This is a genomic window from Segatella maculosa OT 289, from assembly GCF_000243015.1.
Lineage (GTDB): Bacteria > Bacteroidota > Bacteroidia > Bacteroidales > Bacteroidaceae > Prevotella > Prevotella maculosa.
The window spans coordinates 346029-403699 of record NZ_JH594501.1; the positions used below are offsets into that span (position 1 = coordinate 346029).

Annotated in this window: 35 protein-coding genes (1 of these 35 only partly in view); 22 read left to right on the forward strand and 13 right to left on the reverse strand. The window is 49.5% G+C overall.

The window, feature by feature from the left end; all coding sequences use genetic code 11:
* The first annotated feature begins 25 nt into the window (after positions 1-25).
* From HMPREF9944_RS03555 to HMPREF9944_RS03580, 6 genes are all read left to right on the forward strand, one after another.
* Entirely contained in the window at positions 26-3286 is a 3261-nt protein-coding gene (locus HMPREF9944_RS03555; protein ID WP_244861105.1) for a SusC/RagA family TonB-linked outer membrane protein, read from the forward strand.
* A 23-nt stretch (positions 3287-3309) separates the two neighbouring features.
* A complete protein-coding gene (locus HMPREF9944_RS03560) occupies positions 3310-4926 on the forward strand; it encodes a RagB/SusD family nutrient uptake outer membrane protein (RefSeq protein WP_008564495.1) in 1617 nt (538 codons plus the stop codon).
* Positions 4927-4952: 26 nt separating this feature from the next.
* Entirely contained in the window at positions 4953-5744 is a 792-nt protein-coding gene (locus tag HMPREF9944_RS03565; protein WP_044113305.1) for a hypothetical protein, read from the forward strand.
* 109 nt (positions 5745-5853) lie between these two features.
* On the forward strand, positions 5854-7536 hold the full coding sequence (locus HMPREF9944_RS03570) for a C10 family peptidase (RefSeq protein WP_008564499.1): 1683 nt from the start codon (positions 5854-5856) through the stop codon (positions 7534-7536).
* Positions 7537-8182: 646 nt separating this feature from the next.
* The gene (locus HMPREF9944_RS03575; protein WP_008564500.1) at positions 8183-11344 is read left to right on the forward strand and encodes a SusC/RagA family TonB-linked outer membrane protein; all 3162 of its coding nucleotides are present in this window, start codon (positions 8183-8185) and stop codon (positions 11342-11344) included.
* A 37-nt stretch (positions 11345-11381) separates the two neighbouring features.
* Positions 11382-12869: a SusD/RagB family nutrient-binding outer membrane lipoprotein gene (locus HMPREF9944_RS03580; RefSeq protein ID WP_008564501.1), complete on the forward strand. Its 1488-nt coding sequence runs from the start codon at positions 11382-11384 to the stop codon at positions 12867-12869.
* Positions 12870-13572: 703 nt separating this feature from the next.
* On the opposite strand, the gene HMPREF9944_RS03585 is transcribed toward HMPREF9944_RS03580, so the two are convergent.
* On the reverse strand, positions 13573-15651 hold the full coding sequence (locus HMPREF9944_RS03585; RefSeq protein WP_008564502.1) for a TonB-dependent receptor plug domain-containing protein: 2079 nt from the start codon (positions 15649-15651) through the stop codon (positions 13573-13575).
* A 475-nt stretch (positions 15652-16126) separates the two neighbouring features.
* Here HMPREF9944_RS03585 and HMPREF9944_RS03590 point away from each other — a divergent pair, with 475 nt between their 5' ends.
* A complete protein-coding gene (locus HMPREF9944_RS03590) occupies positions 16127-18115 on the forward strand; it encodes a glycoside hydrolase family 97 protein (RefSeq protein ID WP_008564503.1) in 1989 nt (662 codons plus the stop codon).
* Positions 18116-18231: 116 nt separating this feature from the next.
* Here the strand turns inward: HMPREF9944_RS03590 and HMPREF9944_RS03595 are convergent, their stop codons facing one another.
* Positions 18232-18882 (reverse strand): HAD family hydrolase, encoded by a 651-nt coding sequence (locus tag HMPREF9944_RS03595; RefSeq protein WP_008564504.1) that lies wholly within the window; start codon positions 18880-18882, stop codon positions 18232-18234.
* 118 nt (positions 18883-19000) lie between these two features.
* Positions 19001-20230, reverse strand: a complete 1230-nt coding sequence (locus HMPREF9944_RS03600) for a M16 family metallopeptidase (protein WP_008564505.1) — start codon at positions 20228-20230, stop codon at positions 19001-19003.
* An 81-nt stretch (positions 20231-20311) separates the two neighbouring features.
* Here HMPREF9944_RS03600 and HMPREF9944_RS03605 point away from each other — a divergent pair, with 81 nt between their 5' ends.
* From HMPREF9944_RS03605 to HMPREF9944_RS03640, 8 genes are all read left to right on the forward strand, one after another.
* Positions 20312-21241, forward strand: coding sequence for a carbohydrate kinase family protein (locus tag HMPREF9944_RS03605; RefSeq protein WP_008564506.1), 930 nt, complete (start codon positions 20312-20314; stop codon positions 21239-21241).
* Positions 21242-22151: 910 nt separating this feature from the next.
* On the forward strand, positions 22152-22646 hold the full coding sequence (locus HMPREF9944_RS03610; RefSeq protein ID WP_008564509.1) for an MgtC/SapB family protein: 495 nt from the start codon (positions 22152-22154) through the stop codon (positions 22644-22646).
* A 66-nt stretch (positions 22647-22712) separates the two neighbouring features.
* The gene (locus HMPREF9944_RS03615) at positions 22713-23402 is read left to right on the forward strand and encodes a M15 family metallopeptidase (protein ID WP_406674619.1); all 690 of its coding nucleotides are present in this window, start codon (positions 22713-22715) and stop codon (positions 23400-23402) included.
* 7 nt (positions 23403-23409) lie between these two features.
* Entirely contained in the window at positions 23410-24630 is a 1221-nt protein-coding gene (locus tag HMPREF9944_RS03620; RefSeq protein WP_008564513.1) for a THUMP-like domain-containing protein, read from the forward strand.
* Positions 24631-24690: 60 nt separating this feature from the next.
* Complete coding sequence (locus tag HMPREF9944_RS03625) at positions 24691-25839, forward strand: hypothetical protein (RefSeq protein ID WP_008564514.1); 1149 nt, start codon at positions 24691-24693, stop codon at positions 25837-25839.
* A gap of 41 nt (positions 25840-25880) precedes the next feature.
* Positions 25881-27866: a DNA topoisomerase IV subunit B gene (locus HMPREF9944_RS03630; protein ID WP_008564515.1), complete on the forward strand. Its 1986-nt coding sequence runs from the start codon at positions 25881-25883 to the stop codon at positions 27864-27866.
* 49 nt (positions 27867-27915) lie between these two features.
* Entirely contained in the window at positions 27916-29547 is a 1632-nt protein-coding gene (locus HMPREF9944_RS03635; protein ID WP_008564516.1) for a S41 family peptidase, read from the forward strand.
* A 25-nt stretch (positions 29548-29572) separates the two neighbouring features.
* Positions 29573-30844, forward strand: a complete 1272-nt coding sequence (locus tag HMPREF9944_RS03640) for a helix-turn-helix transcriptional regulator (protein ID WP_008564517.1) — start codon at positions 29573-29575, stop codon at positions 30842-30844.
* A gap of 996 nt (positions 30845-31840) precedes the next feature.
* Here the strand turns inward: HMPREF9944_RS03640 and HMPREF9944_RS03645 are convergent.
* The 3 genes from HMPREF9944_RS03645 to HMPREF9944_RS03655 all read right to left on the reverse strand — a co-directional run bounded on the left by HMPREF9944_RS03645 (position 31841) and on the right by HMPREF9944_RS03655 (position 36843).
* Positions 31841-33946 carry a S46 family peptidase gene (locus tag HMPREF9944_RS03645; protein ID WP_044113334.1) on the reverse strand — a complete coding sequence of 702 codons (2106 nt, stop codon included), beginning with the start codon at positions 33944-33946 and terminating at the stop codon, positions 31841-31843.
* A 107-nt stretch (positions 33947-34053) separates the two neighbouring features.
* Positions 34054-35547 carry an oligosaccharide flippase family protein gene (locus HMPREF9944_RS03650; RefSeq protein ID WP_044113307.1) on the reverse strand — a complete coding sequence of 498 codons (1494 nt, stop codon included), beginning with the start codon at positions 35545-35547 and terminating at the stop codon, positions 34054-34056.
* A 66-nt stretch (positions 35548-35613) separates the two neighbouring features.
* Positions 35614-36843 (reverse strand): nucleoside recognition domain-containing protein, encoded by a 1230-nt coding sequence (locus tag HMPREF9944_RS03655; RefSeq protein WP_008564520.1) that lies wholly within the window; start codon positions 36841-36843, stop codon positions 35614-35616.
* Positions 36844-37059: 216 nt separating this feature from the next.
* On the opposite strand from HMPREF9944_RS03655, the gene HMPREF9944_RS13285 reads away from it, so the two are divergent.
* Genes HMPREF9944_RS13285 through HMPREF9944_RS13295 form a run of 3 tightly spaced genes read left to right on the forward strand, consistent with a single transcriptional unit; the run spans position 37060 to position 38897 of the window.
* Entirely contained in the window at positions 37060-37701 is a 642-nt protein-coding gene (locus HMPREF9944_RS13285; RefSeq protein WP_008564521.1) for a DUF3413 domain-containing protein, read from the forward strand.
* A 23-nt stretch (positions 37702-37724) separates the two neighbouring features.
* The gene (locus HMPREF9944_RS13290; RefSeq protein ID WP_244861106.1) at positions 37725-37901 is read left to right on the forward strand and encodes a hypothetical protein; all 177 of its coding nucleotides are present in this window, start codon (positions 37725-37727) and stop codon (positions 37899-37901) included.
* A gap of 45 nt (positions 37902-37946) precedes the next feature.
* Complete coding sequence (locus HMPREF9944_RS13295) at positions 37947-38897, forward strand: sulfatase-like hydrolase/transferase (RefSeq protein ID WP_406674621.1); 951 nt, start codon at positions 37947-37949, stop codon at positions 38895-38897.
* Between the two features lie 1904 nt (positions 38898-40801).
* Here HMPREF9944_RS13295 and HMPREF9944_RS03665 read toward each other — a convergent pair.
* Positions 40802-43252 carry a glycoside hydrolase family 2 TIM barrel-domain containing protein gene (locus HMPREF9944_RS03665; RefSeq protein WP_008564524.1) on the reverse strand — a complete coding sequence of 817 codons (2451 nt, stop codon included), beginning with the start codon at positions 43250-43252 and terminating at the stop codon, positions 40802-40804.
* 380 nt (positions 43253-43632) lie between these two features.
* On the opposite strand from HMPREF9944_RS03665, the gene HMPREF9944_RS03670 reads away from it, so the two are divergent.
* The 4 genes from HMPREF9944_RS03670 (at position 43633) to aspA (ending at position 48826) form a co-directional block, all read left to right on the forward strand.
* Entirely contained in the window at positions 43633-44979 is a 1347-nt protein-coding gene (locus HMPREF9944_RS03670) for an anaerobic C4-dicarboxylate transporter family protein (RefSeq protein WP_008564527.1), read from the forward strand.
* 30 nt (positions 44980-45009) lie between these two features.
* Positions 45010-46056 carry a type II asparaginase gene (locus tag HMPREF9944_RS03675; RefSeq protein ID WP_026356260.1) on the forward strand — a complete coding sequence of 349 codons (1047 nt, stop codon included), beginning with the start codon at positions 45010-45012 and terminating at the stop codon, positions 46054-46056.
* A gap of 2 nt (positions 46057-46058) precedes the next feature.
* Positions 46059-47252, forward strand: a complete 1194-nt coding sequence (locus HMPREF9944_RS03680) for a porin (RefSeq protein WP_044113308.1) — start codon at positions 46059-46061, stop codon at positions 47250-47252.
* A 161-nt stretch (positions 47253-47413) separates the two neighbouring features.
* On the forward strand, positions 47414-48826 hold the full coding sequence (gene aspA / locus HMPREF9944_RS03685; protein WP_044113336.1) for an aspartate ammonia-lyase: 1413 nt from the start codon (positions 47414-47416) through the stop codon (positions 48824-48826).
* A gap of 681 nt (positions 48827-49507) precedes the next feature.
* Here aspA and HMPREF9944_RS03690 read toward each other — a convergent pair.
* The 6 genes from HMPREF9944_RS03690 to HMPREF9944_RS03715 all read right to left on the reverse strand — a co-directional run.
* A complete protein-coding gene (locus HMPREF9944_RS03690; protein WP_008564531.1) occupies positions 49508-50536 on the reverse strand; it encodes a DUF4434 domain-containing protein in 1029 nt (342 codons plus the stop codon).
* A 50-nt stretch (positions 50537-50586) separates the two neighbouring features.
* Positions 50587-53376 carry a glycoside hydrolase family 2 protein gene (locus HMPREF9944_RS03695; protein ID WP_008564532.1) on the reverse strand — a complete coding sequence of 930 codons (2790 nt, stop codon included), beginning with the start codon at positions 53374-53376 and terminating at the stop codon, positions 50587-50589.
* A gap of 405 nt (positions 53377-53781) precedes the next feature.
* Positions 53782-54669, reverse strand: a complete 888-nt coding sequence (locus HMPREF9944_RS03700; RefSeq protein ID WP_008564533.1) for an ROK family protein — start codon at positions 54667-54669, stop codon at positions 53782-53784.
* Positions 54670-54680: 11 nt separating this feature from the next.
* Positions 54681-55916, reverse strand: a complete 1236-nt coding sequence (locus HMPREF9944_RS03705; protein ID WP_008564534.1) for an MFS transporter — start codon at positions 55914-55916, stop codon at positions 54681-54683.
* A complete protein-coding gene (locus HMPREF9944_RS03710) occupies positions 55913-56983 on the reverse strand; it encodes an SIS domain-containing protein (RefSeq protein ID WP_044113310.1) in 1071 nt (356 codons plus the stop codon). The genes HMPREF9944_RS03705 and HMPREF9944_RS03710 overlap by 4 nt, the downstream gene beginning before the upstream one ends.
* A gap of 79 nt (positions 56984-57062) precedes the next feature.
* Positions 57063-57671 carry the 3' portion of a glycoside hydrolase family protein gene (locus tag HMPREF9944_RS03715; RefSeq protein WP_008564537.1) on the reverse strand. It continues 318 nt past the right edge of the window, so 609 of the gene's 927 nt are visible here — the last part of the coding sequence; its start codon lies off the right edge, out of view; its stop codon occupies positions 57063-57065.

The following is a 57671-nucleotide window of genomic DNA, read 5'->3' on the forward strand; positions in this document are numbered from 1 at the left end:
TAAATTAAACAAAGAGAGAGATTTTATGGAAAAAAGACTAATGCTGTTTTTGGCCGGCCTATTCCTAAGTTTTGGAATAGCTTTGGCTCAAACACAAATTTCCGGAACCGTTGTCTCAAGTGAAGATGGTGAGCCCGTTATTGGGGCTTCTATCCGGGTCGTAGGTACCAATACGGGTACGATGACCGATGCAAATGGACGGTTTACACTGTCTGCACCGGCCGGCTCGCGCTTGGAGATTTCTTATATCGGTATGCAAAATAAGACGGTCAAGGCAGCTTCGAAGATGAACATCACCTTGGATTCGAATGACAAGACCTTGGACGAAGTGATGGTTGTTGCCTATGGAACGGCCAAGAAATCGTCGTTTACGGGTTCTGCTGCAGTCGTAAAGGCCGAAGATATCGCAAAGGTGCAGACCACGAACGCCGTAGAAGCCTTGCGTGGCAAGGTCTCGGGTGTGCAGATTACACAGGCTTCGGGTCAGCCGGGCACGGCTCCGACGGTTCGTATCCGTGGTATCGGTTCGATTAATGCGGCCCGTTCTCCGCTTTATGTTGTTGACGGAATGCCTTATGATGGTGATATCAACATTATTGCTCCTACGGATATTGAGAGTATGACTGTATTGAAAGAGGCCGCCGCCGCCGCTCTTTATGGTGCACGTGGTGCCAATGGCGTGGTCATCATTACAACGAAAAACGGTCGTTCTGGCAATGCAACCGTCACAGTTGATGCAAAATGGGGTGTGAACTCACGTCAGGTGCCCGACTATAATTATATAAACGACCCTGCAGGTTACTATGAAACATGGTACAAAGGTCTTTATAATTATGCCCGTGATACCTATGGTTACAGTGCAGTACAGGCCAATGCGTTTGCCAATCAGCACTTGACAGCGAGCGACAGTTACGGTCTTAACTACAATGTCTACACCGTTCCGACGGGTCAGAACATGATTGGTATGAATGGAAAGCTCAATCCTAATGCCACTTTAGGCCGCGTCATGACGGGCACGGATGGTGGAAAATACCTCTTGACTCCAGACAATTGGCTCGACAATATCTATCGTCATGCGCTGCGTCAGGAGTACACCGTGACGGGTGCGGGCAGCACCCAGCGGTCTTCTTTCTATGCTTCGGCCAACTATCTGAACATGAAAGGTATCTCCATTGGCTCTGATTATGCGCGTTTCACATCGCGTTTGAAAGCCGACTATCAGTTCAAACCATGGCTGAAGTTTGGTGTCAACATGAACTATGCACACTACAATGCGAATCAATTAGGTTCTGATGGTGAGGCTAATGCCTCCGGTAATGTCTTTGCTGCATCAAGAATATCTCCTATCTATCCGCTGTTCATTCGTGATGCCCAAGGCAACAAAATCCGCCATGAGGCTTCGGGTGGCTGGACCTATGACTATGGCGAAAAGAAGAGCCTCCTTGGTTTGGAACGTCCTTATATGGGAGGTAGTAATGCGCTTTCCGATGCATTGGTGAACAAGAACTATAACGAAGGTAACACGTTCAGTGCAACCGGTACGGTGGAAATTAATCTCCCCTTTGACTTCAAGTTCACTTCTACCAACAGCGTCTATGATGATGAATACCGTGCGCAATCAAGCAGGAATCCTTGGTTCGGCCAATATTCTTCTTCAAATGGTATGGCCGATGTAAGCCATGGACGTACTTGGACCTACAACTATCAGCAGTTGCTCAACTGGCATCGTCAGTTTGGCAAGCATGATGTTGAAGCAATGCTCGGCCATGAATACTACCATCGCCGCATAACGACGCTGGCCGGCCACAACAATAACATGTTCCTCAACAGTATTGTCGAGTTGAGTGCTGCCGTAACGACCAGTGCCATTGCTACTTCGTCCACGTCTGAATACAACACGGAAGGTTTCTTCGGCCGTGCACAATATAGCTATGACAACAAATATTTCTCTTCACTGTCATATCGCCGTGATGCTTCGTCTTACTTCGATCCCGACCATCGCTGGGGTAACTTCTGGTCTTTGGGTGGTGCATGGCTCATCTCAAAGGAAAAGTTCTTCCATGTAGGCTGGGTAGACGAACTGAAGCTGAAAGCTTCTTACGGCGAACAGGGAAATGACGACATTGGTTATTACAATTATGTTACTACTTACAGAATTCAGAACTCTAACGGAAAGCTTGCGCTTGCACCGCTTCAGTTGGGTAATGCGAAGATCTCTTGGGAGAAGAACGGCGAGTTCAATGTCGGTGTCGAGTTCTCTTTGCTGAAGAGCCGCCTGACAGGTTCTATCGAGTATTATAACCGCAAGACAACCGATATGCTTTCTTGGTACACCTTGCCGGCATCATTTGGTTTCACGGGTTACTATGACAATATCGGAGACATGCGCAATACGGGTGTCGAATTCGAATTGCAGGGCGACATCATCCGAACCAAGGACCTTACATGGTCGGCCCACCTGAATATGACCGCCAATAAGAACCGTATCATCAGATTGGCTGATGAAAAGAAAAACGCGGTAGTGGACGGAAAGCAAGGTTACCAGAGTGGCAATTACTTCTATGGTGAGAAGCTACCGATGTACACTTGGTATATATACAAGTATGCCGGCGTAGACCAAACTACTGGTGAGGCCCTCTATTATAAAAATGTATATGAGAAAGATGGGAATGGAAAGACCATTTACTACGACGCAAACGGCAATAAGGTCGATCAGTCTACCCATGGTGCACGCCCAAAGGTTGTCGGTCAGGAAACTGTCAAGACAACAGGTGAAGCAGACCTGTATCTTTGTGGCGACCCCAACCCCGATGCATTCGGCGGTTTCGGCACGAACCTTAGCTGGAAAGGCTTTGATTTTGCCGTAGACTTCACTTATCAATTAGGTGGAAAGGCTTACGATAATGGTTATGCAAGTGGAATGAACCTGGACAGAGGCCGTGCGATCCATGCCGATATCCTTGATGCTTGGTCGCCGACCAACAGGAATTCAAGTATTCCCCGTTTGAACTTCAACGATAAATACATGGCTGCACAGAGCGACCGCTTCCTGACTTCGGCTTCTTATCTCAATTTGCAGAACATCACTTTGGGCTATACGTTGCCGAAACCTGTTGTCCGCAACCTCGGCTTGACCAATATCCGTGTCTATGTTACGGGTGATAATGTGTGGTTATTCTCCAAGCGTAAGGGCTTCGACCCACGGCAGAGCGAGAGTGGTTCCATCACGAATGCCTACTATTCGCCAATCCGTTCCATTTCAGGTGGCTTGACAGTAACATTCTAATCATAATAGAAAAGGAAAAGAATATGAAAAAAATCAATCAATATATCTTGGGCTTGGGGCTGCTTGTTTTGTCTCTTTCTGCTTTCACCTCGTGTGAAGAAGAGACGGAGCCGGCTACTTCCTACGCGACGACCAATCAGATGCAACGTTCCTCTGCAGCGACGGAAGCCCTATTGAGTGCTATCCCGTCATCATTGAATACGGTTTGGGATCGTGGTTACCATTATAGCTGGGGCTATGGCTCTATCATGAAAATCAGAGACGTAATGACGGCCGACGAGGCGCTGTCGGAACGTGCTTATAACCAATATGCGCAGTGGATAGAATGCTCTGGTATCGGAAGAGACTATGCCGTGACACAGTTTATTTGGAACTATTTCTACAAGATGGTGCTGACAACCAACAACCTTATCCTCGCCGTAGACCCGGGAACGGCAACCACTCAACAGTTAGGTTATCTTGGGGCAGCCTATGCTTTCCGTGCGATGTTCTATCTGGATATGGCTCGTATGTATGAGTTTTTGCCGAACGAAAAGTTTCCTGACGGCAAGAATAGCGATGGTAACGTGGTCACAAACCTGACTTGTCCTATCGTAAAAGCCGGTATGAGCAAGGAAGATGCTCGCAAGAATCCTCGTGCTACACGTGAAGATATGAAGAAATTCATTGAAGGAGACTTGAATAATGCTGAGCAAAACATTGACAAGCTGACCGACACACGCGATAATACCCTGCCCGACAAGGCCTGTGTCTATGGTTTGAAGGCCCGGCTCTATATGTGGGTCGAGGACTATGCCAAGGCTGAGGAGTATGCAAAGAAGGCCATTGCTGCTGCAAAGGTGACTCCTGTGACTAAAGCTGTTGCCTTGAACCCGACAACAGGTTTCAATACGACCGCTCCTTGGATGTGGGGTTCTAACCAGACTGCAGACGCTATAACGGTGAAGACAGGTATTCTTAACTGGACCTCATGGATGTCAAACGAGACGACGTTCGGTTATAACGGTGCAGGCGCTGTGCATTGTATGATAGGAAAGGAACTCTATGACCGCATCAGTGATACTGACTGGCGTAAACTTTATTGGAAAGCCCCGGCTTCCAGCCCTTTGGCCGGCCAAGTTCCCTACTTAAAGGCTTCTTACAAGACAGCACTATCGACCTATGCTTCCATTAAGTTCCGTCCGGGTCAAGGTAACGACGGCGAGTCTTCCGTTGCTGCGGCCTGTGCCTATCCTTTGATGCGCGTCGAAGAGATGTATTTCATCGAAGCCGAGGCTGCGGCCCAGCAGAATAAGCTTGCCGATGCAAAGACGGTTTTGAATAATATCATGCAGACACGTGATGCAAACTACAATTGCCTACTCACGGACAAAGATGCTATTATTGAAGAGATCGTCTTCCAGAAGCGCGTAGAACTTTGGGGTGAAGGACAGAGTTTCTTCGATATCAAACGTCTGAACTACTCTGTCAAACGTGGTTACGCAGGCACAAACTTCTATGAACTCGGCCGTTACAACACCAACGGGCGGCCGGCTTGGATGAATCTCTGTATTGTTATAACCGAGGAAAACAACAACAGTGCGGTCAAAGGCTATAACAATCCTGACCCCTCGAGTCGTTATACTCCTGTAGTACATTAAATAAGTATTTCATAAAGGAAAAGGAAATGAAAAAGATGCTGAAATATTCATTCGCAGTATTGCTCGGCTTGTGTATTGCAAGCTTAAGCGCCTGCTCAGACGATTATAAGTATGAACCGGCACCATCTGATACAGGTGGCAACGCATACTTGGTTGCACCAAAGTCTGATACCGTTAAGTTTACTGAAGATCAGGCTCAAAAGCTCATTGTGCGCGTGGCTCGTGCCAACTCAGCCGGGGCGCAGACGGTTGCCTTGTCAAGTGATAATAAACTCTTCAAAGCACCGACTGATGTGAAGTTTGCTGCCGGAGAAAAGGCCAAGAACGTTGAGGTAACTTTCAATATGCCCGCAGGAAAATCAGAAAAGGTAAATATTGCCGTGGCTTCAAAAGACGCCTTTATCTACGGTCTGCCGGAGATAACCTATAATATTATCCGCTACAAGACCCATAATGTAACGGTTGCTTTGGGTATGTTTGGTAAACAGCCAAAACTGATTGTGCGCTCATACAGTACCAACTATGTGCTGTTGGCTGACGCGGAAAACGGTTACGACTACGACATCAAGTTTACGATTGATGAGAAAGGCGTGGTGACTGTTCCGGCCCAACCCGCTTGGAAGCATTCAAAATATGGAAAGGTTTGGGTGTGTGGCAATGAAAAAGACGATGTGAAGGTCACTGCAGATGGTGTCAATGGCTCCGGTATTGCTGGAACCTACGATGAGAGCACAAAGATGGCCACGCTGAAGTTGATACATGCCGTTCCCAATGTGGGAGCGTTCGGCACCAAGACCGACTATATCTTATTCCCGTAGACGCAAAATCCTCTGATATAACGAAAGACCGGACAGGCTTGTCTTGTCCGGTTCTTTTTTATATGTAAAAAGTTTTATTTCGTTTCTATCAAACAACACACCAATTCTAATGAGAAAGTTTTTACTCTTATCTTCTCTTTTCTTGCTGTCGGTGGGGATTCAGGCTGCCGACCGCAGTTTGTTGCAGAAGCGTCAGGCCGCATTGCAGGCACTGCGTGGCCTTGAAGCCTCGGCGCAGACACGTACAACCAGTCCGACTGCCGACCTGAAAGTCCTATCCGAGAACAAGGTGCTAACTGTCATGGGCTCGGAAGCAGGCTTTGCCATCATTGCCAACGACGACATTTTCCCTGCAGTTATCGGTTATTCCAAGGACTCCTACAATGCGGAGATCAATACATCTTTGCGTTGGTTCGTCAATGCGGCGACCGCTTCGATGAGCAATTACCTTGCAGAAGGGAAGAAATATGCCCCCGTCATTCCTACCGGAACATTCAAAACGGCGGTGAGCCCGATTGTGAAGACCGTGTGGAGCCAGTCGAAGCCCTATAACAACGACTGCCCACATTTGTCGGGAACGACACCTTACCCAACGGGCTGCGTGGCAACGGCATTGTCACAGATTATGAAGCACTACAATTATCCGGCCAAAGGTATCGGTAAAGGCACGTTGAGCGTCGTGGTCAATGGAAGTAGTACGATCATCTCGGCCGACTTTGGCAACACCACCTACGATTGGAAGAACATGCTCAATGACTATGACGCGGTAACTTATAATTCCGTGCAGGCCAAAGCGGTCTCAACGCTGATGGTGCAATGTGGCATTGCTGTCAGCATGGAATATACGCCGAGCGGATCGGGAGCCTATTCCAACGAGGCCCGCCATGGTCTGATCAAGAACTTCGGCTATAATGCCGGTATCAACCTGCTTTATCGCAATTATTATTCCACATTGCAGTGGATGACCATCATCTATAAGGAACTGAATGCCGGTCGACCGTTGTATTATACGGGTTCGGACAAGACCGAAGGTGGGCATGCTTTTGTGATTGACGGTTATAACGAACAGGGCTTCGTCCATGTGAACTGGGGTTGGGGCGCCAAAGGAGGCAACGGCTATTACGACATTGCGTTGTTGAACCCGCAGGGTTATTCCTTCAAAGAGGGGCAGGACATGCTCGTTGGCGTCTCTCCAGAAAAGGTAATGGACTATCATTCACATATTATTAGCGATGAGAGATTCTCTGCGATGAAGTTCGGACCGATGTTGAACGTCAATGCCGGAACCATGTACAACCTGACCGGCGAGAGCTTCACGGGCGAGGTTGCCATCGTGCTTCAGAACAACACGACGACAAAGGTGTTGAAGAAAAACTTTGTCGCAAGAGTTGCCAATCTCCACTCCGTAGGCGAGCTCAGTGATATGATTACGTTGCCGACGGGACTTGCTGACGGAACCTACCGACTGTTTGTCGGTACGAAGTCCGCCGAGTATCATGAGACGGAATGGCAACTCGTGCGCCGGGCGAAAGGAGCTGCCAATAGCTACAAGGTTGTCATTGCAGGCGGTGCTCTCCAAAGTATCGATGGCGGTACAGGCGACGATGGTTGGACGACGACAGGCATTAATGCGGTCAAGGTAGCCGATGCTTCTGCGCCCGTCACCGTCTACGACCTGCAAGGGCACCGGCTACTCAGCGTTCCCGCAGCTCAATTCAACGCGGACGCACTCCCGGTGCATGGCGTGTTCATCGTTAAGCAAGGTGACAAAAGTCATAAGATTGTGAGATAAGCACCTGAAAGAAGCATTTTCAAACACAAGCCCTCGTTACACTGCAACGGGGGTTTTTCATTTCTGTGGCTACCAATAGATGTGCTTTTCAACAAGAATAAAGATTTTTTATAATCGTGAATTTCCAACGAATTTGCAGGAAATTGGAATTTTTTCCTTTGTAATTCGTTGATAATTACGTATGTAAGCGTTTCAATATCGCTTATATCATAATTTTATTTCATTGCTATTTCTCTGCCGTTCCGGTTAATGGAACTCCCTGGAACCTCGCCTTGGAATCATAAACTTGCCACTTTTGCATCGCAAACTCGTGGTTTACGACCGGTTAACTTATGATTTTCCGATTGCAGTGCCACAGTTTTGTCTCCAAAAGATAAAAAGAGAGCGTTAGGAATGGAAGCAAGAAAGTTAGTTGAAGGCGCCTTTTCTTGCATTATTGTTGTATAAATCCGCAATTTTCGTGTTATTTGAAACAAATATCACCATATTTGAATTAAAATGAAAGTTTTTTACCCGAAAAAGCTTGCATATCAATTATACATTTCTTAACTTTGCATTCGATATTTTCAATCATAAGCAAGTCGTATCGGTGCTTGGTGGCAGTCGGACGGCTGATGTAATTTACAAATTTTAAAGAGAGAGATTTATGGAGAAGAGACTTTTGATGTTTCTTGCCGGTCTGTTCCTAAGCGTCGGAGCGGCCGTTGCACAGATGCAAGTGACGGGAACCGTGGTTTCGAGCGAAGACGGCGAGCCCATTGTCGGTGCTTCGGTCATGGTGGCTGGAACAAAGACGGGCACGTCGACCGACGTCGATGGTAAGTTCGGCTTAAGTGTACAAGCAGGCAGCAAGCTCGTGGTGACTTATTTGGGCATGCGACCGAAGACGGTCACGGCATCGGGTAACATGAAAATCAAATTAGACCCCGATAACCGTGTGCTCGACGAGGTAGTCGTTACGGCCATGGGCATCACACGCGAGAAGAAGGCCCTCGGTTATGCCTCGCAAGTGCTCGATGCCAAGGACTTGAACACATCAGGAACATCGTCGTTGGCCAGTGCCATGCAGGGAAAGCTGACGGGTGTTGACATTCGTACCTCTTCAGGAGCACCGGGTGCGTCGGCCCAAATCGTCATTCGCGGGGCGCGTTCCTTCGATGGTAACAACACACCGCTCTACGTTGTTGACGGCATGCCGATTTCTTCTACGCCCGATTTTGATACGGAAGACTCTGTCAAGGGGGCCGACAACGCCAGCCGAACGATTGACTTGAACCCCGATGACATTGCAAGTATCAACGTGTTAAAGGGACAGGCGGCATCAGCTCTCTATGGTATTCGTGCTTCGAACGGCGTAATTTTGATTACTACGAAGCGGGGTAGCAAGGCATCGGCCAAGCCCATCATCACCTTTTCGACCGATTTGAGCGCGCAAACTGTCAGCCGCAAGTTCGAACGGCAGACAGTTTACGCACAAGGTGCAGACGGAACGAACTACAATCCGAATAACTCCATGTCGTGGGGTCCGAAGATTGCCGACCTACCCAACGACCCTAAATACGGTGGAAACGTCAATAACACATACACCAACGGCGATCTCACGTCACATGCCGGCATGTATTACAACCCGAAGTATGCAGCGGCCGGTCTGAGTGGCTGGGCCAAGCCCGAGACCCATGATAACGTGGGCGACTTCTTCAGGACAGGTTTCACCCAAAACTCCACTTTCAACATCTCGCAACGCAAGAACGATGTGAGCTATTCGTTCAGCATCAGCGATACATATCAGAACGGTATCATCCCTTCGACGGGCATGACGCGGACCGGTGCACGCGGTGCTGTGGATTGGAAAGTGGACGATAGGTGGAAGGCAGGCTTCTCTGCCAACTATAGCTCCGTGAAAGTGAAGGCTGCACCGGGTGCCAATAGCGGCATCATCAACGTGGTTTATTCCGCTCCGGCCGAATATGACCTCAAAGGAACGCCCTATCACGCGCTGGGAAAGCCCACTTCGCAAATCCTCTTCCGCAACACGAGCTTCAATAATCCCTATTGGTGGGCGGCCAACGACGAATTCTCGCAGCACACGAACCGCGTCTTTGGCAATGCCTATGCGGAATTTACCCCGAAACTGAACTGGGGCGACCGCTACCACCTTGTTTTTCGCGAACAAGCCGGGCTCGACACGTACACCAGTAACAATGCCACTGTTGCCGAACTTGGCTCTGCTTACAACACAAAAGGCGAGGTGGAGAACTACGGAAAACAGAACAACATCTTCAATAACCTGCTCACTGCCAACTTCACGGCTAAGTGGGGAGCCAACAGGGAGTGGGATTTTGGGTTGGTACTTGGCAACGAGTTCAATCACGAATACCGTCGCATCTGGGACTACGACGGCTCCGGTCTGGCCTTTTATGGGCAACCCACCATTGCCAACACGGCCTCGGTAGACGCTCATGAGGAGTATCATGAGCAGGAACGCACTGTGGGTTTCTTCGGTCAGGCATCGCTCTCGTGGCAAGATATGCTCTATCTGACCGTCACGGGCCGCAACGACATGATTTCATCCATGCCGCGTGGCAACCGTTCGTTCTTCTATCCGTCGGTCTCTTTGGGCTGGATATTCACCGAACTTCCACCGCTGAAAGAGCATCCGCTGCTTTCTTATGGTAAACTCCGCTTGTCTTATGCACAAGTGGGCCAGGCCGGTCGGTTCTATAACAACTATATGTATGTCCCGACCTACGGTAGTGGCATGTATATCTACACGCCGATAAGCTATCCTCTTGGTGGTGCAAGGGGCTATGCGCCCTATTACGTGAAGTTCGATGAGAACCTCAAGCCACAGAACACGTCGAACTGGGAGACAGGTATCGACCTCGCACTCTTCAAAAGCCGTGTGAAACTGGAATATACGCTGAGCTATCAAGACGTGAAGGACCAGATCTTCGACGTCCCGACCGCAGGCTCAAGCGGCTATCAGGCTCTCCGTACCAATGCTGGCCGCATGACGACGTGGTCACATGAGTTTGCTTTGAACGCAACACTCCTCGACCATGCCGACTACAGCCTTGACTTCGGCCTCAATTTCACGAAGGTGACCAACAAAGTGAAGGAACTTGCCCACGGTGTTGAGAGCATCATGCTCGGTGGTTTCGTTGAACCGCAGATTCGTGCACAGGCAGGTTACACCTATCCCAACATTTATGGCAAGGCTTTCAAGCGTACGAAAGACGGCAGTCTGCTGCTCCGTAATGGCCTTCCGCAGGCCACTTCCGCCAGTGTCAACCTTGGTGAGTGTGCACCCGACTTCAATATGGGCTTCAATCTCCATGCCCGCTACAAGCGATTGTCGCTCGCTGCCACGCTTGATTGGCAGAAAGGCGGTTGCATGTACAATGGAACACTGCTCACGATGAACTTCTTCGGCGTGACGAAAGCATCGCTCAACTATCACGAAGGTACGATGGTTGCCGAGGGAATCGATGAAGCTACGGGAAAGAAGAACACCGTTAAGGTGAGCAAACAGGATTATTATCAGGCCTATAATGACGTGACTGAGGCCGGAATCTACGACACCAGCTATCTCAAGTTGCGCGATGTCACCTTGACATATCAGCTGCCTAAGTTCGCAGGTATCGACCTTTCGGTCTACGGTTTCGCCCGCAATGTGCTCGTATGGGCCAAGATGCCCGACCTCGACCCCGAGAGTTCACAAGGCAACGGCAACATGAGCGGCTACTTTGAACGCTACTCTGTGCCCAGCACTTCAAGCTTCGGCGGTGGCTTTAAGCTCACTTTCTAAACGTATATCAACAGTTATCAACGCAAAGCGTACAATTATGAAAACAAAATATCTATTCGGTGCCATCGCATTCTCATTGGCTTTCGCCTCTTGTTCAGAGGATATGATGGACCGTATCAACAGGGATGAGGCCCACCCCGGCATCAATCTTAACGCCCGACTCCAGCTGACCGAGACCGAAGTCTCAACGGTCTACTCCACGCTCTGTGGCAATTATGCGTGGTATGTGTCCTCTTTTACCGAGCAACTCTTTGGCACCGGAAACAACCAACTGCGCCAAGTTGAGGCCCGGAACACCTCAGAAGTGGCCGGAAGTCCGGTCTTTGAGAACGACTGGAACAGCACTTATCTCAACCTTCATAACCTCTCTCTGCTTCGAAACAAGTGTCAGGAAGGCGGTGTCAACGCAGGGGAATACGCCCTTTTAGGCATGGCTCAGACGCTTGAAGCCTTGAACTGGGCCACGCTGACCGACCTCCATGGCGACATTCCCTATAAGGAATGCTTCGTAAAGTCGGCTCCGAAGATCGACAAGCAAAAGGAAGTCTATGCGCGTGTGTTTGAACTTTTGGACAGTGCTCAAATCAATCTGGCCCGCGGGACCGATGATGTCAGCGACAATGATATTCTTTATAAGGGTAAAACCGACCAATGGTTGGCCTTCGTCCACGCCCTGAAAGCCCGCTATTTGCTGCGCACCTACGGCACGAACAAGACCAATGCGCAACTCCAGAAAGTCATCACTGAGGCACAGGCTGCCCTCGATGGCGGCTTCACGGGCTGCGAACTGGCTGTGTTCAACGGTCAAACGGCCGACAATTCTTGGTATGCCTACGCGCAAAGCCGTGAGTACACGGGTTGCTCTTCGACCGTAGAGAAGCTGCTAAGCGACCGCAACGACCCGCGCGAACCCATCTATAACTACAACAAATGGGGCAACAACGTTGTGGCAAATCCCGGAGATGACGCGATGGCTTCCGAAACGGAGTACGTCAATTGGCCTGCCTATTTGGAAAATGGTGCTGCACCTTTGCATGTGCTCAGCCTTTCCGAGCTCCACTTTGTCCTTGCCGAAGCCAAGGCACGCTTGGGACTTGACGCCACGACAAACTTCGAATCAGGGGTCAAAGCGTCTGTCAAAGACTTCTATCAGACAGGCGGAAGCGTCATCGACAAGACAATATCCGACAGCGAAATCGCTGCCTATCTCGCGGCAATCGGCCCACGTTACACCGCAAACCCACTGAAAGAAATCCTCATTCAGAAGTATATTGCGCAGTCACGTGACGAACAATTGGAGACCTATAACGATATTCGTCGCTGCCGTTTCATCGATGGTAGCTATCCCGTAAGCCTGACTAACCCCAACAATACTGCTGGAAGTGCCAACCGTTGGCCGCTTTGTTTGCCCTATGGTAACAGCGATGTGGTTTCCAATCCCAATGTCGCCAAAGCGTTCGGTTCGGGCAATGACGCCGGAATGTACGTCTATACGCAACCCGTTTGGTGGGCCGGTGGCAACTAACAGGCTGCCAATGCAGTATAAGTATGGTACCCCTTTTTCATGTTTCAGTTGACAGTTGACGAGTAAACGGGTGAATAAGTTGATTGTTGCGTGGCATGTAGGGACGCACGGCTCGTGCGTCCGCTTAAATGGGCTTGTTTATAGTCCGATTACTCCCCACTTGTCAACTTGTTTACTTGTCCACTTATCCACTTACTCTGCTTGAGCGGACGCACGAACCGTGCGTCCCTACATTCCCATCGTAACCATATCACATTTTAAAATGGGCCATTTCACCGTGCAACATCAGCCATTTTACACGATGAAATGGCCCATTTTGCACGCTAAAATGGCTGATATTGAAACGCAAGTCATAAGCTGTTGATTATCAATATCGCCGACACTCCGAACCGCTCGAATGCATGTAGGGACGCATGGTCCGTGCGTCCGCCCCGATAGTCTTGCCTATTCGCTTTTAATCAGCTTGAGTGGACGCACGAGCCGTACGTCCCGGCATGCCCATTTCGGCAATATTATGCTACAAAATGGGCCATTTCATCGTATAATTGGGGTGATGTCTGGTTGCAAAATGGGCCGGAACAAATTGTGAAAGCAAAAGGTCAGGCGAGGCTTCTCCTCTACCTGACCTGCCGATAACTTGTTGCCAAGGCACAAGTAATCATAAAGTTCAATGTTCAATCTTCAAACTTCAAAGGCCCAAACTTCAAAGTTCAACGTCGAACCTTGCCCCTGCTACGATCCAAACGCCGGGTTGTTTCACGTTGCCCACGTCCACATAATCGCGGTCGAGCAGGTTGTTTCCGGCAAGATAAACGTTCCATTTCGGCGCATTCCACGATAGTTTGGCGTCCAATATGCCGTAGGAGCCGTAGCGATGCAGCTTGCCCGCGGGGTCTTTGTAGCTGCCCATGCGATGCTGAAAACGGTAGTCCACGCCCAAATCAAGCCGCTTCCAAAGGTTCAATTGCAGGCTTCCAACGACCTTATTCTTGAGATATTCCAGTGCATAAAGGCTATGAATGCCGGCAAATTCCTTGTGATGTTGCTGAATGAAACAATAGCTGATGCCCAATGTTTTCAACAGTTTTTGCGTGGGAAGAAGCTGCCGAAAGTCAGCATTCAAGGCCATTTCCGTGCCCCAAGCATCAATTGTTCCGAAGTTAACCGACTTCCACACCACGGCTCCTCCAGCGTCTTTCTCGCCGTCGTCAATCCAATCTATCAGGTTGGTGTAGTGATTATAAAAGCCACTAAGGCTGCCCGAAAGTCCATGTTTAGCATATTTCACGCCCAATTCCACGGCAGAAAGCTCTTCTGGTTTCAGGTTTGGGTCGGCCTTATGCCCCCCAACAGAGTAGAAAAGTTCGGTGATTGACGGCATACGCAACGACGTATTGTAACTTGCATAGAGCTTCCATGCGTCGCCAAAGCGGTAACTTGCGTTCACACTCGGATAGACTTTCATGTGCATTTCGGCCCAACTGTTTTTCACAGCCACCAAACCTGCCGACATTGTAAGGCCACCAATGAGCAGGTTATGCTCTAAGATGAACTGCAAGTTCGTGCGGTTTACTCCCACTTTATACATGACATTATCGGTGCCGCTCACGTGTTTCGGGTGCGAAAGCGGGGTGCCGAGGTTCGTACTTACAAGGTCTTCGTTGCGCAATTCGGCCCCGAATGCGGTGCGACCTAAGCTCCAATCGAAGTACGAATTGAGGTTTATTCCATAGCAATCTGTGCGATGATAGTTGAAAGGATAGCTGCCCGGGCGACCCCTAAACAGCTCAAAACGGTCGTAATTATGGTTCCAATAAACGGCCGGTTTCCACTTAATTACGCCGCGTTTTGTCTCACCTTGCACGGCCGTATAGGTCTTAAAGGTATGTTCAAACTGGTCATCATACTTGGCACTATAGTTGGTACTCGACCCGAAATCCTTGTTACTTAGCCCCGCATGCCAGCTGACAAGCACGTCGTCATCAGTGTAATTGCCTTGATAAAAAGCCTTTTCAGCACGGAAATCTGTGTTCAGTCCGCCCGCTTTATTGCGGTTATAGCCGTCGCTTCTAGTGAAAGAAGCCGACAATTGATTGTTCCATTTGCCACTAACGGCATTGATTCTGCCCCCCGAACGCACATAACCAAAGCTTCCTGTTTCAGCGTAAACGGAGAGGCTCGGCAGCCGTTTCGGTCGCGTAACGATGTTGATTGCGCCCAGCATCGAGGCTGTTCCATAGACCGATCCGGCTGGTCCTTCGAGCACTTCTATGCGTTCTATCTCGCTGATGTCAACAGGGAAGTCGGCCACGTTGTGTGCCGTTTGCGGGTCACCGATGTTGATTCCGTTCAGCAAAAAGGTGATTTGCTCATGGTTTCCGCCCCGGATTGTCACGTCGGTCTGCGCACCTATCGGGCCACGTTGGCGCACATCGACTCCTACAATCCGCTTCAGCAGGTCGTTAACACTTTGTACCGGCGTCGCTTGAATGTCCTCACGGCTCAGTACAGTAACCATTCTCGCTTGCTGACGTTGCGTCAGCGGCGCCCTCGACCCGGTGACATTGACCTCGTCGAGCACATACTCTTTCTCGTTAAAGTGTGCAGAGTCGAGCTTAGTAACATCGGTACTGATGCCTTCGGCCTTTGCATAAGTGAGCGAAGCCACGCTCAATGTACCGACAATCACTTCCTTTCCCAAGCACGAAAAGAGTGCGTAGCCCTTGTTTACGAACTGCGTAAACCGGATACTACGGCGCTTGTTGAAAATTGTTTTGTACATAAATAATTATAATTTCAGCGTTTGCAAAAGTGCAAAACGATTGCAAAGATAGGGAAAAAATGGGAAATGAGAAATGAGAAGTGTGGAATTTAGGGAATGAAAAAAGAGAAATGAGGAGGGAAACCCATGTGGAATGAAGTGCGGGAACCGGAGATTTGTCAAAGCTTATAAGTAATATTACAAATCAATTAATAAAAGAAATGTTTTGTGTTAATATGTTAAAGTTCTTGTGTTTCAGGTGTTTTTTTCGTTGCATGTTGCCGAAATTAAGTAATATTGCACGAATATGAAAAAACAACCGATAGCATGAAGGTTAACCAACTTCATTGAAAAACATACAGGGACACGGATTTTCGTTCGCGAACAGCGCCATCAACTGATGGACAGTGGGCCGAATAGGAAGTCAGGAAAAGCCGACGGGCAACCCGAAATACACGATCATACATCATATAAACCATAAACAAAACTCAAAACCATGAACAAGAAATTGATTTTGCTGGCCCTTTTGGCAGTTTGTTCGATTGGAAGTGCCGTGGGAAAATCCTACAAATTGAACTCTCCGGACAAGAACATTACCGTCGAGGTTGACGTCGATGGGAAAATACATTACGCTGTAAGCTATAAGAACCAGCCGTTGATCAACAGCTCTCAGATAGCCATGACGAACCGAAAGGCCAAGGACTTTGGCAATGGAGAGCGCATCAAGAACGTTAAAAAGGCGTTTCACGATGGCACTGTCAATGCGGTATTTTACAAAAAGGCCACCATCGAAGACAAGTATTGGGAGCTTACTCTCGGATTCGATAACTATAACCTTGTTTTCAGGGCTTATAACCAAGGCGTTGCCTATCGTTTCGAGGCCAAATGCAAGAATACTTTCCAAGTAGTCAATGAGATTGCGACCTTTAATTTTGCAAAAGACCTGCCATCTTACGTTCCTTATGTCCGTGAAAAGGGAACCTTTGCCGAGCAATTCGCCAATTCGTTCGAGAATACCTATACGCATGGACCGCTTTCCGGCCTGAATAAGGACCGACTTATCTTTCTTCCAATTCTGGTAGAGGCCGAAAACGGGGTCAAAGTGGCCATCACAGAATCCGACCTGAACGATTATCCGGGCATGTATCTCAATCCCGAAGCCCCCAAGTCAACGACATTGAAAGGCATTTTTGCCCCTTATCCCAAGGAAATCGTGCAAGGCGGCACCTTCAACTTAGAGATGTTGGTGCGCTCTACCGAGGACTATATCGCCCAATCTGCCAAAGATGCCACGTTTCCATGGCGGATTATCTCTATCGCAGAGAACGAGAATGAGTTACTGAATGACGATTTGGTCTATCTGTTGGCTGCGCCTTCGCGCATCAAAGACACTGCTTGGATCAAGCCAGGAAAGGTAGCTTGGGACTGGTGGAACGATTGGGGACTTTACAATGTGGGCTTCAAAGCGGGCATAAACACCCAAACTTACAAGGCATATATTGATTTTGCGAGCAAGTATGGCCTGGAGTATGTCATCATGGACGCTGGTTGGGCCGTGAAGAATAAGGCAGATTTGTTCCAGATAGTGCCTGAAATCGATTTAAAAGAGATTGTGAACTACGCCGAACAAAAGCATGTCGGCATCATCTTATGGGCCGGTTACTATGCCTTCGAGCGGGATATGGAGAAGGCATGTCGGTATTTCTCGGAGCTTGGTGTGAAAGGATTCAAGATTGATTACCTGAACCGTGACGACCAACAGATGGTGAATTTCGCATATAGGGCAGCGGAAATGACGGCCAAGTATCATTTATTAGTAGACTTCCATGGCATTTATAAGCCCACCGGATTGAACAGAACGTTCCCTAATGTGGTTAATTTCGAGGGCGTGGCCGGGCAGGAACAGACCAAATGGTCGCCCATTTCGAAATACGATCAAGTGAACTATGACGTCACGGTGCCCTATATCAGAATGCTGGCAGGCCAAATGGACTACACGCAAGGAGCCATGTTGAACGGAACAAAGAAGACCTATTATCCCTCAAACAGCAATCCGATGAGCCAAGGTACGCGTGCTCATCAGCTGGGCATGTATGTTGTCTTCTTCTCACCATTGAACATGCTCTGCGATAGCCCTACCCATTATGAGCAAGAAGCTGAATGTACTCGCTTTATTTCGAGCATTCCGACAGTTTGGGACGAGACTTTGCCGCTCGAAGGTAAGGTCGGTGAATATGTCATCATGGCCCGACGGAAAGGCAATTCATGGTATGTCGGCGGACTGAACAACTGGAAAGAGCGCACTGTCAAGCTGCAACTCGGTCGGCTTCATGCTGCCGGTAGGAAAGCAGAAATCTATTATGACGGTCCGAACGCAGAGAAAATGGCGCAAGATTACGCCAAAAAGACCATCACTATACCTGAAGATGGGACCGTTGAATTGCAGATGGCACCCGGCGGAGGCTTTGCAATAGCCATCTTATAACACTCGTTTTGCTTGTCTTTACCGTCTGTTTTTCAATTGGCAGACGGTAAAGACGGGCTTTTTCCCGGCCTTGATGATTACCTTACCACGATGAAAAAACGGCTCAATCCATCGGTTTAACGCCTCACACACTGCCTGATTTCCTCGAAATGATCAATGATATAATCGGCTCGGGCGGCCTGCAATTCCTCCCTATTGCCGTTACCATAGGTGACGCCACAGGTCATTGTACCTGCATTGCGCCCCATGAGTATGTCGAATTCCGTGTCACCTACGACCAAAGCCTCAGCCGGTTGCAGACCGAACCGACGCAAGGTTTTCAGCACAGGTTCGGCATCGGGCTTCGCTTTCTCCACGTCGTCGGCCCCCAAGACGAGGCTGATGAACGGCTCGAGATGTAGCTCTTCGACGAAAGCTGCCAGCGAATGGTGCCCCCGACTGCTGGCGATTGTTACCATGAGGCCGTCATCATGCAGGGCCTTGATAGTCTCCTTGACACCCGGAAAGGCTGCAACGGCCCCACGAACATTATTGTGGTCGAAGATTACACGATAGGAATTGGCACACAAATCGGCCATTTCATCGCTCATTGGTTGCAGCATTTTGAAACACGCTTTCAGTGGAAGTCCGATGGTACGCGCGCATTCTTCCGTCGTTTTGTCGGGCAGATGGCATTGCCGGAGCGTCTCTCTCATCGTTCGCACGATGAGGTCTTGCGAGTCGCCGATGGTACCGTCGAAATCCAATATCACGATTTTTGTTTTCATCTTTCGTCAGTTTTGCCTGCGAAGATACGTAGAAAAATGCAGAAAAGGCCCACCTTGCAATCATAAAATGGCCAAATTGCCCCGGCAATGAAAGCCGCGCATGCAAGGAATATCGCTTTTAAGTGAAAACAAGGGTGGTTAGACGGTCTTCTCTCATCAGCTCCGTTGCCACTTGTTGCAGGCTTTCTGCCGTAACATTTTCAATGTGTCGGAAGAGCGAAGTGATGTCGCGTTCCCAACCATAATGCAGGAAACTCTTGCCAAAATCAAGGGCGAAGTTCTCCCGATTGTCGCAGGCTACGCCGATTTGTCCCTTGATTTGCTTCTTGGCTGCCCGCAATTGCCCCGCCGTGAGGGGCTGCCCGATGACCCGATCAAGCTCTTTGCGCACCAAACGCAGGCACTTTTTCACGTCTTTTGGGTCGCAACCGAAATACGTTCCCCACACTCCTGTGTCGCCATAGCTCACCATTGAGCTCTCAACCGTGTAGACCAAGCCATGCCGTTCTCGCAAGGCAAGGTTCAAACGTGCGTTCATTCCCGGTCCACCGAGAATGTTATTGAGTAGGTAAAGCGCCAATCTTCGCTCGTCATGTACCCCATATCCGCGATTACCTATCATGACATGAGCTTGATGGGTGCCATGGTTTTTCTCGATGAAATGGGGGAAATATGGAGATAAAGGCTGTCGGAGCGTGGGCGAAATACAGGGCTTTGCCGATGGGAAATCACTCGTTGCACGCTCCAAGAGCCGTACAAGTCGGTCGAAATTCACGTCGCCATAGAGAAAGAAAATACAGTTTTCGGGGCGGTAAAAAGCCTGCACAAAGCCGCAAGCATCGGCTGTTTTAAAGCTCCTGACACGCTCGGCTGTTCCCAAAATGTTATGCCCCAAGGGGTGACCTTCAAAGAGAATATTCTCGAATTCATCGTAGATAAGTTCGGCAGGTGAGTCATTATAACTCTCGATTTCATCGCAAATGACTTCTACTTCCTTGTCGATTTCGGTCTGAGGATAGGTACTGTGGAACACGATATCGGTCAATAAATCAACCGCCCGGGGCGTATGTTCCTTCAAAATAGCGGCATAATAAACCGTGTCTTCCTTGTTGGTAAAGGCGTTCAAGTCGCCACCCACGCTCTCAAGAGCATTGCTGATGTGCCACGACCTGCGCCGCTTGGTCCCCTTGAACGCCATGTGTTCGCAGAAATGAGCCATGCCTTCGCGGCCCGGTTGCTCGTTACGTGTGCCCGCATTGATCTCATATCCGCAATAAACCACGCTCGAATCAGTGCTTTGATGAATGATGCGGAGCCCGTTGGCAAGCGTTGCTGTGTTGTATTTCATGCGTGCAAAGTTACTGAAAAATTTGTATTTGCCGTTGATTTCGCGTATATTTGCAGGAGAAATCAAAGACAACCCATCATTATGCGCAAAGTAATAGGTATCGGAGAGACCGTTCTCGACATCATTTTCAAAGGCTTCAAACCCGTCAATGCCCTTCCGGGCGGTTCTGCATTCAATGCCATTATCTCGTTGGGACGCTCAGGTATCGCCACAACCTTCATCGGTGAGGCCGGCAACGACCGCATCGGCAACTACGTGACAGACTTCCTTCGCGACAATGGAGTGGCTACCGACGGCATCAATGTCTTTCCCGACAGCAAGTCACCTTTGTCACTTGCCTTCCTTGATGCTGACAACAACGCCGACTATCTCTTCTATAAAGACCACCCGCATGACCGACTCGAGTTCACTTATCCCGAGATAAACCGCGATGATATCGTGCTTTTTGGGTCGTTCTTTGCCATCAATCCCGCCGTCAGACCGCAGGTTTCAGACTTCCTTACCTATGCCCATAAATGCGGGGCCATTCTTTATTACGACGTGAACTACAGGGCTTCGCATCGCAACGAAGTGATGAAAATCACGCCAAACCTGATAGAAAACCTCGAATTGGCAGACATTGTGCGCGGCAGTCACGAGGACTTTGAAATCCTTTACAGGCAGAATGACGCTGCAAAAGTATATCATTCGGAAATCAGCTTTTATTGTAAAAAGTTCATTTGCACGCGCGGAAAGGAACCCATTTCGGTGTATGCAGAGAACGATTTCCACAAGGATTACGAAGTCAAAAAGACGAAAACGGTGAGCACTATCGGTGCGGGTGACAACTTCAATGCGGGTTTTCTCTATGGCATTATCCGTCAAAACATCACGCGAGACGACATCGATCGCGGCCTTTCCGAGGCGCAATGGGATGCCTTGATAGCCTCGGGACAGGCCTTTTCTGCCGAATGTTGCAAGGATATATATAATTATGTGAGCAAGGAGTTCGGCTTGTCCATGCAACGTTGATAGACCTTTTGGAAAGCAATCCACATGTACCTGCCACGAAAAACAGCGATTTCATCGATGTTTTATGGCAACACACATGACATGTTTCCGGGGCTTTCTACCTTGAAAAGGGCTTCAACTCCGAAAATAGGGCACTTTTCTCATTTCCTAATCGCAAGCGGTTTATCAAAAAATATTGGAGCATAGATAAACGAAAATAGGCCCTGTTGATTTATAAAATATTCTTGGATATTCTATGATTTCGTGGATATACCACTTGCGGTTAGGCCACTAAAGACGCGATGCTTCTCATATTGGAAATCAACAGCTTATATCCTGTATTCCAATGTCAGCCATTTTACCGCGCAATCTCACCCATTTTACACGATGAAATGGCCCATTTTGCACACCAAAATAGCTGAGATTGGAACGCAAGGTGTAAGTTGTTGATTATCAAAATGAATGGAACCGAGAATGCTTTGAGCGCATGTGGGGACCTTGACTTTGAATATTGAAGTTTGAATATTGAACTTTAGGATTTGCAGACTTTGAATATTGAAGTTTGAATATTGAACTTTAGGATCAGCAAAATGATAAGATGAATTGTTGACAAGAGGCATATAGGGACGCACGGTCCGTGCGTTCGCTCCAATAATCTTATGTTTTCGTTTACCATTTCGCTTGAACGGACGCACGAGCCGTGCGTCCCTACATGTCTGTTATGGTCGTATTACGATGTAATATTTGGCCATTTCATCGTGAAAAAGGCTGCCATTGAACGACAAAAGGCCCATTCTTGGCCCGCGAACTGCTTCTCCCTCCCTTTGGGAGGGCCGGGATTGGTGTTCCGAATGGCTGGGGTGGGTGTCCTTTTTTATTTGCATTTCTGCACTTTTTTATGTAAGTTTGCAGGCAAAATCATTTATTGCTTATGATGACTATCGAATTCATAGCCCGCATCTTTGTGGCAGCCGTCTTGGGTGGCCTGATTGGACTCGAAAGAGAGTATAGGGAAAAGGCGGCAGGTCTGCGAACTCACTTTCTTGTTGCACTGGGTTCAGCGCTCTTTATGATTATTTCTGCATACGGATTTGAGGGCGTTTTGAAAGATGAAAACATGCGTCTTGATGTCTCACGCATAGCAGCTCAGGTGGTATCTGGCATTGGTTTCATCGGTGCAGGCACTATTATTTTCCAGAAAAATGCCGTACATGGGCTGACAACGGCAGCCGGAGTGTGGGTCACAGCGGCTATTGGTCTGGCCTGTGGTGCCGGACTTTACGTGCTATCACTAGTTGCTACGGTGCTCGTTTTGGTTGGTATGGAGGCCTTCAACTACGTGCTTCGTCGGCTCGACCGGAGCAAAGAGGGCGGTACGGAGCATGGAAACGAGGCCGAAGACGGAAGTGAAGACGGGGCAGTTTGACATGGATAACGAATGAAACGAATGAGGATAATAAGACGAAAAGAGGGATATCGTGATGCGCAAGGCATGTTGCGGCACACTTATGGCAAGGCATTAGCCGCTTTATGGCTGCTTTGTTACGTCACCATTCCGGCCTTTTCAGCCGACAAGGGAGAGACCGCACGCCGGTTAGCCCGCCAAGGTTATGTCAATATTAGGCAAGAAGACCCCACGATTCATGTGAGCCTGATGTACAGCAGGGCCGATAACTTCTGCGGCGTCGTGCTCTATGACGACCTGAAAGAGGCCTTTTTGCACCCTGAAGCCATGGCGGCCCTGAAGAAAGCACAGGCCTATCTGCAACAACTTCGCCCCGATTTGAGTCTCAAGGTCTATGATGCGGCCCGTCCGATGAGCATTCAACAGAAGATGTGGGACAAGGTGAAACACACGCGAAAGGCCATTTATGTGTCGAATCCTGACCATGGTGGCGGTATGCACAACTATGGAATGGCCGTTGATATCACGCTCTGTACGCTCAAAGGCGACACGCTCGACATGGGAACCAAGATTGATTACATGGGCAAGGCGGCCCATATCGACCACGAAGACCTGCTGGTGAAGGAGAAGAAAATCAGTCGAAAGGCACGCGAAAACCGCCAATTGCTACGTCGGGTGATGCGTCATGGCGGTTTCATACCATTGAGAACGGAGTGGTGGCACTTCAATAAATGCTCGCGAGCCACGGCAAAACGCTATTATAAAGTAATACCGTAATTCATCAATGGCTTGTTCTGCAAACGTCGACTTGGAGGCTTTGCGCATGAAAAACATTGCGTTTATCAAGCAGCATCGCACGGACGACGTGCGCACATTGGCCCTTCAGGCTTCGAAATACCCGGAGGTTGACATGCCGTTTGTGCTCGAACAGATACAAGGGTGGCAGACGGCACGACGCAAACTGCCCGGTTGGGCGATGGAAGGTGTGCTGTTTCCGCCACATCTGGCCATGGAACAGTGTTCGAGTGAGGCTACAGCACGCTATAAATGTGGCATTGTCGAGCGGTTGATTTCGGCAGAGGAACGGCAGAACGGCATGATGGCAGACCTCACGGGTGGCTTTGGTGTGGACTTTTCTTATATGGCACGAGGATTTGGAAAGGCCGTTTATGTAGAACGACAAGAGCGACTTTGCGCCCTGGCACGCCATAATTTCGACTGCTTGGGCGTGAAGAAAGCCGAGGTGGTTCACGGAGATGGCATCGCCTATCTGCATGGATTGCAGGAAAAGGTGGCATTGCTTTATCTCGATCCGGCCCGCCGCAATGTCCATGGGAGCAAGACCTATGCCATTGAAGACTGCTCTCCTGACGTGGCAGCGCTGTCAGATAGGCTCCTTGAACGGGCCAACCTCGTGTTGATAAAACTGTCTCCGATGCTCGATTGGCATGCGGCTGTGGAGCGAATGAAGCATGTTTGCGAAGTACATATCGTGAGTGTCGGGGGCGAATGTAAGGAACTGCTGCTCGTGATGCGGCAGAACGGAGGTGAGTTACGCCTTTTTTGTGGAAACGACGACGCTATTTTTGCCTGCAATCCGAGTGAAGAAAGTGGCCGAATGCCCATGACAAACGATGTGAAAGCCGGACTTTGGCTCTACGAACCGAATGCGTCGGTGATGAAAGGTGGCTGCTTCGGAGTGCTTGCCGAGCGTTTCAAGGTGAAAGGAGTGGGCCGGAATTCTCATCTGTTTGTAGCAGATGGGCCAGTAAAAGGGTTTCCGGGGCGGGGCTTCGAGATAGTGGCTGTGTCGTCAATGAACCGAAAGGAGCTGAAAGAAAAGCTTGGTGGGTTGGAGAAAGCCAATGTGACCGTGAGGAATTTCCCACTGAACGTGGCTGAATTACGCAAGCGATTGCGACTGAAAGAAGGCGGCGACAGGTATTTGTTTGCCACGACTGTGGGCGGAAACCATACCTTAATATTCTGCAAAAAACAGGGGTAAATTTGGCTTTCTGCCTGAAATTGGCTAAATTTGCAGGTTCAGAAGTAAAACGAACATACGATGTCATCAGTTGAGATAAGGAAAGTAGAGACCAAGAAAGACTTGAAAACCTTTATAGAATTCCATTACGACCTTTACAAAGGAAACGAATTCGATGCGCCCGTGCTTTATAGTGATGATGCACATGTGCTGAATCCAAAGAAGAATGCGGCCTTTGATTTCTGCGAAGCCGAATACTATCTTGCCTTTAAAAAGGGAAAACTGGTGGGTCGTGTGGCTGCCATCATCAACCATAAAGCCAACGAGAAATGGAAAACGAAGGCCGTTCGGTTCGGTTGGATTGACTTTGTTGACGACCTCGAAGTGAGCCGTGCACTCCTTGCTGCAGTCGAATCGTATGGCAAAAAGAAGGGAATGGACAAGGTAATCGGGCCACTTGGCTTCACGGATTTAGACCCGGAAGGCATGCTGGTTGAGGGCTTTGACCAGCTTGGAACAATGGCTACGATTTATAATTATCCCTATTATCCACGCCACATGGAGCAACTTGGCGGTTGGGAAAAGGACAATGACTACGTGGAATACAAGCTTATTGTGCCGAAAGAAACACCGGAAAAGTATATGAAAGTGGCGGAGATGATAGAGAAACGCTATAATCTTCACGTGCGTCCGATGACGAAAAAGGAGATATACAAGGACGGTTATGGTTACAAGGTGTTTGAAATCATCAACGAAACCTTTAAAGATCTCTATGGGTTTTCAGAGCTTTCGGAAAGGCAGATTTATCAATATATCAATATGTATCTGCCGTTTAGCGACTTGAAATGGATACCGATTATCGAAGATTGGAGCGTTGAGCCCCACAAGGTAGTGGGCGTTGGCATTACGTTTCCGTCACTTTCGCGTGTATTGCAAAAGCTTCATAAAGGTAGGTTGTGGCCTTTTGGTTGGTGGGATGTGCTACGTGTGTTGAAATTCCACAAGACCAAGATCGTCGATTTATTGCTAATTGGTGTTCTTCCTGAATATCGTGTGAAGGGAGCCAATGCGTTATTGTTCTCCTATCTCATTCCTATTTATCAGAAATATGGTATAGAGTGGGGGGAAACTCATGTGGAAATGGAGACCAATGACAAGGTGCAGTCGCAGTGGCAATACTTGGAAACCATCCGACATAAATACCGTCGTTGCTATCGAAAGTTGATATAAGTAGGCCCATAAGCTGATAATATACCGGAAAAGGAATGAATATGCCAGAAAAAGAAACGATAAACGAAGAAGAAAACAAGCAACAAGGACAGCCTGTTGCCTATACTGACGAAAACATCCGCCACTTGTCGGATATGGAACATGTGCGTACACGCCCCGGAATGTACATTGGTCGGTTGGGAGATGGCAATCTTCCGGAAGACGGAATCTATGTATTATTAAAGGAAGTCATCGATAACTCCATCGATGAATTCAAGATGAAGGCTGGCGACCGCATTGAGATTGAGATTGAAGATAACCTCCGTGTGAGTGTTAGAGACTATGGACGAGGCATTCCGCAGGGCAAACTTGTCGAGGCAGTGAGTATGCTTAACACCGGTGGAAAATATGATTCGAAAGCCTTCAAGAAGAGCGTTGGGCTGAATGGTGTGGGCGTTAAGGCCGTCAATGCTTTGAGTTCGAGGTTTGAAGTCAAGTCGTTTCGTGATGGAAAAGTGCGTGAACTGACGTTTGAAAAAGGCGTTAAGAAGTCTGATAGCACGAAAGATACGACGGACAATGAGAATGGAACGTATATATATTTCGAACCTGACAACACACTCTTCAAGGATTACAGCTTCCATGACGATATTGTTGAGACGATGCTCCGCAATTATACGTACCTCAACAGCGGTCTTACAATCATGTATAACGGTCGTCGCATCAAAAGTCGCAATGGATTGGAGGACTTATTGAATGATAATATGACGAACGATGGGCTCTATCCCATTATACATATCGTGGGAGAAGACATAGAAATCGCCTTCACGCACGCCAATCAATATGGCGAAGAGTATCATAGTTTTGTCAATGGTCAGCATACCACGCAGGGTGGCACGCATCAAAGCGCATTCAAGGAGCATATCGCCAAGACAATAAAAGAGTTTTTCAACAAGAATTATGAGTATACCGACGTGCGTAACGGTATTGTTGCAGCCATTGCGCTGAATGTTGAGGAGCCGGTGTTCGAGAGTCAGACGAAGATAAAGCTCGGTTCCACCCAAATGGCGCCCGACGGTGAGAGTATCAACAAGTACGTAGGGGATTTTATCAAGCAAAATGTCGATAACTACCTCCATATCCATGCCGATGTGGCGGAAGTGATGGAGAATAAAATCAAAGAAAGTGAGCGCGAACGCAAGGCAATGGCAGGCGTTACGAAGTTGGCTCGCGAGAGAGCGAAGAAGGCAAACCTGCATAATAGGAAGCTACGTGACTGTCGTATCCACTTCTGTGACGTCAAAAACGACCGCAAGGAAGAGAGTGCTATCTTCATTACTGAGGGAGATTCGGCTAGTGGAAGCATCACCAAGAGTCGCGATGTGAACACGCAAGCGGTCTTCTCCCTGCGTGGAAAGCCCCTCAACTCATTCGGATTGACGAAGAAAGTGGTTTATGAAAACGAAGAATTCAACCTGCTTCAAGCTGCCTTGGATATTGAAGATGGCCTCGATAGTCTGCGATATAATAAGGTGATTGTAGCCACTGATGCCGACGTTGACGGCATGCATATCCGCTTATTAATCATTACTTTCTTCCTACAGTTCTTTCCCGAACTAATCAAGAAAGGGCATGTTTACGTGTTACAGACCCCACTTTTCCGCGTAAGGAACAAGCGGACGAAAATCAAGAACAAGCAAGTGATTGCCGAGGCTGATGCCCGTTTGGACAAAAAAGAGAAGCGTTCGGACTTTATTACGCGCTATTGTTATACCGAAGAAGAGCGTATCAATGCGATTAAGGAGTTGGGCTCCGACCCCGAAATCACCCGATTCAAAGGATTGGGTGAAATCAGTCCGGAGGAATTCGTGCACTTTATAGGGCCTGATATGCGTCTCGAACAAGTGACACTTCATAAGAATGATCAAGTAGGAAAGCTCTTGGAGTATTACATGGGCAAGAATACCATGGAACGACAGAACTTTATTATCGACAATCTTGTCATCGAAGAAGACCTCCCGGACGCTGATTCCGAACCCTTAGATTAACGGTTACAGACGGCAGAAAGCCATTGAAACCGTCGAAACAAAAATGAATATGAAATCAAATCCTAACCCGATGAGATGCCTATATGCCTTCCGCCAAGGAATGGTATGGGCTGTTTTCTCGTTTGTCATGTTGCCTTTGTCGCTGAAAGCACAGCGAATGAACCTTGGGAGCGATGCTCCAATCCGTAAATTGCAGATTGCCGAGATGGCCATCTCCAATCTTTACGTCGATACGGTTGATGAAAACAAACTCGTGGAAGACGGCATTCGCGGCATGATAGAGAAGCTTGACCCTCATTCTTCCTATGCAACTGCCAAGGAAACCAAGGAGATGAACGAGCCATTGCAGGGCTCATTCGAAGGCATTGGCGTCCAATTCAATATGGTACAAGACACGCTATTGGTCATTCAACCCATTGTAAATGGCCCGTCAGAACGTGTAGGTATCCTTGCCGGCGACCGCATCGTGAGTGTCAACGACACAGCCATTGCAGGCGTAAAGATGTCGAAAGAAGAGATTATGAAGCGGCTCCGGGGGGCAAAAGGCTCTAAGGTAAGACTCGGAATCGTGCGCCGTGGCATTGCCGGTATGCTCTATTTCACGGTCACGCGCGACAAGATTCCCGTGAAAACCCTTGATGCTGCCTACATGATTCGGCCGAAAGTAGGTTATATCCGCATTGGAAGTTTCGGCCTAACCACCTACAATGAGTTCATGGAAGCAGTCAATATGCTGAAGAACAACGGCATGAAAGACCTCATACTCGACCTTGAAGAGAACGGCGGAGGCTATCTTTTGGCGGCCGTACAGATAGCAAATGAGTTCCTAAAACGCAACGATTTGATTGTCTATACGCAAGGAAGAAGAGCTCCAAGGCAGGAACATCGTGCCGATGGAACAGGCAAATTGCTCGACGGAAAGGTTGTCGTTCTCATCAATGAATACACGGCTTCGGCTGCCGAAATCGTTACCGGTGCCATTCAAGATCAGGATCGTGGCGAGGTCGTTGGGCGTCGTTCGTTCGGCAAGGGCCTTGTGCAACGCCCCATAGACTTTGCAGATGGTAGCATGATCCGCCTCACGATAGCCCATTACTATACGCCTTCGGGCCGCTGTATTCAGAAACCTTATAAGAAAGGTGAGGCCCTTGACTATGCCATGGACATTGAGAAACGCTTCGAACATGGCGAACTTTACAGTGCCGACAGCATTCATTTTGCCGACTCTTTGAAGTATAAAACCTTGCGAAAGCAACGTGTTGTCTATGGAGGAGGGGGCATTATGCCCGATTATTTCGTCCCTCTTGACACCACACAATACACGCGGTTCCATCGCCAACTGGCTGCCCGAAGCTACATCATCAATGCAAATCTGAAGTATATCGACGTCAACCGGAAGCAACTCCGCAACCGTTTTGCCACTTTTGCCGACTTCAATGCCCGCTATGAAGTGCCCGAATCGTTTGTCAACGACGTGCTCGAAGCAGCCGCAAAAGACAACATCAAGCCCAAAGATGAGCAAGAATTGCAGCAGACGTTGCCCCGTTTAAGACTGCAACTCAAGGCACTTGTGGCACGCGACCTGTGGGACATGAGTGAATATTTTCAGGTAATCAACGAAGAAAATCCCATTGTTCGGAAGGCTGTGGAGCTGTTTGAGCAAGCTGAAAGTAACCATTAAAACACGTAGTTAAAGAAGATAAAGCATGAAACATAAGGTGTTATATGCACTAATCGGTGCATTATTGGCGACAATGACGCTCTTTTCCTGCCACTCAGGTCAGCAGAATGCGCGTCAGGTTTCAGCTGCCATCGAAGACACGGCCTCGAGTAGTGAGGCCTATTTTCGCACGATTACGAAGATAGCCTACGCCAAATACCTCAAGGGAGAGACCCTTTCGAGCCTCGAATATGCCTACATTGCGCTCGGTCGTTCCATCGAAAAGCAGTCCAAAAGCTATGAAGCTATCCTGTCATTCCTTATTGGTATCAACAAAGCCAACATTGGAAAATATGACGAAGCCATGCCTTATTTCCATCGAACCATCAACATTTACAACTCCATGCCGACTGCAGCAAGTCCGTGGAATGGGCTTTATCAGAAGGTATATGCACTGCTCAACGTCGAATTGGTAATGCAGAACGCGGGCAAATATGACGAAGCTATGCGCCTATTGCCCGACCTTAACCGCTCGTTTCGCCTGTTGGCTGAGTGTCCGGACACGGCATCCATGAAGGCAGGAGCCAACAGTACGTTCGGCTTTATGCCCCGTTCAGCCTTCAAATTGGCCAAATCCAGCGAGACAACCATCTTGGAATTGCAACAGAAACAACAGGAGGCTGAACTCCGAACCATGCGTATGGCGCTCATCATGGGCGGCGTTATCTTTCTCTTGTTGTGCTTCATCATCTTCCGAATCGCACGGTATAACCGCATCATCACACGCAAGAATGCATCGGCAGTCGATACCATCAACCGACTGTTACAGTATCGTGAGGCGTTGATGAACGAACGTAAGCAACATGAAACGGCCGAAACGCAGGCCAAAACAACCGCCATAGCCTCGGAAGAAGCCTCCCAGCAGGCCGAACAGCCGAAAGATGATGCCGACAAGCTATTGTTCCGCCGCGTCTCGGCCACCATTATGAGCAAGAAGATGTTCCTTCAACCGAAGCTGAGTCGCGAAGATGTCATCAATGAAGTGTATGTTCCGCACAACAAGTTCGCCCAACTTTTCACGCGATATGCAGGCATGAGCTTCACAAAATTCGTCAACGAGCTGCGTTTGGAGTATGCCGCTCAGTTGCTTCTCGACCGTCCCGACTACACCATCGAGGCCATCGGAGAAGCGTGCGGCATGCCGATTGCACAAACTTTTTATCGTAACTTCTCGGATAAATTCGGCGTTACGCCCTCCGATTTCCGCATTCTTTCACAGAAAAATGCAGAAAAAAGTGCGCAAAATGAAGAAATGTGAGAACATGTGAACATTTGTGATAGCTTCTATTCTCAATGATGTTTATCTTTGCATCGAAGGTTTAAGTTTAGACTATTAAGTACTCAACTTTGTAAATTACATGAACCCGTGAGGGCAAACGTTATTTCATTTTTCGCATTTTAATTTATTTAGAGAGTTATAAAAATCATGTTCATCTTGCTGAAGATTAGCAATTGAACTGATTTTCCTCTGCGGAGGACAGCAAAATGAACAATACGAGCATGCGGCCTGATGAAGGTCGCATGTTTATTTTTGGTATTTCCCGGCCCTACATCATTCTAATGGATTTCGGTGTCAGCGCCATTGATAATCAACGACTTAATAGTCGCATTGCAATATCAGCCATTTTGGCGTGTAAAGTGGGCCATATTGCACGGTAAAATGGGTGAGGTTGCGCGGTGAAATGGGTGAGATTGCATTGCCATACGGTTGATGTGAAAAACCGCTTCAAGTGATGTAGGGACGCACGGCTCGTGCGTCCGCCCAAACAACCATGTATATATACCTTCAATTCAACTCAAATGGTTGTTTTAAGGTAGGGGAACAAGTTGCCTTCAATGGACAAACCGTATCGCGGTTTCATTGTCGAAAGGGCTATGTTGGCGTATAATGCTAACGCTATTATGGAACAAGTGCTGTGAAAGCAACGCCGATGGCGTTGAACTCTTGCTCGTCATTTGGCAACAGCGTTGACATTGCATGCCAACACTGCCCTCTAAATAACGAAACCCCTATGGGGTTTATCCGTTAAGTTCTGTTGATTTGCTTGTTATTCTCCGATATTCTTTGAAAACCGCTTGCAGTTAGGCAATGAAAATCGCAGGAATTTCGGGTTTGGAGTCCCCTCCTTTCAATGGTCTTTAGCTCCCCTTAGCTTCTCTCATGGGGGAAAGAAACCTCAAAAGGAGGGGGATTTCTATCTCATTGCAAGCGCATTCGCCCCCTCTTTGAGAGGGTTTGGCTGGGCTTTACCTCCTATTGTGCATTGATTTCTCGCAGCAAATGGTCGGCATGCCCCCATTTATCAATCATGTAGAGCACGTAACGAATGTCTACACCGATGCATCTTGCCAATCGTTTGTCGAAGTTGATGTCGCTACTGAGGCTGTCCCAGTTGCCGTCGAAGGCCAATCCGATGAGCTGACCTTTGCCGTTGAAGATCGGAGAACCGGAGTTTCCGCCCGTGATATCGTTGTTGGTGAGGAAGCAAAGTTGCAGCTTTCCGGTCGTTTTATCAGCGTATGGACCGAACGAAGTGGCGTCCATCAGGCGGTGCATCACGGGCTCTGCCTTGTAATCAAACACGCCGTTGTCGCCCCGTTTCATCTTTTCGACGAGGCTTTCTGCCGTGGTGTAATAGGTAGAATGGCCGCCGAGGGTGATTCCTTCCACCTGTCCATAGGACAAACGCATCGTGAAATTGGCGTCACTATAGTGGGGCATGTCTTCTTCCATGCGCAGTTTTGCGGCGCAAAGCAGGCGTTCTTGCTCGTCGATGCTGTCGCGTGTGGCATTTAACATACGGTTGAATTGTTCGCGCATGGCGTTGAGTTGCTCGCCATATTGCAGTCCGGCATCTTTCTTGATGGTCTGTTTGGTGACGTAAACCCGTTTACCGTTGGTCATCAGGGCAGACGTTTCCCAAAGGTGATCAACGTATCTTTCGTAGTCACCGTGGCACTTTTTATCAATCGTTTGATAGAAAGCGGGCAGGTATTTGGCTTCAACATGCGCGCGATAGTTCTTCAACAGCGCCACTTGCACCTCCTTGTCAAGGGCTGCATCCCATTGTTTTCGGTTGTCATCAAACTTGATATAACGCCCTTTCTTGTCCTTGCTCGTCGTCTTAATGGCCTTCAATGCGCGGTCAGTCAGCTCGTTCGTGCGCAAGAAAGTCTCGTTGAAGTACATCAAAGCCTTGCGAGCTTCGAAGCGATCAGCGTAGAAACGGGCCATTTCCCCAAAGTCGAGCTGGCCTTTCAGGTAGCCCGTAGAGTCTTGCCAAGCCCGGATGAGGGTTTCATAGTGCTGCTTTTGAGCAATAAGACCAATGGAATCGATACACTTGTTCATGCCGATTGAGTTCTTCCAATAGTTGGAACTTTGTGCGAATTTGGAGTCATATTTGATGCGAACTGCCTCATCTGCGCGCATATGTTGGGCCATTATGCGTTGCTTAACGCCCCGAACTTGGGCGCGAGGTGCGTTGAGTGCGTCGCGACGTTCACGGATTCCGTAGCTCGAAAGATAGCGGCTTGTGCTGCCGGGATAGCCCATTGTCATGGCAAAGTCGCCCTCTTTGTAGCCTTGAAGACTCACGGGTGCCCAGTGTTTCGGGCGATAAGGCACGTTGTCCTTGCTATATGGGGCGGGCCGATTGTCCTTGTTGGCATATATTCTGAACACACTGAAGTCGCAAGTCTGGCGCGGCCACATCCAATTATCGGTATCTCCGCCGAACTTCCCCATTGATTTTGGCACGGCAAAAACCAGTCTCAAGTCTGTGAAGTCCTGATAGGTTGTGGCGTAATATCGGTTACCTTCGTAGAAAGCATCAATGTCTACGTGGTACGAACTGTCTTGTTTCTTGGCCTCAGATGTGTAGGCATTCTGCAAAGAATCAAGCAAAGCGTTCTGCTTCTTGCGGCCCATGGCCTCGAAACCAAGGCGCATCACGTCGGCTGTTATGTCTTTTTGGTTGATCATAAAGCTGACGAACATGTCTTTGTTTGGCAGTTCCTCCGCATAGTTTTTAGCCACAAAGCCGTTCAACATATAGTCGTGTTCAACGGTGGAGTGGCTTCTGATGGCCTCGAAACCGCAGTGGTGGTTGGTGAAAACGAGTCCGTCGGGACTGACAACCACGCCCGAACAGTAGCCTGAAAAGCTGACAACACTGTTCTTGATGGCGTCGTTATTGTTGTAAAGTGCACCATAGGGCAACGCAAAGCCCTCGCTTTTCATTTGGTTAAAGACGGCTTGTGGCAGGTTATAAAGCGTCCACATACCCTCATCGGCACGTAAAGATGAAAAGGAGAAAAGGAAAAAGGGAATGAGAACCCAAAAGAGTTTTTTCTTCATAAGAATGATTTTAGTAAATGTGGGAGCCTCCCCCAACCCCTCCAAAGGAGGGGAGAACGACTTGAATGTGACTTCTTTCATTTGTAGGGCAAGGCAGTTTGTGATGTTTATTTCTTGAATTTATCTTTTATTTTGGCTAAAGTCGATGGGCTTAAATCGCGTTTCACGATCACAAGGGCAAAGCAAATGATGAGCAATGTGTTGGCTCCGAGGGCCGCAACCATGGGGAGTCGGGCGTTGGAAACCGAGATAAAGACAAACAACAGTGCAGCAATCAGCGTGTAAACAGCAATATCTTTGAGTGGATAACGAATGGGATAGTACTTCTGTCCGAATGCATAACTGAGCACCATGCTAACGGCATACGATGCAAAACCAGCCCAAGCGCAGGCCCAATAGCTGAACCTTGGAATGAGAAGCAAGTCTACTCCGATCAAGATTACAGCGCCGATGCCACTGAAGTAGGCCCCCCAAATGGTCTTATCAATAAGCTTATACCAGAAACTTAGGTTGAAAAAGATGCCGAACATGATTTCCGCGGCCATCACAATCGGTATGATTTGCAGTCCTTCCCAATAGCTTTTGCCCAGCAAGTAGCGTAGAATGTCCATGTAACCCATGACACAAAGGAAGGCAAGTAGCGTGAAGATGATATAGAATTTCATGGCCTTGGCGTAGGTTTCTTTGTTGTCTTGGTCTTTTGTTTTGCCGAAAACGAAAGGCTCATAGGCGTATCTGAAGGCCTGAGTTATAAAGACCATGATCATTGCTATCTTGATACAAGCACCGTAAATGCCCAATTGTGTACGAGCTTCATGGGCCGTTCCGTCATACAACCAAGGGAAGATTATCTGCGAAACTGTTTGGTTCAGCTGGCCCACCAAGCCCATCACGAGCAGCGGCCACGTGTATTTCAGCATGCGTTTACAGGTAGCTTTGTCGAAAGGATTGCGGAAACCGCGAAGCTCTTTGCCTAAAAAGAAGAGCGTAATCAGGCTGCCGGCGAGTTCTATCCAGAACACCCAAACGACGTTCAAGCTGAAGTTTTCGTCGTAAATGCCAAAGGGATTGAGGCGGAAATGCGGCAGAATGACAAGGTAAAGCAGCACACCCACGATATTGACCACAATGCTTATCATGCGCAATGCCACGAATTTTATGGGCCGATGTGCATAGCGCAAGTAGGCCATTGGAATGTTTATGAAAGCATCAACGGCCACACATGCCGCCATAATCATAATGAATTCGGGATGATCTTGATAGCCGATGACATTCGAAACAGGCCTAAGAAAAAGGGCAATCAAGCCAATGAAGAGCACAGAAGTGCCCGAAACCGTTCGCAAGGCCGTTGCATAAACCTTGTCGGGTTGCTCGCCCGGGCGGTTCATAAAGCGGAAAAAGGTGGTTTCCATGCCGTAGGTGAGCACGACAAGCAGCAAGGCTACATAGGCATAGAGGTTGGTAATGATGCCGAATTGCCCGCCGCTGGCATTGAACTTCGCCGTTTCTATCGGTACCAAAAGGTAGCCGACGAAGCGAGCAACGATGGAACTGAGTCCGTAAATGGCCGTATCTTTGGCCAAAGATTTTAAGTTTGACATGTTTTAAAAAGTAATATCCACCTCCAACCTCTCCCTTTTGGAGGGCTGGGGTGGGACTTTAAGCGCTTATTCAAAGAAAAGATTTGCCAAAAAGATGGCTGCAATCACGCCTGCAAGGTCAGCCAATAGGCCGCAAACAACAGCATGACGCGTGTATTTAATATTCACACTGCCGAAATAAACGGCAAGAATGTAGAACGTTGTGTCTGTACTTCCTTGGAACATACAGCTCAGTCGACCGACAAAACTGTCGGGACCGTAAGTCTTCATGGCCTCCAACATCAGGCCACGTGCCCCACTTCCGCTCAAAGGTTTCATGAAAGCAGTGGGCAAAGCACCTACGAAATCGGTGTTAAGTCCGCATTTCTCCACGCACCATGCGATGCCATTGATCAGCATATCCATAGCTCCGGAGGCGCGAAATACGCCAATTCCCACGAGAATGGCCACGAGATAAGGAATGATTTTCACGGCCGTGGTGAAACCTTCCTTGGCACCTTCGATGAAAGCATCATAGACATTGATTTTCTTAATGAAGCCCGCAACGATGAAACTCACGATGATTGAGAAGAGAATCATGCTGCCGCTGAGGTTGGCAACGGTCTCCATCGTCTTTTGGTCCAACTGTCCGAAGCCCCAAATTACCACGCCCACGAATGCCAAAAGGATCCCGATGAACGCCAAAAGTGCGGGCTGTAGCAAGTTAATTCGCTGCCAAAGAGCTGTCAAAATGATGCCAACAAGCGTGGCAACTGTGGTGGCTAAGAGGATAGGAACAAACACATCGGTGGGAACGGCAGCTCCGTATGCAGCCCGAAAGGCAAGGATGGTGGTCGGAATGATGGTTAGTCCGCTTGTATTGAGCACAAGAAACATGATCATTGGGTTGGTTGCGGTGTCTTTCCTCGTGTTAAGTTCCTGCATTTGCTGCATGGCTTTCAGCCCAGTTGGGGTAGCTGCGTTGTCAAGCCCCAGCATGTTGGAAGCAATATTCATGAAGATACTTCCCATCACGGGGTGGTTCTTCGGTATATCGGGGAAGAGTTTAGTGAAGATTGGGCTCAATGCCTTTGCCAATACATTCACTACACCGGCCTTCTCGCCTATCTTCATCATGCCAAGCCAAAGCGATAAGACGCCAGTTAGCCCCAATGAGATCTCAAAAGCATTCTTTGAAGCGTCAAAAGTCGACTGTACAATCTGTTGAAAGACTGTCGTGTCTCCCAAACACAGTGCAATCAATGCGAAAAGGAAGGCAATTGCAAAGAAAGCCACCCAAATATAATTCAGAACCATACGAGTGCAAAGTTAAAGGAAATACGTTATATATAAAAGAAAAACGTGAAAAAACATGGCAAAAAGAACTTTCCTGCTGCGCATGAATGGCTACATCTCGGTACTGTTTGGCTCGTTCAGCGGCATATAAATCTTGATTTTACAGTGCGAAACAGGCGTTGTTTCAAGAATAAATGCCTAATTTTGCAAGCAGAAATTTAGAAATAATTTTATATCATGGTTCAGACAGACACTTTACAATATCAGTGCAAGGGCGTCATCTACTACTTCTTGTCCACCTTGCTACTGGCACTTACCTTCTTTTGTTACATCATCGGCAGCACTATTTTGCCCGTCATGGACATCATGGGCTGGTTGTTCTTCGTGCTTTCCTGCCTCTCTCATGCCGCCATCATCATGCTCTTGCCCCTTGCCGGCTATGCACTGCTGGCCCGATTGCGGCAACCTTGGGTGGCCGGAGTCTGGTTTGTGACGTCGGTTTCCCTGTTGTTGGTGTTGACAATGCTCAATCTTCAGGTCTATCAACTGTATCGGTTCCACATCAACGGCATTATTCTTAACATGGTATTCGGCAGCGGTGCGAGCGAAATATTCAATTTCGACGCGGCCGTTTTGGCCAAGGAAGGGGGCATACTCCTGCTGTTTGTGGTGGCAGCCTTAGGGCTATGGCGACTCGTTCCCACGTTGGTAAGGCATACGAGTCGGGGCAAATTGTGGTCGATGGCGGCCTTTTTAATGTTGTCAATCCTTGCATCTAACGCCATACATGTATATGGAGCGTTCTTCCAAAAGCCCTCCGTGATGAAGTCAAGAGCCCTACTTCCCTACTATTTTCCACTCACTGCGACGAGCGCTTGAGGGATTTGGGCTGTCAAGCTCCTGTGAATCCCATTGCAGACATGCCCAGTTCGACCGACGTTATCTATCCTTTACACCCCCTAAAAGTGAAGGATTCAAAGCGTCCGAACATCATTTTTATCTTCATCGACTCGTGGAACAAGCGCACACTTACGCCCGAAACGATGCCCAACGTCTATCGTGTGGCCACCGAGAGTTAGTGGTATGACAATCATTTCAGCAGCAGCAACGGCACCCGGTATTCCATCTTCGGACTCTTCTTCAGCGTTCCTTGTTACTATTGGAACAGCTTTGAGTCGAGTCACATCAGTCCGTTGTTCATCGACGAAATGATTCGGCAAGGTTATAACTTTAGTATTCACGGCAGTGCCAACTTGGTTAACCCGCCATTCTCACGTGTGGTGTTCCAAAGGGTGCCCAAATTGCAGGTGAACACGCCCGGTGCAACGACTTACGACCGCGACCAACGCATCACACATGACTTCATCAGTGCGCTGCCACGGCTGAAACAAAAGGGAAAACCATTCTTCTCGTTCCTCTTCTACGACCTTGCACACAGCTATGAATACCCTAAAAGCATGCCTAAAAGGTTCAAACCGTCATGGGACTACGCCGATTACACCCGCTTGAACAACGACATGGACCCCACACCTTACTTTAACCTCTACCGAAACTGCTGTTGGTTGATCGATAAAATGATAGGCGAGGTGATCAAACAGCTGAAGAAAGAGGGCTTATATGACCATTCTGTCATCGTTATCTCTGGAGATCACGCCCAAGAGTTCAATGAAAACAAAAAGAACTACTGGGGACACGGCGCCAACTTCACCAAGTGGCAGATTGGTGTGCCTTTGTTGTATCGCATTCCGGGCGAGAAGCCTCGGAAAATCAGCTATCGCACGACGCATTATGACCTTGTTCCGACCCTGATGCACGATTGGTTGGGCGTAACGAACCCCATCGAAGACTACAGTATCGGCCATTTGCTCACCGATAAAAGGCCACGTCGCTGGCAAATGGTAGGCTCTGACATCGAGTATGCCTTTATTATTGGGGGCGATACTATCGTGAATAAGGAAGGCGACGGAGCCATGGATGTGACCGATAGTCGGCTAAATCCCGTGACTAACTACCGCATTAACCCACGTGAGTTCAATGCCGCCATTCAGCAAGTCAACCGGTTTTTCAAGAAATAATGGCTTCGGTCGCAGGCAAACCTCCCCCACTCCTTCCAGAGAAGGGGAGTGTTTGTCAAGGAATAATAGCCTTTGTCGCACCCAGCCTCCCCCAACCCCTCCAAAGGAGGGGAGAGTTTTTCAAGGAATAATAGCCCTTGTCACGTCCTTTTCTCAAGGGGAAAGGAAGCCGTCGAGGGCTAAACCGTGATTTACGTGCAACATTTTTCGCCCACCGTTAGGCAGCGTTCACGGGCCATGTAGGGACGCACGGCCCGTGCGTCCGCTCAAATGGCTATGCACCTGCATTCACTTCTCAAAACCATTCGCCAGCTGTTGATTTGTAACCTCGCCTTGCTTGATCGTTGATCGGGCTGAAATTATCGCACGAACGCCTTGCTTTGTTGTTTCATGCGATTGTTTGGGTAGAATGCACGCCTTGCTTTTGTTTTTTTATTCGGTTGTTTGAGCGGAACGAACGCCTTGCTCTTATTATCTTATTCGGCTGTTTGAGCGGACGCACGAACCGTGCGTCCCTACATGCTTATAGCGTTTTTCATGTAAAGGCGAGTGAAGTGTGGGGGAAATGTAGGGACGCACGGCTCGTGCGTCCGCTCAAATGGCTATGCACCTGCATTCATTTCTCAAAACCATTCACAAGCTGTTGATTTGTAACTTCACCTTGCTTGATCGTTGACCGAGCTGAAACTATCGCATAACCACTTTGCTCTTGTTGTTTCATGCGATTGTTTGGGTAGAACGAATGCCTTGCTTGTGTTATCTCATTCGGTTGTTTGGGCGGACGCACGAGCCGTGCGTCCCTACATGCTTACAGCGTTTTTCATGTAAAGGCAAGTGAAGTGCGGGGGAAATATGGGCATACAACCAACAAACCGCATGGCGGTTTCATTGTTTATTCTCTCTTTGTGCTCTGCATTCCCAATCCGTATATAGTAAACCGCATGGCGGTTTTGTTGTTTTTCCTCTCTTTGTGCTCTACGTTCCCAATACGCATATCGTAAACCGCATGGCGGTTTCGTTGTTTATAGGGCAGGGTTGACGTGCAACGTCAACCCTGTCACCGAGTGACGAGCAAGAAGCCAACGCCAAGGGTGTTGCGTTTTCTTCCGATAAATGGCTTTCCTAATTCTCAATGAAAGTCTTTTTATCGCCTAACCGCAAGCGACATATAAAAAACACCAGAGAATATATAAATGAAAATAAGCCCTATTGATTTATAAAATATGCTTGGATATTCTACGATTTTCGTCAATATACCGCTTGCGGTTAGGAGAATAAAATCCAAGGCCTTTGACATTGGAAATCAATAACTTATATCCTGCGTTCCAATCTCAGCCATTTTACCGCGCAATGTCAGCCATATTACACGCTAAAAGGACTGAGATTACCGCGCAATATGGTTGAGATTGCAAACCGTTCGAATGCATGTAGGGACGTTGACTTTGAACATTGAACTTTGAACATTGAACTTTAGGATTAGCAAAATGATAAGATGAACTGTTGACAAGAGGTATGTAGGGACGCACGAGCCGTGCGTCCGCTCCGTTTTCCAGTTGACCAGTTAACGAGTAAACGGGGAACAAGTTGATTGTTTACGCGCATGTAGGGACGCACGGCTCGTGCGTCCGTTCTAACAATCGTGCAGTTGTGCTTCATTCTCCTTGGGCGGACGCACGGGCCGTGCGTCCCTACATACCTCAAAGCATGTAACTCGCTGACTTACCAACTTATTTAACTCGTCAACTCCGCTTGGGCGGACGCACAGCCCGTGCGTGCCTACATGCGATTTCACCCATACCACGACGCGAAATGGTTGAAACAAGAAACCGGGAAAAGGAGGTTGGAATTCAATATGAAAACGCATGCTGCAAACCACAGCCATTTTTCCGGTTTATCCTGCTGTTTCAGTCGGCTTTCAGCTTCAAAGTGGCGTGCTTACCGAGGCTTTTGTCCGTCACGGTCAGCGTGATATCGCCACGCTGTCTGTTGCTCTGAACGATGACAACCAGCTTTCCGTTGAAGAGTTTCATGCGGGGTTCGGTGAATGGTTCGAGGCTTGTGGCATCGCCGTTGCAGGCAGCTTTGAACGTTGCCGCGCCGCTTACGTCGAACGACAGCGCATTATCGGCCGTCGGAATGAGCGTCCCTTTGGCGTCAACCAGCGAAACAGTGACGAAACAAAGGTCATCGCCGTCGGCATGAATGCTGTTTCGGTCGGCTTCCAACACGAGATGGTCGGGCAAACCGGCTGTCATTATCTGCTGTGTGGCCACGGCTTTACCGCTGGCATCGTAGGCTATCACCTTCAACTCGCCCGGTTCGTATTTTACATCGTCCCACATCAGGCGGTAACGTTGCAGCAACTCCTTGGTTTCCAAGCGCCGTTTCTCCTCGTTTGGCGTTCCCGGCGCGACGGTATAGGCCTGTTTACACTTCCGTCCAAGGCTTTTTCCGTTCAAAAACAGCTCGGCACACGGATAATCCGTGTAGACGAACACGGGTGTTTCCATACCTTCGCGCCCGTTCCACGTCCAATGGGGCAGGAGGTGCAGCGTGTGTGCCTGCTTGTTCCATTCACTTCGGTAGAGATAGTAGCGGTCTTTCGGTATTCCCGCAAGGTCGAAGATACCGAAATAGCTGCTCCTACTCGGCCAAAACTCATCATATGGCGTGGGTTCTCCAAGGTAATCGAAGCCTGTCCACACGAATTGGCCGATTGTCCACGGCCGATCTTCCTGCATAAGGAAGTCAGCTTCGGGCAGATTACTCCAGCCGCAGTATTCCGTATCATAGCTTGAGCACTGCCCATCACTGTAGGTAGCCTTGTCGGTGATGCGTGCGGGGAATTTATACACGCCACGTGACGAGACCGTTGAGGCCGTTTCGGCCCCCAAAAGAAAGCCCGCGGGAAGTTGGGTGATGTTCGTATCATATTTATATACCCTGTAATTGAAGCCCGGAACGTCCATTTCCTGCGCGAAACCGCTCTTCAGGGCCGCCTCGGCACGGTCCATGCCCTGCGTAACGGGCCGCGTCGGGTCCAATCTGTGGCAAATGGCCTGCAAGTTGCGGGCCATCTCGCGCCCTTCTGCGCTGCCTTGCTCGGGAATCTCGTTGCCAATGGACCACATGATGATGGAAGGATGGTTGCGATGGCAGCGTACAAGGTTCTCAATGTCGCGCTCGCTCCACGCCTGAAAGAAGCGGGCATAACCGTTCTTGCACTTGGGATAGCGCCACATATCGAAGCTTTCGGCCATCACCATCATGCCCATGGAGTCGCAAACTTCCATCTGTAGCGTCGAAGGTATGTTGTGACTGGTGCGGATGGCATCGCATCCCATGTCTTTCAAAAGGCGTATCTGGCGGATAAGGGCAGCCTTGTTGACGGCTGCACCCAGCGGTCCGAGGTCGTGATGTAGGCAGACGCCCTTAATTTTCCGGGCCACTCCGTTGAGTTGGAAGCCTGCTTTCGACACGCTGACCGTGCGAATGCCGAAGCGTTGTTGCTGGCGGTCGTCGACAAGTGTGGGGCCTTTGCTGCCACATTCGCGACATATCGCGAGGTCGAGTGTGTAAAGTCGAGGCGTCTCGGGGCTCCAACAATGCGGCTTTTTCACCGTAACGGTCAGTTCGTTCAAGCCGCTTGGGGCGGCTGGTCGGCTGAATGAGGCCACAAGGTTGCCCCGGTCGTCGATGATCCGACCGCGAACCAATCGCCCTTTCATGGGTCCGACGGTCTGAAAGTCCACTTTCAAGATGGCTTTTCCGGCTTCGATGCGCTCCGTTCTGACGAAAGTCGCCCACGAATCGAAGTGAGTTTCGCCCGTTGTCACGAGTTTCACGGGCCGATACAGCCCGGCTCCGGGATACCATCGGCTGCTTTCCTCGACGTTATTCAGTGTTACGGTGATGAGATTGCGGCCTTTCTTCAGCCATCTCGTGGCATCTATCCGGAAAGGCGTGTAGCCATATTTCCATTCTCCTGCAAAATGACCGTTGACATAGACCTTTGGCTCGGCCATTGCACCGTCGAAGGCGAGCCAAGCATGTGAGGGAAGCGTCTCGAAAGTCAATTCTGTTTGGTAAAATCCCTTGCCTATCCACGGAAGCGCGCCCGAACGACCGCTCTTCTCGGTGGCTTTCTGTTCGCCGTTTTGCGTGATGGCCACGCATTGCAGGTCCCATTTCTTGTCGAAAGGGCCGCTGATGGCCCAGTCGTGCGGCACGGTTACCGGCTGCCAATGCACACTGTCGCGGCTGAACTGCCAGGTTCGCAGGTTTGTTTCTTGCCGGTTCTGTGCCTGGACCACGCAAGATAAAACGCTCAATAACAGGATAAAAGGTCTCTTCATGTCGTATCTTATTTTGGTTAACTGCCCACAAAGATACGAAAAAAAATGATTATCGGAAATTTGTTTCCGTCATTTTGCAAACTGCCTGATGTATGTAGGGACGCACGGCTCGTGCGTCCACTCCGACAATCATGTATATTCGTTTACCATTTGCCTTGAGCGGACGCACGAACCGTACGTCCCTACATGCCAATATGGCCTCGAGAAGATGGTTTCAACCTGTATTTTGCGGTCGGAAAACATGAAAACTGGGCCGATTGTTTCGTATTTTACAAAAAGAGTGCAGGATTTTGTAAATACGGTTTGCCTTTTTTTGCCTATTTTTGTCCATAGAATTTAATATTCAACGAGCCTATCTTTCTACAAACCTACTATCATTTATGGTGACCTTTTTGATTATCTTGCAACTCTTTATCGTCTTGGCACTCATCTTTATCGGTGCACGTGTGGGTGGCATCGGGCTGGGAATCTATGGCATGGTGGGTGTTTTTATCCTCGTGTTCATCTTTGGTTTGAAGCCCGGAAAGCTGCCGATAGACGTGATGTTGATTATTGTTTCGGTCATCACTGCGGCAGCTTCGCTGCAAGCGGCAGGCGGATTGGACTACTTGGTGGGCCTTGCTGCGAAGTTTCTGCGCCGACATCCCGAACACATTACTTATTATGGACCACTCGTAACGTGGCTTTTTTGCCTCGTAGCCGGCACAGCTCACACGTCTTATTCACTGCTTCCGATTATCTCAGAGATAGCAACCAACTCGAAGATAAGGCCCGAACGGCCGATGAGTGTGGCCACAATTGCAGCCTCATTGGGCATTACTGGCAGTCCGGTTTCAGCAGCTACGGCGGCTATTATCTCCACTGATTTGCTCGGTTGCAGGGGAATTGAACTGAAAGATGTGCTGATTATCTGCATTCCGGCATCGCTCATTGCCATCTTGGTGGCCTCTTTCGTACAGAACCATGTAGGGAAAGAGTTGGTTGATGACCCCGAATACCAACGCAGGGTCAAGGAAGGTGTCATCAATCCCGAGCAGGATAGCAAGCAAATGGAGCAGATAGAAGCGCACCCGAACCCTCATGCCAAGTATGCAGTGATGGCATTTTTGATGGCTGTTCTGCTGGTTGTGATCTTCGGTTCGGTTCCTTCTCTGCGCCCATCTTTCGTGGTTGACGGTGAAACCGTGCGCATGGGAATGCCCGAAATCATTGAAGTTGTTATGATGGCTATGTCGGCTTTGATCCTCTTAGTGGGCAAAGCAAAGGTGCAAGATGCCGTGAAAGGCAACGTATTTGCAGCCGGAATGAATGCCATGGTCAGTATTTTTGGCATCGCATGGATGGGCGATACGTTCTTCAACGGCAACCTTTCTTTCTTCAAAAGTCACATCGCTGGCATCGTAACTCAGTATCCTTTCCTCTTCGCAGTGGCGTTGTTCTTCATGTCGATCATGCTGTTTTCGCAGGCTGCAACAGTGAGAACACTCTATCCATTGGGCATAGGTTTGGGCATAACTCCGCTGGCTTTGGTGGCCATGTTCCCTGCCGTTAACGGCTATTTCTTCATTCCCAACTACCCAACAGAGGTGGCGGCAATCAACTTCGACCGCACGGGAACGACGCGAATTGGCCGATATGTGTTGAACCATAGCTTTCAATTGGCCGGCTTCATCACGACATTTGTGAGCATTGGTGTGGGCTATTTAGTCATCACCTTTCTATATTAACACCTATCTTTAACCTATAAAACAAACAGTATGAGAACAACTAAGATTTCAATGCTGATGCTGTTGGCATTGGTATTCACGCTGACACTGAGTGCAAAACCCAAGATTCGCATCATCGCAACGGGCGGAACGATTGCCGGAGTGAGTGCAAGTGCCACCTCATCTGCCTACGGTGCGGGGCAAGTAGGCATTCAAACACTGATTGATGCCGTGCCTCAAATCAAGGAATTAGCCGATGTAAGCGGTGAACAATTGGTCAATATCGGCAGTCAGGACATGAATGATGCCGTGTGGTTGAAGCTGGCTAAGCGCATCAATCAGCTGCTTAGCGGAGACTATGACGGCGTTCTCGTGACGCATGGTACAGATACGATGGAGGAAACGGCCTATTTCTTGAGCCTCACAGTCCACAGCGATAAGCCCGTAATCCTTGTAGGTAGCATGCGACCTTCAACGGCAATCAGTGCCGATGGGCCTGCAAATCTCTACAATGGTGTGGCAGCTTTGGTCGATCCTTCGTCCAAAGGGCATGGCGTTATGGCCTGTATGAACAACCAACTTATCGATGCTAAGAGCCTTATCAAGACGCATACGACCGACTGTGCCACGTTCAAAGGCACCTATGGAGAGATGGGATACGTCTACAACGGCAAGCCTTATTACATCTTCGAGCCTACATATAAGCACACAACTCGAAGCATTTTCAATGTCGATAACCTTGAGAAACTGCCGAAAGTTGGCATCATTTACGGTTATGCCAACTGCTCAACACTTCCTATAGAGGCTTTTTTTAAGGCCGATTTCGATGGCATTGTGCTGGCCGGAGTGGGTGATGGTAACTTCTATAAAGACGTGTTTGACGTTGCAGTTCAGATGCAAGAGAGTGGCACACAGATTGTGCGTGCGAGCCGAGTTCCCACAGGTCCGACTTGTTTGAACGGAGAAGTGGACGACAGTAAGTATCATTTTGTGGCCGCATTGAACCTTAATCCGCAGAAAGCACGCGTGCTCTTGCAACTCGCTTTGACCAAGACGCGCGACTGGCAACAGATACAAAAGTATTTCCAAGAGTATTAACCATGAACAAGACAATGTTAATTTGCGCCTTACTTGCCGCAAGTTTGACGGCAGGCGCACAGAACGGAGCCAACACCGGCATGGGCGGAAGCGACGGAAACTACGCTTCTTTGGCCGAGAAAGTGGCGAATTTGGAAAAGAAGAACGATGCGTTCAACGTGTATTTCAACTATGCTGCGAGCTTCCGGGCAGAGCAGAACGGCGATAAAGAATGGTCTACGGCCTTTACCAACAAGCAATTGCGCCTTGAAATCAAAGGAAACATCGGCGACCACCTCTATTATCGCTTCCGTCATCGCCTGAACAAGGGCACAGATGCACGTGGAGACAACTTTGCCAAGGCTACGGATATCATGATGGCTGGCTGGAAATTCAACGACAAGTTGAGCATTCAGGCCGGTAAGATGTGCCAGATTTGGGGCGGATTTGAGTTTGATGAGAACCCCATGTACATCTATCAATACAGCGATATGGTAGACTATATGGACAATTTCATGGCCGGTTTGGTCGTTTCCTACAAGCCTATACCGAGCCAAGAGTTGGCTTTTGAGGTGTCAGATGCCAACAATGACAACCTCAATATGGTCTATGGTGTGGGGTCAAATGCATGGGAACAGGGTGGAACTCGGCCCTTAGAGCAATCCAAAAACCCGTTGACTTACATCGCAAACTGGAATGGAAGCTTTGCCAACGGCATGATTAATACGCGATGGTCTTGGGGACTTCAGACGCAAGCTCGGCACAAATACAGTCGCATGCTCGTGCTTGGTCAGCAGCTAAATCTTGCGAAGTTCCAATGGTATGTGGACTATATGGGAGCATGGGATGGGCTCGATCGGCTCGGAATAGCAACCGGTGACATGGGTCATGTGCTTGGAGCCAACGTCTATGCCAGCGATGTTCACTACAATAGTTTCATCTCTAAGGTCAATTGGCAGTTCGCTCCGCAATGGAACCTCATGCTGAAAGGCATGTATGAGACGGCAAGTATCAGCAAAATGGAGCAAGGAAAGGACTACAGAAAGAGCTTCGGCTACATCGGAAGTGTGGAGTATTACCCCATTAAAGACCAGGACTTCCGTGTCTTCTTGGCTTATGTGGGCCGCAAATACGACTTCAGTGAGAAGTCGGGGCTGAAGGATTACAACACGAACCGCATCGAATTGGGGTTCATGTATAGGATAAAGGCATTCTAAACACCCACCTCCATCCCCTCCCAAAGGGAGGGGAGAGGGTGCTTGCAGAGGATATCTTGAAAATAAAATAATAGAAAACAACAATGATTCATTGGGGAATTGAGGAATTCTTCATGAAAGATAATTCCTCATTTCCCATTAAACATCAACATTCAACACCTATGTCAGAAGAAAAATTCAGAGTAGAGTCCGACCTTTTAGGCGAGCTCAAAGTACCAATCGATGCCTATTACGGCGTACAGACCCAGCGTGGCATCAACAACTACCACATATCGCGCAAGAAGATGCGTGACTATCCCGACTATATCGTGGCCATTGCCTACGTAAAACTGGCTGCCGTGCAGACCAATCACAGCCTCGGTGTCATCAATGATGAGATTTCTGGTGCCATCAGTCAGGCCTGTCAGGAAATCATCGACGGCAAGATGCACGAGAACTTCCCCATCGATATGATGCAAGGAGGAGCCGGAACGTCGGTCAATATGAACGCCAATGAGGTGATAGCCAACCGTGCTCTCGAGATAATGGGACACAAAAAGGGAGACTATCAATACTGTTATCCCAACGATCATGTGAACTGTGGGCAGAGTACCAACGATGTTTACCCCACTTCCATCCGCCTTGCTCTCATTCGAATGAACAAAAGTCTCGTGTCAAGTCTGACGGGATTGATCAGCGCTTTGCGCTATAAAGGCGAAGAGTTCAAGGACGTTTTGAAGATGGGACGCACGCAGTTGCAGGACGCAGTGCCCATGACTGCGGGCCAAGAGTTCAATGCCTATGCCAATAACTTAGAGGAGGAAGTCCTCAATTTGGAGCGTAATGTCAAGCTGTTGCACGAAATCAACATGGGCGGAACAGCCATCGGGACAGGCTTGAACGCTGTTCCGGGCTTCGCAAAGCTGTGTGCGGCCAACCTAAGTAAGCTCACCGGAGAGCCTTTTGTCTCTGCAACCGACCTCGTAGAAGCCACACCCGACACCGGAGCCTACGTCAGTTACAGTGGCGCTTTGAAGCGTTTGGCCGTGAAACTCTCCAAGATTTGCAACGACTTCCGACTCATGGCATCAGGCCCGCGCTGCGGTTTGAACGAGATAAACCTGCCACCCAAGGCCCCCGGTTCGTCCATCATGCCGGGCAAAGTGAACCCCGTTATCCCCGAAGTTACCAATCAAGTGTGCTTCAAAGTCATCGGAAACGATGTCACGGTCACCTTTGCTGCCGAGGCAGGTCAGCTTGAATTGAACGTCATGGAGCCTGTTATCACTGAGTGTCTCTTTGAAAGTCTGTGGTGGTTGCACAATGCCATCGATACGCTTACAGAGGAATGCGTGCTCGGAATCACCGTCAATAAGGAGCGTTGTTACGAGATGGTGAAGAACTCCATCGGCATTGTGACGGCCTTGAACCCCTACATCGGCTACAAAAACAGCACAAAAGTGGCCAAAGAAGCCCTTGAAACCAATCGCTCGGTCTATGACATCGTGCTCGAAAAGGAGCTGATGACGAAGGATAAACTCGATGAAGCGCTCGACCCGAAGAACATGCTCGTGTCGCATAAGTTCATCAAGTAGGTCCCTTTATTGTTGATATCGGGCGGCCACATGGCTGCCATCACACGCTATTTGAGCGGACTACGGGGCCGTATGTTCCTATTTTCAATGAGCATTTGCCATGGAAATATATAGGGACATACGGCTTGTGCGTCCGCTCAAACAGCAATGCACACACATAAGTACCAAGGCATTCGCATGCCCCGGCTTTCATTCTGCACGCCCATCAGCCCCATTTGAAGACCAAGCGCATGCACATTGAAAATCAACCACTTACTTCCTGCATTCCAATCTCCCCCATTTTACCGTGTAATATGACCCATATTGCTGTGCAATCCCAGCTATATTGCGCGGTAAAATGGGTGAGATTGAAAAGCAAGGTGTAAGTCGTTGGTTATCAATAGAACTTATGTTCCGTTCTGCTTGAACGATGTAGGGACACACGGCTCGTGCGTCCGCTCTAACAATCGTGCATTTGTGTTTCATTCTCCTTGAGGGGACGCACGAACCGTGCGTCCCTACATGGGCACCGCTGTCATTTGGTGTTCAAAACCGGGCACATGATGACACGATAAGGTTGAAACCAAGTTGCAACAGGGCCGATGTGGCCGCAAAAAAAGCCCACCGACGATATGAAACCGGCGGTGGGCGCTTGCGTTCGCTACTTATTAGGAACGCGATGCTTGAAGATTCGGAGCCGCTCTATTTGAGCGTTTCAAGATATTGACGGTAGGTTTGGCGGAGCTTTCCGGCCGTTTTGCCGCCCGGACCGGTGGGACACATGTCGTTATAGTATTGGAACGAAACGGCCTTCGTGACTTTCTCGACGGCCAGTTCGGTTGTGAGTTGCTGCTTGATGCGGGCGAACGGCGCGGGAACACTGCCGGATGAGAAGGTCTCAAGGTCGGTCCAGAAGGCTCCTTTGTATGATGTATTCTCCTTGAAAAGGCCCTTTGCCGCACTTTGATAATAGCCGGCGAATCGCTCAAGCGTCACGTGTCCCACGCCAACTCCGTCTTGCAGCATGATGACTTGCAGGTTGGCCTTGGCCAATTCGGCCATGAAATGCTGCAATTGTTCGGGCGTTGAGAGGTCGCTGTTCCAGAAAGCGGCAATCGAAACGGGCTTGCCGTTCAGCTTGTGGAGCCTGTCTGAGATGCGGTTCACAAAGTCGTTTCTGAACAAAGCCACCTTTGCATCGCTGTTATAAGCATAAGGTTCGGGTTCATGGGGAATGTACCAGCCCTTGAAAGCGGGGCTGTTTCCGAACCGTGCTTGGATTTCCTGCGCAATGGAGATGCAGCGGTCGGCGTGCAGTTTCAGCCATTCGGCATTGGTTTGGTTCTTCCAATACTCGTCGTTGAAGTAAAGTCCGATGTAGACCTCCATGTGTTTCAACTCCGCGGCAGCCAACAAGCGGGCCAAGGCATACTTGTTCTTGTTCTTGGTGAACGTGTTTTGCGAGTCGAACCACGTGTTGTCGTTGTAGGCAGCAAACTGAACAATGACCGTGTTCAGCCCGATTTTCTTCATGCCTTCCAGCAGACTGTTCCACTGATAAGGCGCCCAATCGTCCTTTCCCGAGAACTCTACGAAGGTTCCCGTGAGGGCTTTACGGGCGTCAACGGTGATGTAATCGGCGTCGTTTGTGCCGGGTTGCGAGTCGTCATTGCTGCAACTGCCCAGCAAAAGCGGTAGCAGCAGCGCGATGAATAAGCAATACTTCTTCATAATTCTTAAGGTTTTATGTGTTTGTTGATAGGGATAAGTCGATGGATTTGTTATTGGTCGCGGTCTAACTTCAGCACGGGTGTGGTGCCGTTCAGGTCTTTCCGGGCGAACGTTGCCGTCACTTCACGCGTCTCACCGGGGAAGATGGTGAGGAAATTGTCGCTCCAGAAGGTCGGCAAAACCTCTTCTCCGCCCTCTCCTTTGGTGATGATGAGGCGGTGCATGAAGGCAAGTCGGTCGGTAGGGTTCTTGACATTGACCTTCATAATGACGTCACCATCTTTCGTCATTGTAGTGGAATTGAGTTGCAATTCCACTTTCGGCATACGTGTAATTGGCCGGAAATCGTTCTTTCCGTCAGCCGAAAGCCAATAGAAGTTCTCTGAAACCACCCGGCCGTTCTTGTCTTTCAGGAGCAGACGGGCAAAGTAAACGGGCGTTATTCCGTCGGGTTGTGGAATGGTAAACAGCTCTTGATAGCGGTCTTCTCCGATGGAAAGCGGTTGCTGTTTCTGCCATGCAACGTTCATGTTGAAGTCATAAAGACGCACGTCGGCCGTGAGTTCATCGTGCGAACGATGCTGGGTATTGATGACAGCCACCATGCGGTTGTGTTCGTTCATCTGGATATGCAACGGCTCCAAGGCCTTCTTTGCGTAGTAATATCCCGCATTCGGATTGAGGAACCAGTCGTAAATCTGCCACAAAACCTGCGGCCATGTGGCGTTAAGTTTCCACAACATGACTCCAGTTGTAATGTCCCACATGCGATGATTTGCGGCTTCATACATCGCACGATAGCTGCCCGCGTTGATGTATTGCGCCCATCTGATGTAGTCTTCTGCGCTTTGTGGCTGGCCAAACTGGCGGCGAATGGCGTCGTCATAAGGCTTGTAGGCGTAGCTTTCTGGCGGACAACAGATGGAATCCCAAGCGTCGTGGTAGGCCCACACCTTGTCCAACGGATAGTAACCCCGCTTCTCTCCCTTGCCCAAATCATAGATATACTTCTTCATGCTGGCCAAGGTTGAAACGGCAGGCACGCCCATCTCGTTGCGAAACATCTGGTCTTTCACCTCCAATACCTTCTCATAATAGTAGGGATGTGGGTACCATGTGTAGTCAGGAGCGTTCTCGTCGGTCATTCCGGTGGGCAGGTCGGGCTTGATATACGGCGTTTCTTCCACATTCCAGCCGTGGCTCGACGTCGCAATGAACGGACGTGTGGGGTCGTTCTCGCGGATATACTGTCGCAAAGGCACGTAAAGCTCTTCGCGAACGATGGTTTCTATCTGCATACACCACAGCACCAAGCTCGGGTGGTTGCGGTATCTTTTCACCACATCATACATGTTTCGCAGTGCCAACTTGGTGTCCGTGGGGTTCTTAAAGGTCTCCGTTCCGGGGTAACTTGTCCAACATTGGAAGAAAACCTCCCACATCAAGAGGCCGTATTTGTCGTAGGTTTCCATCACTTCTTCGGGAGGCGAGGGCATGTCTTCATTGGCAATCATGTTCACGCCGGCTGCGGCAAGGAGCCGAGCCTCGTCATACATGCGCTTTCGGTTCATGTCCAAGAGCATATCGGGCTGGATAAAGCCGCCCCGACTGAATATCCTTTTGCCGTTTACCCAAAAGATTCGGCCGTGTTCGCCATCGCGTTCTTTCAGCGTAGACGTTATTTTACGGATACCAAACGTGGTGGTTTGCGTGTCAGAAACCCTGCCGTCGGCCTCGAAAGTGAGCTTCAGTCGGTGCAGATATTGCATGCCATAGCCATTAGGCCACCACAGATAAGGCCGCCGAATGTGCAGTTGTGCGTAGTCTTTTGGCGTGAACGACACCGTAATACTGCGGCCTGCAGGCACCTCAACCTCCCGTTCAAACACCACAGTTTGCATGCTTCCGGGCATCAGTTTCCTGTACGTACAGAAGTCAATCTCCTTTTCTAAGTCGATGGTTCCACGCAGAATGCCCCGCCGAACGGTCGTTCCTGCGTTGCGAAGTTCGGCCGAAACGGTGACGAAAGCATTCGTCGTGTCGGGCAGTTGCAGGTCGGTAACCACGTAAGGGTGCTCTATCTTCACGTCGTCCGTGTAGGAAAGGTAAACATTCTGATACATTCCCATGTTGCGATCGCGCACGACGGGCGAGCAATCCCAGCCGGCCATGAACTTCAACGTAACGTCTCGGAATATCTCGGCACCCTGTCCGCGTCCTTGTCCGAACGGTTCGAAGAGATAACCCGGCGACGGTGTGCCCACATTGTCTACCTGATAGATTTTCACGGCTACCGTGTTCTCTCGGTCAGCTGACACGAATCGCGTCACGTCATACTTGAACCTGAGGAACATTCCGGCCATCTCGCGGTGGTCGGCCACCTGCTTTCCGTTCACCCAAACGTCGGCTCTGTAGTTGATACCATCGAAGTTGAGCCACGCACGCCGCCCTTTCCGGTTGGCCGGAATGCGGAACTTCGTGCGGAACCAATAGGGATGCTTGAACGGATTGGGCGTACCTTTGATGTAACTGTACTTGCTCAGACCCAGACGTCGGTTCAAATCGTCCGACGCATCGGGTATCTTTAGGTCGTTCAAATCGAAGTGTGGGTCGGGATAAACACCCGCCTTGACGAGCGCCCCCAGCACACTCGTGGGCACTTTCGCCTTGATCCAGCGGTCCGTTTTATAGGAGGAAAGCGAGAGCATTCCGCCACCTTGCTTCACCTGCACGGCGGATTTCAGTTCCCAGTCCGTGAGCATTTGCTTCTCGTCCGAGGCATTTGCCGGCATAACGGCCAATGCCGCGAGGGCAAAGATAGTTGAAATGGTTTTCTTCATTGTATCGTTTTTCGTTGTTATTGCTTCTATTGTTTTGTTCGTTCGCTCGGATTTTGTGCCGTTCTCCGCCAGCGTGCGTTGCGGGATGAGGCATGTCGGCTTACGTGATGGTTGACGTTGCGCGGCGACCCGTGGAATTTTCTCCCGCAAGGAAATTTATTTTCTCCCGTATGCCCATAAATTTTCTCCCGTATATAAATTTATTTTCTCCCGCAAAGAAATTTATTTCTTCCCGTATGAAAATTTATTTCTTCCCGCAAGGAAATTTATTCCGTGCCGCAATAAGGCTCATTTTGTCGGGCAATATGGGTCATGTCAGCGCGTAAAATGGCTGATATTAGCGTGTGAAATGGCTGAGATTGCAGGCCAAAATGGCTGAAATTGCGGGCCGAGCGTGCCGGTTCTTCATTCCAGCATCAGGCAGGCTGCACCCACAAAGCCGGCATTATCGCCCAGCATCGACAGCACGACGCGCGTCTGCTTGGCCGGAACGGGACAGATGTTCTGCCGGAGTTGTGCCTCCATCGCGGGGCCGAAGTAGCGGTAGGCTGCAGCGATTGAGCCGCCCAAGATAACGGTTTCGGGATCAATGAGGTTGATGGTCCATGCCAAGGGCACGGCCAGATGCCGCCCGAAGGTCTCCCATGTGGTCAAAGCCTCTTGGTCGCCCTGCTCGGCAAGCCTGAATACATCGAGCGAAGATGCCTCTTTTCCCGAAACAGAACGGTAGATGTTGGCGACGCCATGCCCTGAGATGAAGTCCTCGATGATGCCGTCTGCGTAGGGCGAACACCAGATTTCGCCGGCCGTTCCCGTTGCTCCGTTCCATATCTTCCCATCGAATACGAGTGCACACCCGATACCCGTGCCGAGCGTGAAGCCTGCAATGCGCTGCTTACCGCGGCCGGCTCCGAAGCGAGCCTCGCCCAGAATAAGGCAGTTGGCATCGTTGTTGAGTGCCACGGGCAGGCCAAACTCCCGGCTCAATGCGTCGCGCAAGGGGAAGAAGTGCAGTGTGGGCAGCTGCGGACATTCGAGAATGAGGCCCTTGTCGCTGTCGAGCGGGCCCGTAGACCCCACGCCGATGCCACGCAATCGGGCCGGGTCGAGGTCGTTGTCGCGTATCACTTGCCGGATAGAGGTCATGATTTTGTCGAGGATAACCTCCTTGGGTCGTGTGCCTTCCGTGGCCACTTTGACGGGCGTTCCTATCACGTTGCCCTGTTGGTCGATGGCCCCTGTCATGATTTTCGTGCCACCGAGGTCTACTCCTATGATGATTTCTTTTTCCATTCGTTTGAGAATTAATTGTCATTGACATCTAACCGGCCCTTTCCCCACACCGAAAGTGCGAACACATAAAGGAAGGCCGGCACGTTGACTGCCATGCCGGCAACCATTCCCCAACGGTTTCCGACGCTCCCGACGAGCCAACCTACGAGCGCACCGCCCACGATTGCCGTGCCCAAAAGGCCCGAAATCATGCCGTGGTCGCGGTCGAAACTGTTGATGACGGCACTGAAAACGGAGGTGAAGGAGACGCAGGTGAAGTAGCCGGTCAGGGCAAACGCCACGAGCGAAACGGTCTCGTTGCCCGCGATGGCGCATAAAAGTGCGATGACCGTGCAGGCACTGTGGAAGATGAAGATGCGTCTTTCGCTGACGAAACGCATCAGGAACGAGGCCACCATGCGGCCCACGGCCTGCAACAGCCAGAACAATGCGACGATTAATGCCGTCTTTGAGGGGAAAACCCGGTAGAGAAAGGATGCTTCGCCCCAAAAGGATTGCGCGTTGTCAAGGTGATGCACCTCGTTCATAAAGGTGATGATGTAGGACGAAACGCCCACTTCGGCTCCCACATAAAGGAAGATGCCGAGACCATAAGTGCAGACAATCGGGTGGCGGAACAGCGTCCATAGCCGCGAAAGGTCGAGTCGTTCTTCCTCGCCGGCCTTGGCTTCGGGGAATCGGGCAAAGGCCACGATGAGCAGAATGGCGATGCAGACGACGGCGATGAGCAGATAAATGGTTTTCCATGAGCAGCCGTTAGACTGCAACACCGGTACGATAAGCGGACTCAAGGCGTAGCCCAAGGCCCCGATACCGATGACCATGGTGAGGTTGGCCGTGTATCTTGACGGCGCATCGAGCACGCGGATAAACGGATTTCCGGCTATCTGAACGGCCGTGACGCCTATCCCGATAAGGAAAACGGAGACGATGACGGCCACATAGTTGTCGCTGAAGTAGCACAATAAGGCTCCCGCAGCCATCAAACCCGTACCCGTGAGCAGCACAAGTTTGGCCCCTCGCCGGTCCATCAGCATGCCGAAGGGAATGGAAGTGAGCCCGTAGGCGAGGAAAAAGGCAAGGGGCAGGAGGGCTGCCACGGCCAACGAGACGTTGTATTCGGTCTGAAAACGGTCGATGACCACGCCGATAACCGACGTGAGCAGCCCGAATATCACATACATCAACGTGGTGACAACCAGCAGAAAGGAATGTTTCTTTTCGCTTCGTACCATGGGATTGCTCATTCGGTCATCGTTACTTTGGCGCCACGCGAGAAGCTTCCGGCCTCGAAACCGTGGCGTTTGGCATACGCATCGATGAAGAGTTGCACGGGAATAATGCTCTGTATGGAGAAGAGGAACTCGTCTTGCTCGTCGATATACACCGGAACGATGTGCTCACTTTGCCTGTTCAGCGCGGCCTTTGCATTCGTTATGAGCCACACCTTGCCGCCGAACCGCGTGATGTCTTCGGCCATTTTCAGGCTTTGCTCCAGTGTTTTTCCTTCTGAAGCGAACAATATCGACTTGAAGCCTTGGCTCACCATCTCCATAGGACCATGGCGGAACTCGCCGCCCAAGATGCCCGTTGCGGCGATATGTGTGGCTTCTTTGAACATGAGGGCGCTTTGGCTGGCCGTAGAGTAGGCCGGACCGCGGGCGATGATCTGCAAGGTTGTGATGTCGCCGAGGAAGTTCAGGCCTTTGTCGAGCCAAGCTTCATAGCCCGAAAGCGTGTCTTCGAACCGACGTTGCAGTGCATGAAGGCGTGCGATGGCGGCCTCGTTCCACTTCCCGGTGAGGTATAAACCGAGGATATAAGCTGCAAGTGAGGTCACGACATAGGTCTTCGTGGAGGTCATCTCCTCCTTGCCTCCCTTGCAAAGCAGGGCAACGTCGGCCTTCTTGGCCAGTGCACTGTCTTCCTCGTTGACGATGCCTGCGCAGAAAACCGTGGCAGGAAGATGCTCAAGGATTTCCTTTATCTCGTAGCTTTCGCCCGACTGCGAGGAACAAACCAGCAGTGTGGGCTCGTCGAGCAGGCTGAGGTTGTAGTGCAACAACTCGCTCGTGTTGATGTACATGGCGTGAATGCCGAGCTGATTGAAGAGGTTGGCGGCCGCAAAGGAGATGAAGAACGAACTGCCCATGCCCGTGAATATCACGCGACTGATGGCACGTTGTGCGATGGTCTCCTTGATTTTCGCCAACAGGGCCATGCCTTCTGCGCCCGAATAGAACGCAATGATATTCCCGATGGCAGCGGGCTGCTCCATTATCTCTGTGAGAAACTGATTCTTTGTCATATTCATAATGTGTTTGGATTGGGTTTATAACGTTGAGAAACCGCCCGTATCTCCCGACACAGGCCAGTCAATTATCATGAAATACCTATTTCGCTTTCATCATACGCAGCACCCATTGACCCTTTGAAAGGTCGATGCAATGCGAATAAGTCACGTAAAGATGGTTGTCGAGTACGTATTGGAAGGCGCAGGCGTCGTTCTTATACAACACAGGATTGTTGCTGACGCGCTTATAGCCACGGTCCACTTCCTTCGAAGAGAAGGCGTTCGTGACCCATTTCGTGTGGGTATCGTCGCTGAATTCCTCTACCAACAGATAGTAAGTGCCGTCATAATAGGCCACCGAAGGAGCAGCCAAGGTCTTGTCGGAAGACACGACCGTGTAGGGTTTCTGGTTAGGTAGGTCGGCCACGTTCTTGCTTTTCTTGACGAGCACACTCCAATACTGATTGCTCTTGGCCTGTTCCGTTCCGTTATAATAGAAAAGGTAGAAGAAACCGTCGTTCTTGTTGAAGTAGATAAAAGGGTTTTGGTTCTGCTGACCGTCAGCATAAGGCACCACGACACGCTTGTTATCGAAGTCGATACCATTGTCGCTCTCGGCCATCATGATGCGACTGTCTTTGTTCGGGCCTTTGTATTCGGCATAGAACATATAGAACTTACCGTTGCTCATCACCACCGTCGGCCACCG

Coding starts and splice junctions, on each gene's coding strand:
- HMPREF9944_RS03600 (WP_008564505.1), bottom strand. CDS start 20,230: ATGAAATACAACACAGCAACGCTTGCCAACGGGCTCCGCATCATTCAT.
- HMPREF9944_RS03585 (WP_008564502.1), bottom strand. CDS start 15,651: ATGTACAAAACAATTTTCAACAAGCGCCGTAGTATCCGGTTTACGCAG.
- HMPREF9944_RS03670 (WP_008564527.1), top strand. CDS start 43,633: ATGGTGACCTTTTTGATTATCTTGCAACTCTTTATCGTCTTGGCACTC.
- HMPREF9944_RS03625 (WP_008564514.1), top strand. CDS start 24,691: ATGTCATCAGTTGAGATAAGGAAAGTAGAGACCAAGAAAGACTTGAAA.
- HMPREF9944_RS03555 (WP_244861105.1), top strand. CDS start 26: ATGGAAAAAAGACTAATGCTGTTTTTGGCCGGCCTATTCCTAAGTTTT.
- HMPREF9944_RS03700 (WP_008564533.1), bottom strand. CDS start 54,669: ATGGAAAAAGAAATCATCATAGGAGTAGACCTCGGTGGCACGAAAATC.
- HMPREF9944_RS03680 (WP_044113308.1), top strand. CDS start 46,059: ATGAACAAGACAATGTTAATTTGCGCCTTACTTGCCGCAAGTTTGACG.
- HMPREF9944_RS03640 (WP_008564517.1), top strand. CDS start 29,573: ATGAAACATAAGGTGTTATATGCACTAATCGGTGCATTATTGGCGACA.
- aspA (WP_044113336.1), top strand. CDS start 47,414: ATGTCAGAAGAAAAATTCAGAGTAGAGTCCGACCTTTTAGGCGAGCTC.
- HMPREF9944_RS03675 (WP_026356260.1), top strand. CDS start 45,010: ATGAGAACAACTAAGATTTCAATGCTGATGCTGTTGGCATTGGTATTC.
- HMPREF9944_RS03565 (WP_044113305.1), top strand. CDS start 4,953: ATGAAAAAGATGCTGAAATATTCATTCGCAGTATTGCTCGGCTTGTGT.
- HMPREF9944_RS03635 (WP_008564516.1), top strand. CDS start 27,916: ATGAAATCAAATCCTAACCCGATGAGATGCCTATATGCCTTCCGCCAA.
- HMPREF9944_RS03570 (WP_008564499.1), top strand. CDS start 5,854: ATGAGAAAGTTTTTACTCTTATCTTCTCTTTTCTTGCTGTCGGTGGGG.
- HMPREF9944_RS13285 (WP_008564521.1), top strand. CDS start 37,060: ATGGTTCAGACAGACACTTTACAATATCAGTGCAAGGGCGTCATCTAC.
- HMPREF9944_RS03605 (WP_008564506.1), top strand. CDS start 20,312: ATGCGCAAAGTAATAGGTATCGGAGAGACCGTTCTCGACATCATTTTC.
- HMPREF9944_RS03560 (WP_008564495.1), top strand. CDS start 3,310: ATGAAAAAAATCAATCAATATATCTTGGGCTTGGGGCTGCTTGTTTTG.
- HMPREF9944_RS03615 (WP_406674619.1), top strand. CDS start 22,713: ATGTTGCGGCACACTTATGGCAAGGCATTAGCCGCTTTATGGCTGCTT.
- HMPREF9944_RS03710 (WP_044113310.1), bottom strand. CDS start 56,983: ATGAATATGACAAAGAATCAGTTTCTCACAGAGATAATGGAGCAGCCC.
- HMPREF9944_RS03630 (WP_008564515.1), top strand. CDS start 25,881: ATGCCAGAAAAAGAAACGATAAACGAAGAAGAAAACAAGCAACAAGGA.
- HMPREF9944_RS03575 (WP_008564500.1), top strand. CDS start 8,183: ATGGAGAAGAGACTTTTGATGTTTCTTGCCGGTCTGTTCCTAAGCGTC.
- HMPREF9944_RS03655 (WP_008564520.1), bottom strand. CDS start 36,843: ATGGTTCTGAATTATATTTGGGTGGCTTTCTTTGCAATTGCCTTCCTT.
- HMPREF9944_RS03665 (WP_008564524.1), bottom strand. CDS start 43,252: ATGAAGAGACCTTTTATCCTGTTATTGAGCGTTTTATCTTGCGTGGTC.
- HMPREF9944_RS03610 (WP_008564509.1), top strand. CDS start 22,152: ATGATGACTATCGAATTCATAGCCCGCATCTTTGTGGCAGCCGTCTTG.
- HMPREF9944_RS03690 (WP_008564531.1), bottom strand. CDS start 50,536: ATGAAGAAGTATTGCTTATTCATCGCGCTGCTGCTACCGCTTTTGCTG.
- HMPREF9944_RS03705 (WP_008564534.1), bottom strand. CDS start 55,916: ATGAGCAATCCCATGGTACGAAGCGAAAAGAAACATTCCTTTCTGCTG.
- HMPREF9944_RS03695 (WP_008564532.1), bottom strand. CDS start 53,376: ATGAAGAAAACCATTTCAACTATCTTTGCCCTCGCGGCATTGGCCGTT.
- HMPREF9944_RS03650 (WP_044113307.1), bottom strand. CDS start 35,547: ATGTCAAACTTAAAATCTTTGGCCAAAGATACGGCCATTTACGGACTC.
- HMPREF9944_RS03645 (WP_044113334.1), bottom strand. CDS start 33,946: ATGAAGAAAAAACTCTTTTGGGTTCTCATTCCCTTTTTCCTTTTCTCC.
- HMPREF9944_RS03620 (WP_008564513.1), top strand. CDS start 23,410: ATGGCTTGTTCTGCAAACGTCGACTTGGAGGCTTTGCGCATGAAAAAC.
- HMPREF9944_RS03580 (WP_008564501.1), top strand. CDS start 11,382: ATGAAAACAAAATATCTATTCGGTGCCATCGCATTCTCATTGGCTTTC.
- HMPREF9944_RS03590 (WP_008564503.1), top strand. CDS start 16,127: ATGAACAAGAAATTGATTTTGCTGGCCCTTTTGGCAGTTTGTTCGATT.
- HMPREF9944_RS03595 (WP_008564504.1), bottom strand. CDS start 18,882: ATGAAAACAAAAATCGTGATATTGGATTTCGACGGTACCATCGGCGAC.